The 45,985-nt window shown below is 59.2% G+C and carries 45 protein-coding genes and 1 tRNA gene; 9 read left to right on the top strand and 37 right to left on the bottom strand.

Features of this window, described 5'->3' with window-relative positions; all coding sequences use genetic code 11:
* Positions 1–152 precede the first annotated feature (152 nt).
* Positions 153–1,847: a PTS lactose transporter subunit IIBC gene (locus tag PMX21_RS06345; RefSeq protein WP_195520962.1), complete on the bottom strand. Its 1,695-nt coding sequence runs from the start codon at positions 1,845–1,847 to the stop codon at positions 153–155.
* Positions 1,848–2,203: 356 nt separating this feature from the next.
* Between PMX21_RS06345 and PMX21_RS06340 the strand changes: the two genes are divergently transcribed.
* Together PMX21_RS06340 and PMX21_RS06335 are read left to right on the top strand one after the other, a co-directional pair.
* Positions 2,204–3,124 carry a DUF7916 family protein gene (locus tag PMX21_RS06340; RefSeq protein WP_022094155.1) on the top strand — a complete coding sequence of 307 codons (921 nt, stop codon included), beginning with the start codon at positions 2,204–2,206 and terminating at the stop codon, positions 3,122–3,124.
* 54 nt (positions 3,125–3,178) lie between these two features.
* Positions 3,179–3,916 (top strand): GntR family transcriptional regulator, encoded by a 738-nt coding sequence (locus PMX21_RS06335; protein WP_271758734.1) that lies wholly within the window; start codon positions 3,179–3,181, stop codon positions 3,914–3,916.
* 272 nt (positions 3,917–4,188) lie between these two features.
* On the opposite strand, the gene PMX21_RS06330 is transcribed toward PMX21_RS06335, so the two are convergent.
* Entirely contained in the window at positions 4,189–4,953 is a 765-nt protein-coding gene (locus PMX21_RS06330; RefSeq protein WP_271736907.1) for a DeoR/GlpR family DNA-binding transcription regulator, read from the bottom strand.
* Between the two features lie 205 nt (positions 4,954–5,158).
* Between PMX21_RS06330 and PMX21_RS06325 the strand changes: the two genes are divergently transcribed.
* Positions 5,159–6,211, top strand: coding sequence for an aldose epimerase family protein (locus tag PMX21_RS06325; protein ID WP_152068505.1), 1,053 nt, complete (start codon positions 5,159–5,161; stop codon positions 6,209–6,211).
* Between the two features lie 324 nt (positions 6,212–6,535).
* On the opposite strand, the gene PMX21_RS06320 is transcribed toward PMX21_RS06325, so the two are convergent.
* A complete protein-coding gene (locus PMX21_RS06320; protein WP_271758732.1) occupies positions 6,536–7,018 on the bottom strand; it encodes a PTS sugar transporter subunit IIB in 483 nt (160 codons plus the stop codon).
* A gap of 157 nt (positions 7,019–7,175) precedes the next feature.
* Between PMX21_RS06320 and PMX21_RS06315 the strand changes: the two genes are divergently transcribed.
* Positions 7,176–7,251, top strand: a tRNA-Thr gene (locus PMX21_RS06315).
* A 208-nt stretch (positions 7,252–7,459) separates the two neighbouring features.
* Here the strand turns inward: PMX21_RS06315 and PMX21_RS06310 are convergent.
* The 3 genes from PMX21_RS06310 to PMX21_RS06300 all read right to left on the bottom strand — a co-directional run bounded on the left by PMX21_RS06310 (position 7,460) and on the right by PMX21_RS06300 (position 10,007).
* Positions 7,460–7,933: a NanQ anomerase/TabA/YiaL family protein gene (locus tag PMX21_RS06310; protein ID WP_271758730.1), complete on the bottom strand. Its 474-nt coding sequence runs from the start codon at positions 7,931–7,933 to the stop codon at positions 7,460–7,462.
* A gap of 197 nt (positions 7,934–8,130) precedes the next feature.
* Complete coding sequence (locus tag PMX21_RS06305) at positions 8,131–9,066, bottom strand: hexose kinase (protein ID WP_271758728.1); 936 nt, start codon at positions 9,064–9,066, stop codon at positions 8,131–8,133.
* A gap of 59 nt (positions 9,067–9,125) precedes the next feature.
* Positions 9,126–10,007, bottom strand: coding sequence for an aldose 1-epimerase family protein (locus PMX21_RS06300; protein ID WP_055310432.1), 882 nt, complete (start codon positions 10,005–10,007; stop codon positions 9,126–9,128).
* Between the two features lie 156 nt (positions 10,008–10,163).
* Here PMX21_RS06300 and PMX21_RS06295 point away from each other — a divergent pair, with 156 nt between their 5' ends.
* The gene (locus PMX21_RS06295; protein ID WP_055310431.1) at positions 10,164–10,748 is read left to right on the top strand and encodes a flavodoxin domain-containing protein; all 585 of its coding nucleotides are present in this window, start codon (positions 10,164–10,166) and stop codon (positions 10,746–10,748) included.
* A 75-nt stretch (positions 10,749–10,823) separates the two neighbouring features.
* Here the strand turns inward: PMX21_RS06295 and nagA are convergent, their stop codons facing one another.
* From nagA to PMX21_RS06255, 8 genes are all read right to left on the bottom strand, one after another.
* On the bottom strand, positions 10,824–11,993 hold the full coding sequence (gene nagA / locus PMX21_RS06290) for an N-acetylglucosamine-6-phosphate deacetylase (protein WP_022094606.1): 1,170 nt from the start codon (positions 11,991–11,993) through the stop codon (positions 10,824–10,826).
* Positions 11,994–12,110: 117 nt separating this feature from the next.
* The gene (locus tag PMX21_RS06285; protein WP_035137674.1) at positions 12,111–13,277 is read right to left on the bottom strand and encodes an AgaS family sugar isomerase; all 1,167 of its coding nucleotides are present in this window, start codon (positions 13,275–13,277) and stop codon (positions 12,111–12,113) included.
* A gap of 114 nt (positions 13,278–13,391) precedes the next feature.
* Complete coding sequence (locus tag PMX21_RS06280; RefSeq protein ID WP_117806791.1) at positions 13,392–14,123, bottom strand: GntR family transcriptional regulator; 732 nt, start codon at positions 14,121–14,123, stop codon at positions 13,392–13,394.
* Between the two features lie 186 nt (positions 14,124–14,309).
* A complete protein-coding gene (locus tag PMX21_RS06275; RefSeq protein ID WP_271758725.1) occupies positions 14,310–15,392 on the bottom strand; it encodes a PTS system mannose/fructose/sorbose family transporter subunit IID in 1,083 nt (360 codons plus the stop codon).
* Positions 15,382–16,182 (bottom strand): PTS mannose/fructose/sorbose/N-acetylgalactosamine transporter subunit IIC, encoded by an 801-nt coding sequence (locus PMX21_RS06270; protein WP_271758723.1) that lies wholly within the window; start codon positions 16,180–16,182, stop codon positions 15,382–15,384. The genes PMX21_RS06275 and PMX21_RS06270 overlap by 11 nt, the downstream gene beginning before the upstream one ends.
* Before the next feature lie 90 nt (positions 16,183–16,272).
* Positions 16,273–16,755, bottom strand: a complete 483-nt coding sequence (agaV, locus tag PMX21_RS06265) for a PTS N-acetylgalactosamine transporter subunit IIB (RefSeq protein WP_089572404.1) — start codon at positions 16,753–16,755, stop codon at positions 16,273–16,275.
* A gap of 36 nt (positions 16,756–16,791) precedes the next feature.
* On the bottom strand, positions 16,792–17,073 hold the full coding sequence (gene yajC / locus PMX21_RS06260; RefSeq protein WP_022094612.1) for a preprotein translocase subunit YajC: 282 nt from the start codon (positions 17,071–17,073) through the stop codon (positions 16,792–16,794).
* Positions 17,073–17,516 (bottom strand): PTS sugar transporter subunit IIA, encoded by a 444-nt coding sequence (locus PMX21_RS06255; RefSeq protein WP_195621885.1) that lies wholly within the window; start codon positions 17,514–17,516, stop codon positions 17,073–17,075. The genes yajC and PMX21_RS06255 overlap by 1 nt, the downstream gene beginning before the upstream one ends.
* A 702-nt stretch (positions 17,517–18,218) precedes the next feature.
* Here PMX21_RS06255 and PMX21_RS06250 point away from each other — a divergent pair.
* Entirely contained in the window at positions 18,219–18,857 is a 639-nt protein-coding gene (locus tag PMX21_RS06250; protein ID WP_271758719.1) for a DUF2975 domain-containing protein, read from the top strand.
* Between the two features lie 9 nt (positions 18,858–18,866).
* Positions 18,867–19,106, top strand: a complete 240-nt coding sequence (locus tag PMX21_RS06245; protein ID WP_118388347.1) for a helix-turn-helix domain-containing protein — start codon at positions 18,867–18,869, stop codon at positions 19,104–19,106.
* A gap of 112 nt (positions 19,107–19,218) precedes the next feature.
* Here PMX21_RS06245 and PMX21_RS06240 read toward each other — a convergent pair whose 3' ends face one another.
* The 13 genes from PMX21_RS06240 to tmk form a co-directional block, all read right to left on the bottom strand.
* Complete coding sequence (locus PMX21_RS06240; RefSeq protein ID WP_271758717.1) at positions 19,219–20,304, bottom strand: hypothetical protein; 1,086 nt, start codon at positions 20,302–20,304, stop codon at positions 19,219–19,221.
* 126 nt (positions 20,305–20,430) lie between these two features.
* Positions 20,431–21,516: an isocitrate/isopropylmalate dehydrogenase family protein gene (locus PMX21_RS06235; protein ID WP_271758715.1), complete on the bottom strand. Its 1,086-nt coding sequence runs from the start codon at positions 21,514–21,516 to the stop codon at positions 20,431–20,433.
* Positions 21,517–21,522: 6 nt separating this feature from the next.
* Positions 21,523–22,221 (bottom strand): HEAT repeat domain-containing protein, encoded by a 699-nt coding sequence (locus PMX21_RS06230; RefSeq protein WP_117820896.1) that lies wholly within the window; start codon positions 22,219–22,221, stop codon positions 21,523–21,525.
* Between the two features lie 15 nt (positions 22,222–22,236).
* A complete protein-coding gene (locus PMX21_RS06225; protein ID WP_055310425.1) occupies positions 22,237–22,665 on the bottom strand; it encodes a hypothetical protein in 429 nt (142 codons plus the stop codon).
* A gap of 5 nt (positions 22,666–22,670) precedes the next feature.
* Positions 22,671–23,756, bottom strand: a complete 1,086-nt coding sequence (locus tag PMX21_RS06220) for an NAD(P)-dependent oxidoreductase (RefSeq protein WP_334204075.1) — start codon at positions 23,754–23,756, stop codon at positions 22,671–22,673.
* Between the two features lie 56 nt (positions 23,757–23,812).
* Complete coding sequence (locus PMX21_RS06215) at positions 23,813–24,766, bottom strand: DegV family protein (RefSeq protein ID WP_271758711.1); 954 nt, start codon at positions 24,764–24,766, stop codon at positions 23,813–23,815.
* A gap of 79 nt (positions 24,767–24,845) precedes the next feature.
* On the bottom strand, positions 24,846–25,430 hold the full coding sequence (gene hpf / locus PMX21_RS06210) for a ribosome hibernation-promoting factor, HPF/YfiA family (RefSeq protein WP_035137685.1): 585 nt from the start codon (positions 25,428–25,430) through the stop codon (positions 24,846–24,848).
* 317 nt (positions 25,431–25,747) lie between these two features.
* Complete coding sequence (locus tag PMX21_RS06205; RefSeq protein ID WP_271758736.1) at positions 25,748–26,773, bottom strand: substrate-binding periplasmic protein; 1,026 nt, start codon at positions 26,771–26,773, stop codon at positions 25,748–25,750.
* A gap of 731 nt (positions 26,774–27,504) precedes the next feature.
* Positions 27,505–28,614: a hypothetical protein gene (locus tag PMX21_RS06200; RefSeq protein ID WP_271758709.1), complete on the bottom strand. Its 1,110-nt coding sequence runs from the start codon at positions 28,612–28,614 to the stop codon at positions 27,505–27,507.
* 10 nt (positions 28,615–28,624) lie between these two features.
* The gene (locus PMX21_RS06195) at positions 28,625–29,431 is read right to left on the bottom strand and encodes a ComF family protein (RefSeq protein ID WP_271758707.1); all 807 of its coding nucleotides are present in this window, start codon (positions 29,429–29,431) and stop codon (positions 28,625–28,627) included.
* 102 nt (positions 29,432–29,533) lie between these two features.
* Entirely contained in the window at positions 29,534–31,234 is a 1,701-nt protein-coding gene (locus PMX21_RS06190; RefSeq protein ID WP_271758705.1) for a PSP1 domain-containing protein, read from the bottom strand.
* Positions 31,225–32,352, bottom strand: coding sequence for a DNA polymerase III subunit (locus tag PMX21_RS06185; RefSeq protein ID WP_195543920.1), 1,128 nt, complete (start codon positions 32,350–32,352; stop codon positions 31,225–31,227). Before PMX21_RS06185 ends, PMX21_RS06190 begins: the two co-directional genes overlap by 10 nt.
* 1 nt (position 32,353) lies before the next feature.
* Positions 32,354–33,037 carry a dTMP kinase gene (tmk, locus tag PMX21_RS06180; RefSeq protein ID WP_271758703.1) on the bottom strand — a complete coding sequence of 228 codons (684 nt, stop codon included), beginning with the start codon at positions 33,035–33,037 and terminating at the stop codon, positions 32,354–32,356.
* Positions 33,038–33,278: 241 nt separating this feature from the next.
* Between tmk and PMX21_RS06175 the strand changes: the two genes are divergently transcribed.
* Positions 33,279–34,268, top strand: coding sequence for a zinc ribbon domain-containing protein (locus tag PMX21_RS06175; protein WP_271758700.1), 990 nt, complete (start codon positions 33,279–33,281; stop codon positions 34,266–34,268).
* A gap of 144 nt (positions 34,269–34,412) precedes the next feature.
* On the opposite strand, the gene PMX21_RS06170 is transcribed toward PMX21_RS06175, so the two are convergent.
* The 7 genes from PMX21_RS06170 to PMX21_RS06140 form a co-directional block, all read right to left on the bottom strand.
* Entirely contained in the window at positions 34,413–37,004 is a 2,592-nt protein-coding gene (locus tag PMX21_RS06170; RefSeq protein WP_271758698.1) for a DNA topoisomerase I, read from the bottom strand.
* 54 nt (positions 37,005–37,058) lie between these two features.
* The gene (gene hypB / locus PMX21_RS06165; RefSeq protein WP_138374518.1) at positions 37,059–37,742 is read right to left on the bottom strand and encodes a hydrogenase nickel incorporation protein HypB; all 684 of its coding nucleotides are present in this window, start codon (positions 37,740–37,742) and stop codon (positions 37,059–37,061) included.
* A 55-nt stretch (positions 37,743–37,797) separates the two neighbouring features.
* The gene (hypA, locus tag PMX21_RS06160) at positions 37,798–38,154 is read right to left on the bottom strand and encodes a hydrogenase maturation nickel metallochaperone HypA (RefSeq protein WP_022093859.1); all 357 of its coding nucleotides are present in this window, start codon (positions 38,152–38,154) and stop codon (positions 37,798–37,800) included.
* Positions 38,155–38,160: 6 nt separating this feature from the next.
* Positions 38,161–38,952, bottom strand: a complete 792-nt coding sequence (gene tatC, locus PMX21_RS06155) for a twin-arginine translocase subunit TatC (RefSeq protein ID WP_271758696.1) — start codon at positions 38,950–38,952, stop codon at positions 38,161–38,163.
* Entirely contained in the window at positions 38,952–39,533 is a 582-nt protein-coding gene (locus tag PMX21_RS06150) for a twin-arginine translocase TatA/TatE family subunit (protein ID WP_271758694.1), read from the bottom strand. The genes tatC and PMX21_RS06150 overlap by 1 nt, the downstream gene beginning before the upstream one ends.
* Before the next feature lie 153 nt (positions 39,534–39,686).
* On the bottom strand, positions 39,687–40,001 hold the full coding sequence (locus PMX21_RS06145) for an STAS domain-containing protein (RefSeq protein ID WP_271758692.1): 315 nt from the start codon (positions 39,999–40,001) through the stop codon (positions 39,687–39,689).
* A gap of 51 nt (positions 40,002–40,052) precedes the next feature.
* Positions 40,053–41,357: an aspartate aminotransferase type Ic gene (locus tag PMX21_RS06140; protein ID WP_271758690.1), complete on the bottom strand. Its 1,305-nt coding sequence runs from the start codon at positions 41,355–41,357 to the stop codon at positions 40,053–40,055.
* Between the two features lie 149 nt (positions 41,358–41,506).
* Between PMX21_RS06140 and PMX21_RS06135 the strand changes: the two genes are divergently transcribed.
* Positions 41,507–41,761 (top strand): hypothetical protein, encoded by a 255-nt coding sequence (locus tag PMX21_RS06135; RefSeq protein WP_022093864.1) that lies wholly within the window; start codon positions 41,507–41,509, stop codon positions 41,759–41,761.
* Positions 41,762–42,092: 331 nt separating this feature from the next.
* Here the strand turns inward: PMX21_RS06135 and nhaA are convergent, their stop codons facing one another.
* The 3 genes from nhaA to PMX21_RS06120 form a co-directional block, all read right to left on the bottom strand.
* Positions 42,093–43,451 carry a Na+/H+ antiporter NhaA gene (gene nhaA / locus PMX21_RS06130; RefSeq protein WP_271758688.1) on the bottom strand — a complete coding sequence of 453 codons (1,359 nt, stop codon included), beginning with the start codon at positions 43,449–43,451 and terminating at the stop codon, positions 42,093–42,095.
* Between the two features lie 267 nt (positions 43,452–43,718).
* A complete protein-coding gene (locus PMX21_RS06125; protein WP_271748878.1) occupies positions 43,719–44,642 on the bottom strand; it encodes a manganese-dependent inorganic pyrophosphatase in 924 nt (307 codons plus the stop codon).
* Between the two features lie 166 nt (positions 44,643–44,808).
* On the bottom strand, positions 44,809–45,762 hold the full coding sequence (locus PMX21_RS06120; RefSeq protein ID WP_271758686.1) for an ROK family protein: 954 nt from the start codon (positions 45,760–45,762) through the stop codon (positions 44,809–44,811).
* Between the last annotated feature and the right edge of the window lie 223 nt (positions 45,763–45,985).

Below are 45,985 nucleotides of genomic sequence, written 5' to 3'. Positions count from 1 at the left end.
TAAAGCCGTTTGTCTCCACCCGCGTAGCGGGTGGTTTAAAGCTGGCCGCTGCGCGGCCAGCAGACTAAAGTCTTGAACGAAATACGGCCCCGCAGCTCAATAAGCTGCGGGGCCGTACCATACACCGACGAATCAACGACGAAGTGCATCCACTATTTGGCCAGCTCCTGAACGATCCAGTCAATTGCACCTTCGGGATCGTTGGTAAGGTCGATATACTCCTTGCCCCTTGTGGTGAGCAGTTTAATTCCAAGGCGATCGGTATCGGCCTTCATAGCGTCATAGTACATGCGTGCCTGGGGCGCCAGAACAATCACGTTGTACTGATCCATCGTCTCATAGTGGCTTCCGTACGCACCGGACTGAGAAACCAGATCGATACCCTTAGCAGCGGCACCTTCGCGAAGAGCATTTGCCAAGAGAGTCGAAGTGCCGGCACCCTGGCAAAGCACAAGCACGCGGATCTGCTCCGCCTTGTCCTTTACCGCCTCGAGAGCTTTTGCGACATTTTCCTGTGCGGCAATAGCATCTGCATCCGAGGTTCCTGCAGTCTCCTTTGCAGACTCTTCCAAACAAAGCTGATGGTCATACGCCTTGCAGAACGGATAGTAAATCACAAAGTCAACGACCAACAGCACTGCCATCAATACGAGAGAACGCAGATCGAGACCCGTGGTGAGGAACGCACCGATTGGGCCGGGAAGCGCCCACGGCATGGTATACATGGGGGCGTTCATTCCAATGACGTCAATGAAAAATTTACCGATAATGGCGTTGACCATAGGAGCCACTAGGAAGGGCACGAACATATAGGGATTGAGAACAATCGGCATACCGAAGATAACGGGCTCGTTAACTCCAAAAATCACCGGGATAATCGATGCCTTGCCCATGGCTTTAAGCTGCTTGGAGCGCATAAACATGATCAGGATAATAGGAACGATGAACGTGCAGCCAGAACCGCCCAGACCGCCGATGAAGCTTGTAAAGTCCTGCGTGAGAGCAATTGACGGATGTCCACCTGCTTGGAAAACCTCAAGATTGGTAACGGTATTGCCGTAGAGCGCAGCATTAATCGGACTCATGACAACCGAAGCACCGTGGATACCCATAAATTGGAAAAGTGCGACCGCGCCTTCGATAAGCGCCATGCCAGGATAGGTGTCGACCGCGGAGAACAGCGGCGAGATGAGAGCGGATACCAAATTGGCGAACGGCACAGCAAGCAGCTTGCGGCTCGCAAGATCGATAAAAGCGCACGCAAGGATCGAAAACCCAAATGCAAAGATATCGCGAAAACTCTGCGCAATAGAGCCAGGGACCTCTTTGGGAAGCTTGATCGTCACATTATGGCTAATGCACACCTTATAGATATTAACGGTCAAGAATGCGGCTACGAACGCAGCGAGAAAACCCTTAGTTCCCATATAGCCGGTTTCAAAAACAGATGTATCTGCTCCGCCAATCGAGACAACATCGTTCGTCACCGATAGCAAGAGCATGCCGCACATGGCACAAACCATGCACGAGGTGGGGTTGAGAGATTTACCCGAAGGCATGCGACGGTTCATCGACATGGCAAGTGAGCTCGCCGTGGTGCCGGCCACCATAATGCCAAGAAGTCCCATGGTATATGCATAGATTTTATTGAAGAAATCCAGCACCTCAGACGGAAGCGTGATGCCTACATAGGCAGGGAGCGTCGAAAGAAGAAGGAACAGGCTCGAGAACAGCACAATTGGCATATTCGAGAGAAAGCCATCCTTAATCGCCACCAGATAAATGTTCCTCGAGATTTTGTCGAAGAGAGGCTGGTGTTTTTCAAGGAATTTGACGATAGCGTCCATAACACATCCTTTCATGATTCCCGGGCACACAACGATTTATCCGGACTCAACCGTCGTCGTCCCCGTTTGTATCCACTTATGTAAGTGAATACGTTCTTGTGCGAAATGTAATATCATTTGCGCGATTTGTCATAACCAATTCTTTTTCCGCTTTTTCGATATGTCAAGAATTCAAATACTTATTCGGTGAACGGTAGTTGATTAATATAAGGTTTTCCCAGCTAAAGGCTATTTTTTCCGAGCAGTACAATAAGTTTGCAACCGTTCACCGATTGGATATAACATATTGAATATATTGTTGTAACAATATTAGAGACAATGTCACAAGCCTGTCGTTCTAGTCAAAGGAAGTAACAATGCCCAAACGATTACTGAACATGTCCGCATCCGATTTTGCCGCCACGTCACCCATGGATCTAAAACAGGCAATTCTGGCTTCCGAGGGACGTACCATCATGGCGGAAAACGTACCCTCTTCCCAATTTCTCGGCGGCGTTACTAATGCAGAAATCGAACGTGCCGCAGGTGCCGACCTGCTTCTGTTTAACGCGCTCGATGTGTTCGATCCAGTTATTGCCGGTATTCCAGATGATCTCAATGAAAACCCGGTCACTTGGGTGAAGCGAGCATGCGGAAGGCCCATTGGCGTCAATCTGGAGCCAGTTGATAACGAGGCAGAGATGTCTGAATCCCGAACGGAAATCCCCATGGGTCGTCGCGTCTCTCCCAAGACCTTAGAAAAGGCTAACGAACTCGGATTTGATTTTATCTGCCTGACGGGCAACCCTGGAACCGGCGTCTCCAACGATGCAATCGCCCATTCGATTAAACTCTCCAAAGAGCATTTCAATGGCCTGGTCATAGCCGGAAAAATGCATGGAGCGGGCGTTGCGGAACCTGTCATGACGCTCGAAATTGCGCGCAAGTTTGTTGACCTCGGCGTCGATATCCTTCTCGTGCCAGCCCCCTACACCGTCCCTTGCTTCCAAGAAGCAGACCTGCGCGCCATCGTAGACTTTGTACGATCCCACAACGTAGGCAAGTCAATTGAAGAGAAGGTTCTCGTCATGGCGGCGAACGGGACGAGTCAAGACTCCTGCGACAGCGAGACCATTAAGAAAATAGGCCTTGCAGCAAAAGCAGCCGGCGCTGACCTCCAACATATCGGGGACTCCATGAACGGTATTTGCCTGCCCCAGAATATCTTCACGCTCGGACAAGCCCTTCGTGGATACAGGCATCAGATCGTCATGCTGAGCCGCTCTGTGATACGTTAAGGTTACCTTGCCCACGTTACATCCCGACTGAGGCAACCATCAGGTATAACCAACATGCAAACTGAGGCTCTAATGCTCGATACACACGAAAAACGGCCACTCTATTTACAGCTCACCGACGCGCTGCTCAAGCAGATCGTCGATGAATATCAAGCAGACGATAAACTTCCAACAGAAATGGAACTCTGCGACGAATACGCCGTAAGCAGAACAACCGTCCGACTTGCCATGAGTGAGCTGGAGCGTCGTGGAAGTATCTATCGAATCCAAGGTAAGGGGTCGTTTGTTGCACCGAAACGCGTTAGCGAGCTCAATTCACTTTTAGACTTTGACTTTGCAAGCCATTGCGATGGCGTTGATCCAGATGCCATTACCAAACATTTCGGCGGCCTCACATCAGGTCGTCCAATTTCCGTAATGATGCTCCAACAATTTGGATGTCAAAGTCGCGACAAAATTCAGCGTCTTGAATTGACCTACGAACTTGAAGGCAGCTTCATAGGCGCTGATACGTTCTTCATTTCAAAGTCGCGCGTTCCGAATAACCAGTTAGATTTTCAGGCATTTAGCAGAATCATGGACGACTTGTCCAAGTCTATCCAATCTGTTAGGGAAAGCTATAGAGCACGTCAGCTTAGCGATTCCGAAGCCAGTAATTATGGTGTTGCAAAACTTCCGGTCATCGAACTGACTCATTATGCTTACGACTCCGGAGGCAAACTAATCTCAATTGTCTGCCGCACCGTCTTAACTGGGCGAATCCCTTATCAAAACTTTATTTTCAAGTCCTAATGTTCTTTTTCTTTTGTCTCGATCTGTAACACGTAGCCGAGTTTTTAAGTCCTAACCGTTACAGATCGAGACAAACAAGGTAGGCCCCGCCGAATTGTCTCAATCTGTAACATCTGGTTGGTGGTTTCACCCCTACCTGTTACAGGTTGAGACGATTTGATAGTGGAGTCCTTATTTGCGCGTCATATCGCGTAGCGCTGACGCGCTGGTTTCCACAATGACAGGAGGTAAAAGTCCTCCCGCATCACCCGTTGGCAATCCCGTAGCGATAACTAGCAAATAACCTGCGTGTGTTCCTCGATGGCGGCACGATCCTCGGCGGCGATGCCCGGCTCGCACACCACGGCGTCCAAATTGTCCAGGCGGCAGAAGGTGTAGAAGTCGCGCTTGCCGATCTTGCTGGAGTCGGCGATCAGATAGCGCGAGTCGGCCTTGCTAAAGGCGAGCTGCTGGATGCGGCCCTCTTCCATATTGGATGTAGACACGTCGCCGTCCAGAATGCCGTTGGCACCGATAAACGCCGCGTCGATGCCCAGCGCACGCAGGGTATCCTCGGCCGTTGGTCCCACAAAAGCGGCGGTGCGGCGACGGTACATGCCGCCCACCAGGCACAGGTCGCAGTCTTCGCGCGCCTCGAGCAGGTTAAACACCGAAAGCGAATTGGTCACAATGCGCAGGCGAAACGCCGGCAGCATCGAGGCCATCTGCTCAACCGTGGTGCCCGTGCCCAAAAAGATGGTCGAGCCTTCCTCGATAAGCTCCACAGAACGGCGCGCAATCTGCAACTTTTCCTCGGCATGCTTCGTGCGCTTTTCGCTGTGCGAATACTCATGGCGCAGCATAGCGTGTGGACGGCCCTGCGCACTGCGGGCTCCGCCGTGCACGCGCTCGATCTCGCCCAGGCTCGCAAGCTCCTCAAGGTCACGGCGGATCGTCATATCCGAGACACCTAACGCATCCGAAATCTCCTTGACCGAGACCGTTCCCTGTTCCTCGAGCAGCTGCCGAACCTTATCCTGTCGCTCCGCTTTAATCACGATGAGTCCTCGCTGTTCCACGCTCACGTCAATTCAAACAATAACGAACAAATTGTATCAGACTCGCGCGCGTCAGAAATGAACGCCCGCACAGCTCCAATCATCACTTTTTTGAGAAAAATACCCTCTGCTTTAGTGGGGTGTAGTGATAATCTCGCCTGTTCGCGCTACAGTTTGTCGGAAATACCTCGATGTTAGGAACCAAATGATCACTTCCGAGCTTTTCGGCACCGCGCCGTGCGGTACCCCCGTTCATCGTTACACCCTCAACGGGCCCGAGATCTGCGTTCGCATTATGGACTATGGCGCCACCGTGTTGGGCATCGACGTGCCCGACATCCCCGGCAACGTGCGCGATGTGGTGCTGGGCTTCGATAAGCTCGAGGATTACTTTGACAACCCCGCCTGCTTTGGTGCGACCATCGGACCTGTGGCCAACCGCACTGCAGGTGCCACGATCACCATCGCCGGCACGGACTGGCATATGCCCGCCAACGAGGGCACCAACAACCTGCACAGCGATCTTGAGCATGGTCTGCACAAGCGCGTATGGGACGTTGAGCTCGACGAGGTCCACAATGCCGTGCGCATGACCACCTCGCTTGAGGACGGTGAGCTGGGCCTTCCCGGCAACCGCACCTTTACGGCCGTGTTTACCGTGACGCGCACCGGCTGCTTCCGTATCGAATATGGCTGTGAGAGCGACCGCGCCACGTACGTGTCCATGACCAACCACACGTACTTTAACCTTGCCGGTCACAACGCCGGCATGGACTGTGAGCACTTCTTTGTTGCTAACGCTGCCCACTACCTGCCCATCAACGAGCAGAATATCCCCACCGGAGAGATCGCTCCGGTCGAGGGCACGCCGTTTGACTTCCGTGAGCTGCGCCCCGTCGCGCCCGGCATGGAAGCCGACGACCCGCAGATTAAGCAGGCCCGTGGCTACGACCACTGCCTGTGCATCGATGGCTATCAGTACGGCCGTAATCTGCGCCGCGCGATGCACGTCGAGGAGATGTGGACCGGCCGTGAGCTGGACTATTACACCACTGCCCCGGGCGTGCAGCTCTACACCGGCAACTGGCTGGGCGACGAACACGCCAAAGACGATGCCAACTACGGTTGGGGCGCCGGCTTTGCCCTCGAGGCCGAAATGTATCCTGACACGCCGCACCATGCGCTGTTCCCCCAGGGCATCGTGGGCCCCGGTCATCCCTACAGCAATGTGATCGAATACCACTTTATGAGGCACTAGGCCCACAACGCGACATATCGCACAGCAACGCCCGCCGGCACACCGCCGACGGGCGTTTTTCATCTTTTGGGCTCTTTTTCGCTGTGACTGTATGAGTGACATATCAAAACTATGCCCATTTACTACGTTTAGCCCGGGATGCTCGACCATGCACCGGTTTTTGTTAAATGCGCGAGCCGTCTACCTGCGGTTTTGTTTTTCTCAAATTCGACATGCTCGGCGATAACCGATCAAACGTAGTAAATGGGCATAGTTTTTGACAGGCGGCATCGCGCGCGTCCCTCGCAAGGGCAAAATGATCCGTTTTCCTCCGTCCCCAAGGGATCAGTTGAACAGATTGTCGATGGGATCGGGGGCGGAACTGGGGAGATAGCGGATTTCTAGCTCTATGCCGAGTTCTTGCAGCTCTTTGAAGGCGGCGATGTCCATATCGTCTACGGCAACGGCAGGCGTTGCAGAGCGTTTGCCCTCCCCTGTCTGCATATGGCCAATGCTGATCTTGGTTATTGGCACACCACCCTTAACCAGCGCGAGCGCATCTGCGGGTGAGGCCACCATGACCAGAATCCATTGACGCGGCGTTGCGGTATGAATGATATCGATGGTCCTTTGCACCGAGAAAAACCGTGTCCAAACGCCTTCTGGCGCCGCCGCCCTCATGGGTGCCCATTGGCGCGAATCCGCCGCGATCTCATCGTTGACGATTAGGACAAGGTTGGAACCAGTCGCCTCGTTCCACAGCTCAATGTCTTGCCCGCAAATAAACCGGTCGTCGATGCGTGTGAGAAGAATCTTGGGTTGAGCCATCGCCACCCCATTCTGTTTGAGACCCGTAAGAGCAAGACATCGCGTCTCCAATATTAGTGCATTTAAAGTGAGAAAAGCCGTCAGAACACTTGCGCGGATGTGCGATGTCCCGTATCATAGACAGCCGTTGACGCCTCAGTTGCGTCATCATATGGCCGCCAGCGTAGCTCAGTTGGTAGAGCACCGCTCTCGTAAAGCGGGGGTCACCGGTTCGAGCCCGGTCGCTGGCTCCATTGCACAAGATAGCCGCCTTTGGGCGGCTTTTTTGTTGCTGATTTCGGGCGCGCTTCCGCCAATCCAAGCACAACGCCGCCGGAAACTCTCCTACTCAACAAAAGCCCCGCCAACCGCAATCCCCAAAGGAACCGCGTTCAGCGGGGCCCAAGCGAGCTCCCCCAAGGGATAACGCTCGCAACACGAACAGCTCAGCCGAGCAGCGCGCTACTCCTCCCAGTAAGCATCTGCAAGCAGCTTAAAGCAAATCTTCTTGACCGGCTGCGCGCCATCGCCCTGGAACTCGAGCGTGGGCATGTGAGGCTCGCCGGCAACAAACAGCGCAAACTTGTCGTCAGCAAGATCGCCGGCGATCGAGGCGTCGGAATCGACCAGATCGTAGTCGTCCTTCTCGTCAAACTCCTGAACCAGCGTCAGGCTGCCCGTGGCAACCTTAAAGGCCTCGCGACCCTCGACGTCGATCTGCAGGTCGTGATAGCGCTGATGCGTCTCATAGTGAGCCTCGGCTTCGGGACGCGTCGTGGGAGCCATGACGTTCGCAAAGACCTTGTCGCCCAGAATCGGATGGCTGCCGACCTCGAGCTGCGCCGGATCATTCTCCTCGAGCCAATCGATCAGCACGTCGAGGCCCTTGAGCATTCCGCGGTACTCCTCGATATCGCCCAATGCACCGTAAATCATCTAAATCCCCTCTCAGATCATTTCTTTGGCGGCTACTCGGCAAACGCATTACCGACGCTGTTGCCACCCACATGCGTCTCGACCAGGGTAAGGTCGGGATTGAACACGACAGCGTCGGCGTCGCGCCCCGGCATAATGCTACTGCACTTGTCGTCGACATGAGCTGGCAACCGATGCCGGGGCCGCAGCACAAGCTCCTACAGCTCGGTCACGACAACGCCGTTGTAAACCTCGTCCCAACGGTCCATGACCAGATGGCCGGTCATGGGATCCATGGCGTTGAGCTTGCCGCAGGTGTTGGCGGTACGCAGCACCGTCTCGTCGTCTGCGCCGGCAGCGATGGCATGCGCGAAGCCTGCGATAGTGGAGTCACCAGAGCCCGTGGCGTTAACGGCGGGGATATCGGGGGTCTTCGCGCGGAACGCACGGCCATTGTGGAAGCCAACGGAGCCGGCAGCGCCCATGGACACGACGACCCAGGGGATATCGGAGAAGCGGGCATCAGAGGCGAGCGCGGCGCGGAGCTCGTCCACATCGTCGGTGGTAAAGTTCGTGCCCAGAAGGCCGTTGATCTCGGTCAGGTTAGGCTTGACCAGCTCGGGCTTAATTTCGGACTTAAGGGCGGCCTCGAGCGAAGCACCCGAGGTATCGAGCAGCACCTTGGCACCGGCGTTCTCGGCAATGCCCGTGATCTTGGCATAGTAGTCTGCCTCGACACCGCGGGGTAGCGAACCCGAGATGGTAACGACAGCGGCCTTGCCCGCAAGCTCGGTAAACTTGGCGGTAAAGGCATCGAGCTCCTCGGGGGCAATTGTCGGGCCGCTCTCGAGCAGCTCGGTCTGGTTGCCGGCGTGGAGGATGTTGAGGCAAATGCGAGTCTCGCCCTTGATGGGCACAAAGTCGTTGTTAATACCGTTGGCATCCATGAGCTCGGCCATATAGGCGCCCATGTGGCCGCCGAGCAGGCCGGTTGCCACAACGTCGTCGCCCAGCTGACCCAGTACACGGGCCACGTTGAGGCCCTTGCCGCCGGCGGTCTTTTCGGGCGTCACACGGTTGACGTCGTCGATAACGAGCTCATCGAGCTGATAGCGCGTATCGACAGACGGGTTCATCGTAACGGTGAGGATCATTTTTAGCTCCTTATCTCGCAGGCTTCTTGTGCCTTGCAAAATGAATTGGATACATGCGACTACAGAATCTCAATCGTGAACGAGCGAACGACGGTCTCCTTGGGCTTGGCGACAAGACAGCCGCGCTTATGCTCAAGCACGTCGTCCTCATCGGAGCAGGTCGAAAGGCCACCCCAGGGTTCAACTGCCACAAAATCGCCCTCGGGCTTGCTCCACACAATGAGATATGGGAAGCCCTCAAAGCTCAGGCGGACGCCCTTGTCCTCCCCCTTCTTAGAAAGCGTGACCTGGCGGCTCTCGAGCACGTCAAAGATGGTCTCCGCAAAATCGAAGAGCTCGTGCGACAGGGGCAGCGTCTTTCCCACCATGGGGTTCTTGGAGCGGTTTGCCACGTCAATCAAGCCAGTCGAGGGGACGGCAGTGCAAAGCTCAGCAGCCTCGTCCTTCTCAAAGCGCAGCTCGTAGTCCGTATAGGCCTCGCCCTCATCGAGCGGACACCTAAAGCCGGGATGACCGCCAATAAAGAACGGCATGTCCTCGGTGCCCTCGTTGGTGACCTCGTAGGAAACGCGCACGGCAGCGTCCTCGAGCGTATAGCGGGCGACAAGCTTAAACGGATACGGATAATCGCTCAGCAGCGCGGCGTTATCCTCCGAAGCCAGGCACATCGCCAGCTCGTTCTCGCTCTGGCTCAGCAGCTTCCACTCCTGTTTGCGCGCAAACCCATGGCGAGCGAGCTTTACATGATGCCCGGCAAACGTCATGGCGTTGTTATCGCGCAAGCCTCCGCAAATCGGGAAGCAAATCGGTGCCTGGCCGGACCACACGGCGGGATCGCCCTGCCACAGATACTCGCGACCTCCGGCCTCGATCGAGGTAAACGAACCACCAGCCGTGGACACCTTAATAGAAATCGAATCGTTGGAGAGAGCGTATTCCATTGCCCATCCTTTCGAACAACTGCTTTTTGCTCGCAAGTACCCGTCTCGGCCCTAACCAAAGGACAAACCCGCACGTTCATCGATGCGTCCGGTATCCCAGCCATGTAACGGGGTACCATACAGACATTGATGCAATTACAGCTGAAAGGCCTTCTTATGCGAACCATCATCCTCTACGCCTCGCGCCATCACGGCAATACGAAAAAGCTCGTGGACGCCATCGTCGAGGCACACCCCGAGATCGATACCCTCGACGTCAAGGCGCTCGGTAAAAACGAGTACCCCGACCTGCACGAATATCATCTGATCGGTGTCGCCACGGGCATCTATTACTCCGAGATCGACAAGGACATGGCACGCGTGCTCACGAACGTGCTGCAGCCGCAGGACAAGGTGTTTGGCCTTATGACCTACGGTGGCAAAAACAAGTGGTACGGCAAGGATATCGATGGCATCTGCCGCATGAGGCAGGCCATCTTTATGGGTGTCTACGGCTGCCCCGGCTTTGATACGTGGGGACCGTTCAAACTCGCCGGCGGTGTCCAAAAGGGACACCCAACCGCTGAGGAAATTAAGGGCGCCGTCGACTTCTTCGACAAGATCGAAGACGAATATGGCGATATCATCGTCGAAGAGTACGCCAAGCGCGAGAAGCGTCTAGCATACGAGAAGGAGCATCCTGCAGGAGGCCTGGTGGCCGGCGTCAAGCGCACGGCAAAGAAGATCGCTAACAAGCTGTAACTGTGAAGGTGCTTTTGAGCGTTTAACCCATACGGCGGGTCCGAGCAGATTCGGGCCCGCCGTCTTTTCCTATCGTTACTCGGTAAAGGCGTTGCCGACGCTCTGGCCGCCAACATACGTCTCGACGAGGGTAAGCTCATGGTCGAACACGACAAAGTCGGCGTCGCGACCCGGCATGATGCTGCCGCACTTATCCTCGATGTGCGCGGAGCGTGCCGGCACCTCGGTTGCCATGCGAATGGCGATATCGGCGCTGGCGATGCCCCAGTCAACGATGTTCTTGACGCCCTGGGCAAGCGTGAGCACCGAGCCGGCAATGCTCTTGCCGTCGGCGAGCCAGCACAGGTTGTCCTTCATGATGACGTCCATGCCACCACTGGTGTAGCTGCCCTCGGGCATGCCGCCGCAGCCCAGGCAGTCAGTGATGAGCACCGTGTGTTGCCAGCCCTTTGCCTGCAGCAGCGCCTTGATGGCGGCAGGGTTAACGTGCTTGCCGTCACAGATGATCTCGGCGTAGGTCTCGGGCGTGGACATGGCAGCGCCCACGACACCGGGCTCACGGTGATGCAGCCCGCGCTGACCGTTATAGGTATGCGTAAAGCAGCTGGCACCGGCGTTGATGGCGGCGATGCACTCATCGTAGGTGGCGTCGGAGTGACCGATGCTGGTCACCACACCCTTGGCATTCAGAGCAGCCGCATAAGCAGCGGCACCGTCGCGCTCGGCCGCCATGGCGCTCTTGACGATGCGACCACCCGCAGCCTCCTGCCACTGATCGAAGACCTCCTCGGAGGGATCGATCAGGTAAGCGGGGTTCTGCGCGCCCACGTGCTTCATGGTAAAGAAGGGGCCCTCCAGGTAGATGCCCTGAATGCGAGCACCGCAGAAGTCGGGGCCGCGACCCTCGTCCGCCTGAGCGATGGCGGCGCAGGCGTCTTTGATCTGCTCGACGCCATCGGTGAACGTCGTGGGCAGCCAGCTGGTGGTACCGCGACGGGCGAGCTCGGTCGAGCTGATATCGATGCCCTCGGGATCATTATCGGTAGTCGAGTGGTTGTAGAAGCCATGGATGTGAGTATCGACCATACCCGGTGCGATCCACGACCCCGTGTAGTCCTTAATCTCGCAAGAGGGCTCGTCGGCCTGCCAGGCGCCAAAGACGCCATCCTCGACCATAAGATAGCCGCCCAGTTGCGGGCCTGCCGGCAAGAAGAACTTGTCAGCCTTAATTGCGTACGTGCTCATATGCACTCCTTGCTTCTAAAGCAGTTGACTGTGGTGATGCTTATACACAGCTCACGTAAAACAAAAAGCGCCCGCCCGCCGTTATGAGCGGACGGGCGCCCTTGCAGGGGGACGCGATTAAGCGGTGAAGGGGTGAATCGTCACGCCCTTAACCACGCGGTTAACCGTGCCGGTGGGGCTCGGCGTATCGGGCGTGTTGCCCACGCGCACGGAGTTGAGCAGGCTGATAGCCTGGGCAAACATTACGAACGGCAGAGCAAGGTAGCCCTCGGGAAGCGCCTCGTAGCCCTTAAAGGTGAAGGACTCACCCTCATAGACGGTGGCACCTTCCTGCTGAACGGCGATGGTGTGCTGAGCGATCTCGTCGCCACCGATCTCGTTGAGAATGTCGATGTCATACTGACGGGTGTAAGCGTCGTTGTTGACGAACACGAAGACGAGCGTCTTATCGTCGACGAAGGACTTAGGTCCGTGACGATAGCCCATGGAGGTGTCGTAAGAAGTGGCAACCAGACCGTGAGCGAGCTCGAGGATCTTGAGCTGGCTCTCCTGGGCAAGGCCACCGAAGGAGCCAGAACCCAAGTAGGTCACGCGGTTGAAGTCGCCAGCCAGGTAATCGGCGATCTCAGGCTCACGAGAGATGACCTCCTCGCCCATCTTGGCAATCGTCTCGACCCACTCGGCCTTCTGCTCGTCAGAGGCCGTATCGAAAATAAGGGTAGAGAGCAGGGTCATGCAGGAATAAGAACCGGTCATGGCGAAGCCCTTGTCGTTGGCGCGCGGAATGAGCAGCGTCAGCGCGTTGGGATCATCGGCAGACTCAACGGCGAGCTTGCCCTCGGGAGCGCAGGTGATGTTGAGGAACTTGACGTTGTGGACGAGCTCCTTGGCAACGGCAACGGCGGCAAGGCTCTCGGGGCTATTGCCAGAGCGGGCAAAGGAAACCACGAGCGTGGGATCCTCGGCGCGCAGGAAGTCGCGCGGGGCGCTCACGATGTCGGTCGTGGCGATGGGCTTAAAGTCGTAGAGATCAGTGTTGCCAGCGTGACGCAGGTACGGGGCGCAGGTATCGCCAACGTAGTCGGACGTACCGGCACCGGTAAAGACAACAGACAGACGACCCTCGCCCATAGCGCGAGCCTCAGCCAGAAAGGCCTCGATGGCCTCCTTGTTCTCGCGATAGATGTTGAGCGTATCACGCCAAAGCTCGGGCTGCTGAGCAATCTCGGCCGTGGTGATCTGGGCGCCGAGCTCGGTAAGCTCCTCGACACTCTTCTCGAACATTTCTAATACCTCTCTCTAGAAGTAATCCTCTGACGTGCAATTATACACTTCGGTTGGTTATCTGGTAGTAACCAGTTAAATGCAAAGAATCACCATATGGATACGATGCGAACACTAGTTACTACGCTGGTGATAAACCTTGTATTTAAACTGATCAGCACGAGCAACCGAGAGCGTATACTCCACAACCTCGTTTGACTCGTTATACGTAGTCCTGACCAAATCGAGCACAGGCGAGCCCTCGACAATTCCCAAAAGATGGGCATCGGTGGGACGGGCTATGCTCGCATAGAACTCCTCTTCGGCCACGCGTATCTTTTGCTGAAAGTCTTGCTCAATCACATCGTAAAGCGGCTTACGCTCCAGCAGCGGTCGCTTTAGGGACAGAAATTGACGAACTGGTAGATAGCTGCGTTCGACCATCATGGGCATGTTGTCGGCAGAACGAAGGCGCTTAAGCTTAAAAATGCGATCGCCGATACGCAATCCCATATGCTCGGCCAGATTTTTATCGGCCTCCATCTCGCAAAACTCGAGAATCGTGGTCTCGGGGTCGCGACCCATCGCGCGCATCTGCTCGGTAAAGCTGTAGGACTGCATAAGATTGGTTGCTTTTGCCGAACGGTCAGTCACAAAGGTACCGCGACCGTGCTGCCGAACCACCAGTCCTAAACGCTCCAGTTCCTGCAGAGCCAGGCGTACCGTAGTGCGCGAGAGACCATAGCGCTCCGAAAGTTCGCGCTCGGAAGGAATCATGTCACCGGCGCGATATTCATGGTCGATCTTTTCGGTCAGAATATCGACCAGCTGATCGTACAGCGGTTGCTTACGCGCTCCGATCGCCATCCTATCCTCCCTTTTGCTCGAATTCGGCTAACTACCTAGGGTGTTTAGCATTATCTGTCTGCCACACCCGAATCATCAAGAAAAACAAAAGCCGCGCGCTCTTTCGAGCACGCGGCTTTTAACATACACATGGCTTAAGGGGTCGGGGTGTGAGCCGCGTAGGGACACACCCCTCAAGCTAGAGCCTTACCAGATGCTCGGCCAGAGACCAAGCGGGCCAGCGCCCAAGATGCCCAGGACGAAGAGCAGCAGAATGCCCTTGGTCGGGGTCCAGCTGTGCTTAGCGAACATGTAGTAAAGCAGCAGCGTAAGCATAAGCGGAACGAGCTTCGGGACGATAGTGTTGAGGGTGTCGGCAACAGAGAAGTTGACCGGATCCTCGGTGACGGTGCCGTAGGTAACGGACTCCATGCCGTTGCCCAGATCGGTGACGCCGCACTCGACAGCGTTGCCGTCGGCATCGGTGGCGGTGAGGGCGTTGCCATCCTCATCGGTCATGGCCATGGTACCGGCCTCAGCGGTCTCGGTATCGATGCCCTCCATACCGGTGAAGTTCTCGGCCTCCTTCTCGGAGACGATCACGGTATTGGCGGAGAGGCCACGGGTGGTGCCGTTGGGGATCTGGAGGTTGATCTGGGTGCCACCCATGGTGACGACCAGGCAACCGACGACGAAGACGCCCATGATGGAAGCGGCGCGCGTGAAGGCCTGCATGTTGGCAGTCAGAGCGTCAATAGCGCTGGTGCCAAGCTTGTAGGACCAGTTCATGAGCCAGAAGCGCAGAGCGAACTGGACGACGTTGAAGATCACCAAGAAGATGATCGGCGCAGCGGCGTTGCCGTTGATGGCCATGTTGGAGGTGATGCCGGCCGTGATAGGCACGAGCGTCAGCCAGAACAGGGCGTCACCGATACCACCGAGCGGGCCCATTGCGGCGACGCGGACGGCGCGGATTGTGGGGATGTCAACCTTGTTCTGCTCGAGCGAAAGCACGATACCCATAACAAAGGTGACGAGGAACGGGTGGGTGTTGAAGAACTCCAGGTTGTGGCTCATGGAAGCCGCGAGGTCGTTCTTGTTGGTGTGGATCTTCTCCAGACCGGGGATGATGGAGTAGAGCCAGCCAGCGGCCTGCATACGCTCGTAGTTGAACGAGGCCTGCAGGAAGCAGGAGCGCCAAGCCATCTTGTTGAGGGTCTTCTGGTCGAGCTGCGGAGCAGGAGTGAGATCCTCGTAGTGCTCCGGGATCACATACTCATTAGATGCCATCTTCGAAGTCACCTCCGTCAGAAACAGCTGCACCCTTCAGCTCGGTCTGCTGCTGGAAGTCCCAGAAAGCGATGCCGAAGCCGATGAGAGCGAGGATGAGCAGAGCAGGGGTTGCCAGCGAATCGTTGGCAACGGTGATGAGCGCGAGGCCAAAGCCCATGAGGAAGAAGCCCCACATATCGCGGTTCATCATAACCTTGAGCAGGACGGCGAAGCCGACGAAGCGCATCATACCGCCTGCAGCGGACAGACCGGTCTGCAGCCAAGTCGGAATAGCAGCGGCGATGGTCTGACCGATGGTGGCGCCAGCGATGAAGAACAGGGTGACGACGACAGCGAAGATCAGGCCGAGCAGAGCCATGGCGAAGTAGTTCAGGCGCTCGATGCCCTTGGTGTCCGCGTTGTGAGCCATGTTATCGGCCGTGGACATAAGCGGGGACATAAGCGTGAAGACCAGGGTAACGCCAAGCTGGCCAAGCAGAGCGAACGGAATGGCGAGGCCAACTGCCGCGTTGGGCTCGAGGCCCGTGGCGATAGCGAGAATGGCTGCCATGATGCCGCCGATGACGGCGTTAGGCGGCTGAGCGCCTCCGATCGGCATGTTGCCGATCGTCATGAGCTGATAAGTACCACCCACGAGAAGACCGGTGTTGAGGTCGCCAAGGATAAGACCGATGACGGCGCCGGTGACGATGGGCTGATAGAGAGACTCGAGGAAGTCAAACTGGTCGATTGCCGCGATGAACGTAACAACGAAGACCAGGGCGACCTGAATGATCGAGAATTCCATCTTGCTCCTCCTTTCAAAATGTATGTACGCACTTTGGATTTCACGTACAAAATGTCAGGGTTTCACTCCTGACAACGTGGATCACGAAGACTACGAGAAGAGCTTGCTCGTGTCCTCAACAGGCGTGCTCGGAACGCGCCTGATCTCCAACTCCACCCCCAATTCCTGCAGCTCTTTAAACGCAGCGACATCCTCGTCGTTAACTGCGACGGAGGTGGCGACTTGGCGCTTTCCTTCCGACATGTGCATGTTGCCGATGTTTACCTTCTTTATAGGCACACCGCCCTTGACGAGCGTAAGCACGTCTTCCGGTGTTTCGGCCACGATGAAGATCTTCTGGCGCGGGCTCGCCTTGCCAATGACGTCGATGGTCTTCTGCAGGGAGAAGAAACGCGTAGCGACGCCGGCGGGAGCGGCCATCTTCATGAGGTTCTGGCGCATGGTGTTGGTCGACACATCGTCGTTGGCGACGAGGATGAGGTTGGAGCCCAGAGTGGAGTTCCACTGGGTGGCAACCTGACCATGAACCAGTCGGTTATCGATGCGGGTAAGAAGAATGTTGGGTTCTGCCATGTTGATCAGCTTCCTTTCGATATTTGCTGACGACAGTTACTTGATCTCCTGAATCGCGTAACGCGAAACATCTACGACGGCTCCGGATCGGACTTTGATCTGGACCTTCTCGCCTTCGATGCCTTTGACGGTTCCGTAGATACCGCCGGCGAAAAGAACCTCCTGACCCGGCTTGAGCTCGGTGTGCAGCTCCTTGAAGTACTTCTGCTTCTTCTTCATGTTGATTTGCGACCAGATGGTGTAAATCAAGCCCATGATGACAAGCAGGCCTAAAAGAGCGACCGAGGAGCTCAGGACGTTGGCTCCGAAATCGGCCATTAGATGCCGTCCTCGTCGCCGAAGATATCCTCTTCCTCGGAGTCGGCAACGGATGCGACCGTCTGGGCGGTGACGCCCGTCTGGCCAACGGTCACGGCCTGCTCGCCAAGCTCGGCGAGCGTGGCATTGCCGCGGAGGAACAGAAGCTCAATAACCATGGGAAGGTTGGTGCCAGTCAGAACCTCGACGTTATCGACATCCTGGGCAATCATCATCGACTGGTTGAACGGGGTGCCGCCAAGCAGGTCGGTAAAGACGAGCACGCCATCGCACTCCTCGCGCATAGCGGTAATAGCGGCGCGGAGATCCTCACCGTAGGATGCAGCCTGGTCGCCCTCAAAAGGAACGACGGTAAAAGCAGGCTGGTCGCCAGCAACCATAGCGATAGCGCTTGCAAGGCCGGGTGCGAACTGTCCATGACCGGTAAGAATAAAGCCAACCATTCAAATTTCCCTTCCGAAGGTGTGTACGATCTGAGTCCGATGATTTTCGGAAGCCAGCGGGCGCTCGCCCTTAAAGCTTCTTGGAAAGCGTTCTTTGAAGACCAGTGGTTTCTAAACTGGTAGTAACCACGTGATGTGTTGTTGTCACTATATCACCCCAGAAGAGGTCGCTTTCGTTGATTCATACGGTAAAACGTTTTTGCACCGCTCACGGTGATAAATCGACCGTTTACCGCTCGTTAATACTTCTACCTGCGGTTTTGAAACCGTTTCGAAATGCTTTGGAAAAAGATCAGAACTTTTATTGTGTCTAAACAACGCAGGGCGGCTAAAAATAGCGTAAAGAAAAATTGCAGGTCATTGTGAAGATATGTGAATTGGTCTTTTTGTCTTAATACCAGTTAGAACCAGTTTTGAGATTATCGGTGAACGGTAGTTTTCGACCGTTCACCGGTTACTTGTAATCGTTTGCAGCTGTTTTCCCATATGAATTAGGGGAACCCGATGGAGCGCTTGCGCGATCACAGGAAATTTTGTCATTTGTCCTTATCCCCCACGCGCCAAACTCCGGCATCCAAAATGAGCTAATAGCTCACGCTAATCGTTTTCAATCATTACTTACTCAGTCTCCGTAATTATTTATCGTTTATCGTTAATTCTGATATGATACAAGTATCATCCCAAACGCCGATTGGAGGGGTTATGTTCCATCGAAACGCATCTATATCGAATGAAACCATCAGCCGCGAACAGACGGTAGCCAAACTGAGGAAGCTCGCTCGCATTTGCAAATGGGCCACGATCTGCATTACCACCGCGCTCGCTCTGGGGCTCCTCGCAGTCATTGCGATTGACCTTCTACTCATATTGCCTGGCCTCTCCCAAGGCCCGTGTCTCCAATCCGTAGAACTTCAAGCCGGCGAAGGGCCGTGCCTTGCTATCGTCGGTACCGATGTGCAGGCCCCACTTATGCTCGTCGCACACGATGGTCACACTGCCATAGGGAGCCTCTTGATGACATGCCTCGCGCTTACCATCGCGATAAGCGTGCGCAGGCTTTTCTTCAACATTGAAAAGGAAGGCAGGCCCTTTGACCTTGAATGTAACCAAACACTTCGTCGAGTAGGACATTTATTCCTTATCGGCGGCGTTGCCGTGAGGCTTCTTGGTGCCGTTATCACGGGAATGATACTCTCGGGATTTGGCGGCAGCTTTACCGATGCGTTCGTCGGCCAGTTATTCGAGCCCTCCATGCTCTTTGCAGGCCTGATTATTTGCCTGATTGCCAGTATCTTCCGTTACGGGTATATCCTGCAAAAACAAGATGACGAGTTGCTCTAGGGGGAATCCATGATTATTCTGCGGCTTGACCGCATGCTCGCCGAACGCAAGATCTCATCCAAAGAGCTTGCGGAACGTGTGGGCATCTCCCAGGTCAATATGTCACGCATTAAGACGGGCAAGGTTTCTGCCATACGTTTTTCAACTCTTGACGCGATATGCCGGGCACTCGACTGCCAACCAGGCGATGTACTGGAATATATATCCGACGATGAAGCCGATAGCCTTTTTGGGCTTAAAGATGAATAGTCATAATTAAGCCGTCAATCACGCCCTCAACGCAAAAAGCCCGCTAGAACGTTGTCCGTTCTAGCGGGCTCAATCAGGTAGATCGGTTAGCGCGCAGTAGTGCAGACAAACCTTACGCAAACAGGCCGTAGATGCTGATGTTGGCCTTGGCGTAGAGGCCGTTCGCATACTCAGTCCACTTGGAGCTGGCGCTCGAAGCCTGCGAGGAATACTGCTGGTAAGCGGTGTAATAGGCGGTCATGGCTTGCTTATAGGTAGCGCTATCGGCCGTAAAGGCATCATCAGCGAAGGCCTTGGCATAGGTGCTGTCGGCATCCTTCCAGGTACCCTTCTCGCTATCCCACTCGTCGCCAGCAAGGTTGATGATGTAGTCGGCGTAATCCTTGCTCGCGGTCTCCTCGTTGCCGTCAGCAGGCTCGGTCGGGGCGGTCGGCATGCTTGCGGAGCTATCGCCCACCTTCTTCTTGTAGAGCTTCTGCAGCGTCGCGGACTGGCGGACGATCTGCTTGGCCTGGTCCTTGGACACGCCATACTGCGTGGCCATGGTCTTGTAGTCGGAGGTGCCGATGGAATCCTCGGCGTACTTCTTCATTTCCTTGGAAGAAACGGTAATGCCCTCGTCCTCGGCGGCGTCGAGCAGGATCTTGTTGCGCACGTAGGACAGGATAACGTCGGCAGACGGAGCGGTGTAGTTGCCGTCACCATCCTTGACGGTGTCGAGGCTGTACTGGCTCTCGATGGCCTCGCGCGCAGTGATGTCGCTCTTCTTGCCGTTGTAGCTATAGCTTGCCACGGTCGAATCGAGCTGATCCTCGGTCAGAGTCGCCGAGCCGACGCCCTTGCCGCCAAAGCCGCCATTGCCAATAAAGAAGCCGACCACCGCAGCGATCACGACTGCAACCACAAAGGCGGCAATCATCGTCTTCTTGTGCTTGGATGCATGGTCGTCCACGTCGGAGTCGTTGTCCTCATCCTGCTCCTCGGGCATGAGATTCTCGTCAGCGGCATCCGCGGCAATCTGAGCCTCCAGGCGGGCGTCCTCCTCCTCGGCGGTCGTGCCGGCAGCAATGTGCTCGGCAGACGTACCGGCGACCAGATCGATCTTCTCGTCCTCGTCACCGTCGGGGCCTTCGCCGCGCTCGATGATCTTGATGCCGTCGATCTCGTCCTTCTCGTCCTTCTTTTGAATCAGACCCATATCAGTTACTCCTTGTTAGGAAACATAGTCCGCAATAGAATACGCCCGACAGAGCGCCGGGCGTATTGATTCTCAGGTTATACGCAAACACTTAAGTACTATTTAGGCGTTTGCAGTCTGCATGCCTTAGGCCAGGTGCGCGATAACGGCATCGGCAAAAGCCTGCGTGCCCACAGCGCCCTCAACGGAGCCGGTCTGGGCACGACGAACGTCGCCGGTAACCTGCTCACCCTCGTCGAGCGTGGCAGAAACGGCGGCGCGAATGCGATTGGCCGCGTCGTTCTCGCCCAGGTGATCGAGCATCATCGCAGCAGAGAGGATCTCGGCCGTGGGGTTGGCGATATCCTGGCCCGCGATATCGGGCGCGGATCCGTGCGTTGCCTCAAAGATTGCGCAGTCGGCACCGATGTTGGAGCCGGGGGCCATCCCTAAGCCGCCCACCAGGCCAGCGCACAGGTCGCTCACGATGTCGCCGTACAGGTTGGGCAGCACCAGGACATCGAAGTCGTTGGGGTTCTGGACCAGGCCCATGCAGGTGGCGTCGACGATCTTGTCGTTGAACTCGATATCGGGATAGTTGGCGGCCACCTCGCGCGCAACGCGCAGGAACAGGCCGTCGGTCGCCTTCATGATGTTGGCCTTATGCACGGCCGTCACCTTTTTGCGGCCGCAGCGGCGGGCATACTCAAAGGCATACTCCACAATACGGCGGCTCTTGGCAATGGAGATGGGCTTGATCGAGATCGCGGAATCGGCGGCGAAGGTCTTTTGGCCCGAACGCTCAACGAGCTGAGAGAGCTCCTCGACCTCGGCAGTGCCCTCATCGAACTCGATGCCGGCGTAGAGGTCCTCGGTGTTCTCGCGCACGATAACCAGGTCGACGTCGCGGAAGCGCGAGCCGTCACCCGGCTGCGACAGGCAGGGGCGCACGCAGGCATACAGGTCAAAATGCTTGCGCAGGGCCACGTTGACGCTGCGGAAACCCGTGCCGACCGGCGTGGTGATGGGGCCCTTGATGGCAACCTTGGTCTCGGCGACCGCATCGAGCACGTGCTGGGGCAGCGGCGTGCCAAACTCGTCCATGACGCCGGCACCGGCCTCCTGGACGTTCCAATTGATCTGGACACCGGCAGCCTCGACCACGCGGCGCATGGCCTGCGTAATCTCGGGACCGATACCGTCACCGGGAATCAGGACTACATCGTGCGCCATAATCTGTTACTCCTCGTCTTCGGCGTCGTCAGATTTTTTAACGCTAGCACGCTTCTTCTTTTTGGAGAGATCCAGGCCAAAACGTTTAACAAGCATTTCGCAAATCTCGCTCGAACGGGCCTTGAGATAGCTGCCCTTACCGTTCTCGGCATCGAACTTAAGGCGCAGCGCAAGCTTCTCGGCAACCTCGGCGTCGATCTCGCCCTGGCAAAACTCGTACAGGCAACCGAGCATGTCGCGATACTCGAGGTCGCCGTGGTAGCACTGGATGGCCTCGTCCAGGATGGGCCAAGCCTCGCGCGAACGCTCGACGCTCGTGGCACCCCACACGCACAGCAGGCGGAAGGCGGCATAGCGCAGCGTGGAGGAGATCTCGTCGAACAGTGCAGTCTCGGCGCCCTCAAAGGCATCGCCCAGCTGCTCGGGGCAGGTGGTGGCGAGCGCCGTCAGGGCATCGAGGGCCTCCCAGCGGGTCTGCGCCTCGGGGCGGTCGAGCGCCTCGATCAGCGCGGGCACGCAGGGCACGACGCGCTGCGGATCGCGCTCGGCAAGCAGGTGCAGCACGCGGGCGGCAAACTGGCGGATGCGGCGCGTGGGGCAGCCGAGCTCCTTGACCAGACGGTCGACGGCGTTCTCGTTCTCCTCTGCCAGCTGAAGCTGTGCCAGCTCCTCGTCGGTGAGCTGTTCGTCTTTGTTTTCTGCCATAGTTACCTCTTCTTACTATTTCTTAGCGTGCTTGCCAGCACCCTTGCTGTCATCGGTGACCGAGATGAGCTGTCGGTCGGCCGCGCCATTGCGACGCGCACGGCGGCGTTCCTCAGCGTCGCCCGCGTCGGCGGCGGCGCGATGAGCCTTGTTGACGTTAAAGACCTCGTCGTGCTTGCGCCACGGACCGACAGACTCGCCAAAGCTCATCTTAAGACCGGCGATAAAGCCGCCGAGCCAGCCGATCGGCGCAAACTGCACCAGCGGGAACAGCGAGAACACCCAGGTCAGCAGGACGACTGCCGCCGCTCCTGCAAAGTTGGCGATCCAGTAGTCGCGCTTGGTGATGACGCGCTTTTCGCACGCCCACTGGCCGCACAAAAAGCCAATGTAGATCGCAAAGAGAAAGAGCACCAGCGCGAGCACCACGAACGTCCAGCTCATGGGCGCTACTCCCCGTGATGGTGGCCGCAGCAGCACTCGTGGTCCTCGCCGTGATGGTGACCGCAACCGCACTCATGGTCGTCGCCGTGCTCGCCGCAACCGCAGCCGTCCTCGTGGGCGCCATGCTCCTCAGGACGATACTGCGACCAGTCCAGACCGGCGGCGATGGCGTCGGCCTCCTCCTTATAGAGAACCGTGATGGCCTGGGTGCCCAGCTTGGCACCACCGATGGCATCGAGCATGTCGTAGAGCGTAAAGGCCACGTCGGCGCCGGGCAGCGCAAGCTCGCGATCGTCGGCATAGGCGAGCGCCAAGCGCAGGTCCTTGATGAAGTGCTCGACCATAAAGCCGGGCTTGTAGTCGCCGTCGAGCGCCTTGGGAGCCAGGCTCTCCATGGCGCCGGACTTGCCGGTGCCGCCCAGGATCATCTGGCGGGTCTTCTCCAGGTCAAGGCCGCTCAGCTCGGCAAATGCCATGGCGTCTGCCATGCCGACCATGCAGGCGCCCAGCGACACCTGGTTGGCGAGCTTGGCAGCTTGGCCCTTGCCGGCGCCATCGAAGCAGCAGATGTTTACCGCAAAGGTGGAAAGGATATCGCGGACCGGGGCGATGTCGTTCTCGGTGGCGCCCACGATAGCCGTGAGCGTGCCGGCGATCGCGCCCGACTCGCCGCCGGTGACGGGGCAGTCAAACGCCATGCGGCCGGAGACCTGGGCGGCCTCGGCAATGTCGCGGGCGAGCTCGGGCGAGCTCGTGGTGAGATCGATCAAGACCGCGCCGGGCTTAGTGCACGCGAGCAGGCCGTCGCCCGCCAGGTAGAGCTCCTCGACCTCGGAGGGATAGCCCACCATGGTAAAGACGACGTCGGCGTTCGCCACGGCCTCGGCCGGCGTATCGGCCCAGGCGGCGCCGCGCTCGATAAGCGCGGCGGCCTTGGACTTGGTGCGGTTGTTGACCGTGACAGGATAGCCGGCATCCAGGATGTGACCGGCGATGGGGGCACCCATGATTCCGGTGCCGATAAATGCGACAGAGAGCTTGTTTGCCATGAAACCTTTCCTTTTGGGTTGGGTGTTGTTACCAGGTTGAATACTCGATGCCAGCGTTTGGGCAGTGAGCTGGGATCGATTACGGCCGCGTTACTTGCCTACTGACCGCGCACGCGACGGGCGATGCGGTCGGAAAGCGACGCCTTGTCGGCGCGGTTCTTACCCCAAAACGCGCAGGCCACCATGCCGGGGCCCACGTGCGAGCCAATGGTGGGACCCACGGAGCTGCGAATGATCGTAACGTCAGCGCAGCCCTCCTCCTTGCGGATGGCGGCTTCGAGCCAGTCGCCGTCCTTTTCGGCATCGGCCGTCATGATGGCGATGGGCATGGTGCGGTCGGGCACGTAGTTCTCGCGGAACGACTTGAGGATGGACTTGAGTGCCTTCTTGCGGCCGCGGTTGACGCCGATCAGCGACAGCGAGCCGGCCAGGTCGTAGGAGAGCTCAGGCTTGACATCGAGCTTTGCCGTGAGCTGCGCTGCCGCGGGCGGAATGCGGCCGCCGGCAGCCAGTGCGTCGAAGCTCTCGAGCGTAAAGTAGCCGTGGACGTAGGTCTTTGCCTCGTTTGCCCAATCGACCAGCTGCTTGGCGGTCAGTCCCGCCGAACGCTGGCGCACGGCCTCGAGCGCCAAGAGCGCGCCTGTCGCACAGGGCAGAGCGTTGTCGACCACGTAAAGCTCAAAATCGGGATACTCGGCGCGCACGGCATCTGCCGCCTGGCACGCGGAGTTGTAGCTCGACGACAGCGCCGAGGTAAAGCACAGGTAGACCGTGGGCGTGCCCTCTTTGGCGCACTCGGTAAAGAACTCGATATAGCGACCGAGCGACACAGCCGAGGTGGACACGCGGGCACCGGCGCGCATGCGATCGTAGAACTCCTTGGGTGTGATGCTCGACCAGATGTCATCCGTGCGCTCCTCGCCATCGATAATGAAGGGGAAACCCAGGATATCGACATCGAGGTTCGCGGCGACCTCGGGGCTAAAGTCGCAGCAGGTATCGACGACGATGCGGCAACGGTCCGAATGACCGGCGGATGCGGCCTTGTCCATCAAAGCGACTCCTTACGTAAAAAGGCGGCCACCCGCATGGGATGGCCGCCAACCGTTAACTCATGCAAGTTAACGTATTTTACTCGTCAAGTGTTTCGATGCGGGGCTTGATGATGCCATATCCACCATTCTTACGGTGATACACCACATTGATGAGGCCAGTCGTCGCGTTCTCGAACACGTAGAAGTCGTGGCCCAGCAGATCTGTCTGCACCAGCGCCTGCTCCTCAGTCATCGGGGTGACGTCGATAACCTTCTCGCGGACGAGCAGGTCGTCCTCTTCCTCGGGCAGCAGCAGGTCGGCCAGATCCTCAACGCGCTCGACCGGTGCGACATCCGCGGCGCTGGCACCGCCCTGGCGGTTGTCCACGACCTTGGTCTTGAACTTGCGCAGCTGGCGGGTGACCTTATCGGCGGAGAGGTCGATGGCGGCGTACATATCTGCACCGTGCTCGGCAACGCGAATCACCGAACCGCGGGCACGAACCGTAACCTCGACGATTGCCGGGTTGGGGTTCGAGGGGTTCTTCTCATAGCGAAGTACAACGTCGACCGTCATGGGCTCGATATCGAAAACCTTGAGCGCCTCGCCGATCTTCTCATCCACATGCGCACGCAGAGCATCGGTTACCGTCGTCTTGCGTCCAGAAACCTTGATATCCATACGTGGCTCCAATCTGCCTCGGGGACTTACTGTACTGGCTATGTACCCATTGCCGTGCATTTAATCACGCGGATTCCTAAAGACCCGAATAACGATTGCTTGATACCGCATACCGAAGTCTCGTACTTTTCCATGGCAAAGTGCGCTATAGGAGGGAGCCCACAGATTTGTATTTGGTCTCGAAAATTGGCTTTGACCTGCTGGTTTTATAGGGATGAAAAAGCCGGGCTCCCCTATTGGGGAAACCCGGCAGTGCGTGTTGAAACCGTGAAGAGGTGTCCTTTCCAACGTATAGGAGACACCACCCCTAGCAATAACTAGCTATTGAGTTTGTTAATGTCGTCGTCGGTGATGGCGCCTTCCTGGCTGGACGATTTGTCCTCGGAGGATGCGGTCTCATTGTCGGAATCGGAGGACTCGCTGCCGGAGGACGTGGTCTCACTGGACTCAGAGTCGCCCGGCTGCACGTTAGCGCCCGAAACCGTCTTAGTGGTGAGGTCGTAGGGCATCGTGCCATACCAGACAGAGTGAACCGCCTCGAGCGTGCCGTCGGCCGTAATACCGTCGAGGACATCGCTCACGGCACGGCACAGTTCGTCATTGGACGAGAGGCCCGCAACACCAAGCGTCGAGGGCGCCTCGAGCGCACCGGCATAGGAGACCTCGCTCATCAGGCGTGCAAGGTAGCCGCCGGCCGTGGAGTCGCAGATCACATAGTCGACCTCGCCGGACTCGAGCGCCTCAAAGCACTCGTTGATGTTGGAGTAGGTCTTTTGGTTGGCGGTGATGCTCTGCTTAGCAAGCGCCTCCTGCGAGGCCGAGGACGTCTGAACGCCCAGGGTGGACGTGTTAAGGGTATCGGTGGAAACGCTTAGCGACCCACCATCGCTAGTTTTACCGAACACGGAAGTGGCATCGTACAGGCAGGTGCCGAGCGAGCTAATGTCCCCGTCCGTGGAGTTAATCTCGCCGATAAAGATATCGGCCTTTTTGTCGCCGAGCGCGGAATCTGCCGAAGACGCATCGACAAAGGCGACCTTAAGGCCCATGCGGCTTGCGAGAGCGCGGGCGGCGTCAACCGCATACCCCGTGAGCTCGCCGTCGGCGTCCTGCATGGCCTGCGGAGCATCGGAGGTATCGAGGGCAACCGTCAGGGTGCCGGGAGTGACCAGGGCATCATCCGACACCGTAGGGGTAACGGTCTCGCGCTCGATCTGGTCAATCGTGGGTGTCGTGAACGTGGACAGTGGGTTGAACGCGCATCCGCTCAAGCCCAATACGGCAATGACCGCCGCGGTCCCAGCACCCAACCGAGCCGCGTGCATCAAGCTGCCCCTCACCATGTCCACTACCCTGCCTTCTGTGTCGTATACAATCCGTGCGTTGCGCGGAATAACGGGTGTTCCCACCAGCTGACCTGGTATTTGACCCCACACTTGCGCACCGGGGTGTTTGCTCGGGAGGCCGTAGCCACCTTCACGACTGGCCCGCTCGCCCGCGAGGCGGTATTGCCCCAAAGAAAGTAGAACGGACGGTGCGGCTTACATCTAGGACGCGCCATGATCGCGCCGCGCGCACGCGGTCGCTTACGTGGATCCCTTTGACCGCGTCTGTCTTGGACTAGGATGGACATTTCGTCCGTCCGCAACCACAGCCTGGCAGGAACGTAGCGCATTATAGCTAAGTTCAAGCTAAAGTTTAAGGTTAGGGGCGTTATTCGCATCGCGAGTACAGATTTCGCAGGTCAGGACGGGCCGCACGCGCTCTGATTAAGCCCGTCGCTCCCCTATGGAAAGCCCCAACACACCCGTCTTAGGGCGCCGTGGCCAAAAAATAGCAAATATGAGTACTGTTACCAATTTAGTAGCAGGAGTTTTTGGCTCTGCAAGCTGTTTTCACGCTCTATAACGTCAGATTGATGCCAGGATATTCCACATTTGTTTAATAATTTTCTAATTTACGCCATCTTCCAGTCCCAAAATCCCTGATTTTGCTGTTACTGAATTTGTAGCAGTACTCATATTTGCTATATTTTGGCCAAAGCATATATCCAACCCCCTGTTTCAGAGCATTGTTAGGCGGGTTTAAGCCCAAAACACGCCCGCAACGTGTTAAATAGCGCCTCTTGTTTCTTTCTGCGAGCGTCAACACGGTTGCGATATCGCTTACTCATGCGCTGGTGGATGCGCCATGCGAGCGCTTCCATCGCTTCCATGTCGCAGAGCATTTCGTTGTTAACCGTCGCGACCTCGATTCCCATAGTAATCAAGCCCGTGTTGCGTTTTTCATCATGGATACGTCCCCTCCGGGAGGAATGACCCAGCTCACCGTTGTATTCCAGGTCAAACCGGGCTGCTTCCTGATACGCATCGCAAACTGCATGCGGCATCCCCGAGATTGCCTGCGCGCGGTCATCGAACTCAATCTTGTAGTCGGTCTTAAAGGGACCGCAGGCAAATCCGCCACAGGAAAACGGAAGCGAAAACATGGCGAGCATGATGCATTCCATGGGCGAGCGCAGGTTTTCTGACAGGTAGGGACACAGCCGCCGCAGCTGTTTGGCCACATTCCCCTTGCATGCCGCAAGGTAATCTGCCAGGCGATCGGGCGTCAGCACGGACTCGACCTCAAAGTAACCGACATCTGGCGGCTGGTCTTTGTCCTTTGCCAATTTGTTCACGACAGGCGATGTGTAGGGAGGTAGATACTGCCCGCGGTCACTCAGCGAAATCTTAGAGCACAGCTCCTGGGCCAGGGCAAATGCCTGGATACAGCCGACCTCGCGGGCGACGGCAACACAAAGGGCCTCGGGAGATAGACTGTACACCCCTGGTTCCACCTCTAGAATCGAGCCGGCGGGCAACCCAGAGCATACGGACCAGCCCACGCCAGGCATGCGGCGGCGCTGCGCCGCAGATCCCACCAGCAAGCAAAGATCTTCTTGCACCTCGCCGCTTGCGGCCCCAATCCGCACCAAGTCGGGAAGATAGATGTCCTCGGTCGAGGGCGACGACGTGCGCAGCACACGGCGCTCTTCATCGGGACTGAGGTCCCTCCAGCTGATATAGCCCATCTGCCGGCGCTCGGCGCGCATCATGCGCAGCGCCGAGGTGCCGGTCAGGATTATGGAAGCCGCTAGCTGTTCGCCTGTCGGCTCGTTGCGCCGCTCAATCTTTACTGACACAAAACCACCCCTACCAAACGCGTGCGATAGCAAGGCCATCGACTGCCGCAGCGCCGGCGCGCTTGAGTTCCGCCGAAGCCGCTGCCATCGTCGCACCCGTGGTGATAACGTCGTCGATAAGCAGCAAGCGGCGGCCGTGCACGTCCTCAACCGTCTCGTACATGCCTTGGGCACGCTCGCGGCGCTCCTCACGACCGAGTTCGCGCTGGTCGCCATGCCCGTACTTGACGAGAGCATCGAGCAAGGGAACACCCGACAGCTCGCAAAATGGGCGCGCAATGGCCTCCATATGATCAAAACCACGCCGCCGAAACGCTGCCGCCGTCGCAGGCACAAACACCACCGCATCCGCACCGGACAGCACACCTCCGTAGCGATCGGGCGCTACGACCTGGGCATGCAGGGCGGTGTCGTAGAGCAGCTCCGCCAGATACGGAGCCAGACGTCGCTCGCCCGCATCCTTGTACGCTTTAATGATGCGCGGCAGCGGATGCGCATAGACGGCGCACGCCAGGCAGCGGTCGAGCGCCTCCGCCATTGCCGAAGACGTGCCCTCGACCGAACACTCAGTGCACAGCAAATCCCCAAACGGGGCGCCACATCGGGTGCAGCTATGACGTGGGTCGATGAGCGTGAGCGCGGCCAGGCAGTCTTGGCAAATAAGCGCACCGGCGCGCTCGCAGCCGGTACATCGTGTTGGCGACAATGCCTCGAGCGCCTCGTACGTCGCGCGCTCGGCAAACGGTAGCAATTCGTCCGCAAACGGTAGGGCACCGGCACTCTGCAGACGGCTCAATATGTTCAGATGGCTCTTCAAGACACAACCCTCCCTACGCTCGATCGCAGGGAGGGTTGTTGATTCGGCGCTATGATACCCCGATGCGCTCGGGGCAAGGCGGGTTAAATCCGCTCGCGGGCGTTATTCGCCGGCGGGCGGTTGTGGTGCGGACGAAGACGGGGTCGAGCCCTCGCCACCATCCTGGCGCGGCTTGCGGGAACGACGACGGCGACGGCGCTTTTGACCCTGGTCGGCCGAGCCCTCGCCACCGCGATTCTCGCGCGGCTCGCGCTCGTCGCGAGCGGCGCCACGCGAAGCCTTGGCAGCCGCTCCCCCGCCATCCCCGGGACGACGGCGCGTGACCTTGACCTCGCCATCCGAGACCTGATCGGCCACGGAGGGCACTGAGGGCTTCTGTTGCGCGCCCGAGGAATGGCGACGGCGCGGACGCGGCGCGCGCTCCTCCTCGCCACGTGACTTGCCGCTCTTGTCGACAGGCGCATCGGAGGCCGAGGCGCCCTTGGAAGCGGCACCGGCCTCGCGAGCAGCTGCGGCGCGGAAGGCGTCCTCGCGCTCCTCGCTCGACAGATGACGGCGGCGGCGACGTGTGGGGTTCATGCCGCCGCCGCGATTCTGCTGCTGGGGCTGCTGAACCTCGCGCTCGCGAGAGGCGTTCTTGCCCGCGGCTGCAACCTCGGTAGCATCGCCCGAGCCCGCGCGCTTGCGACGGCGACGGCCATCGGCCGCCCCCTCGGCCTCAGGTGTCTCGGCCTTACCGCGGCCTTTTCCGCGGCCACGGCCCTCGCCCTGGCCCTGACCGGCGCGAGCATCGGATTCGGCATCGCGACGACGGCGCTTGGGCATCGATATGCCCGCCAGGCGATCGGCGTTCGACAGGCCATCGCCCACGTCGACGCCGTTCTCGCGGTCGAGCTCCATGAGCGCCAGACGCATCTCGGGCGACTCGATGCGCTCGAGCACATCGCGCGTCACACAATCGGGGCGGCAATTGCAGCCCTGCTCGGCAGCCTTCTTCTTGCAGCCCTCCGAGCAGGTCATATCGGCCAGGTTGACCTTAAAGACTTTGCCGTTCTCCAGGCGCAGCACCAGCTGCTCACGCGGCGTGTCATATTCCTGAATACGCGCCTTGCCAAGCGGCGTATCGATGAGCGTCTTCTTTTTGGGCGCACGGCTCTTAAAGTCCTTGTACGCCTCGAACTCATAACGCAGGCAGCACATCAGGCGGCCGCACACGCCGCTGATCTTGGACGAGTTGAGCGGCAGGTCCTGCTCTTTTGCCATGCGAATCGAAACGGGCTCAAACTGTCCGCCAAAGCGCGTGCAGCAGAGCTCCTGTCCGCATTGGGCATAGCCGCCCACCAGACGGGTCTCGTCGCGCACACCGATCTGGCGCATGTCGACGCGAATATGCAGCGTCGAGGACAAGTCCTTGACGAGCTGGCGAAAATCGACACGCTCCTCGGCGGCAAAGTAGAACACGGCCTTCTCGCCGCCAAACAGGTACTCGACGCCGACCGGCTTCATCTCGAGGTCGAGCTCTTTGACCAGACGGCGGAAATCGACCATGGCCTCGTCGCCCTGGATGGCCAGGTCGTCAGCAAGCTGCAGGTCGATGTCGCTCGCCACGCGCAGCACGGGCTTGAGCGGCTGACCGATCTCGTCTTGCGGCACCTCAAAGGGATCGGCCGTGACCAGGCCGATCTCGGTTCCGCGCTCGGTGGAGCAAATGGCATAATCGGCCTCGAGGATATCCAAATCCTGCGGATCGAACCACAGGTCGCGCGAGGCGTAGGTAAACTTAACGGGTACAACTAACGGCATTTCAGTGCCTTCCTGATATCGAACAGCATGACCTCGATGGCCAGCTGGGGAGTAACGTTTCTGGCGATGTTGCGCTCGGCGGTCGCGACTGCCTCGAGCGCCCGTGTGGCACCCGCAACATTGGTCGCGGCGGCAAGCCGACCGATCGTGTCGCGCACGTCTTCGTTCACCACGTCGGCTGCCTTGTCCTGAAGCGTCAGCAGCACGTCGCGCATGAGCGTCCGCGCGCTCGCCAGCGCTTCCATGATACCCGAACGCTCGCGCGCGTTGAGTTCGCGCTTGTTGCGGTCCTCAAGCTGCTTCAATGCTCCACGCGACAGGTAGTCGGCGTTTTGCTCGAGCACCTTTTCCTGTGTGGACTTGACCTCGGCGAGCGGCGCCTTAACGGCGACGATGAGTGACTTGGCGCGGCTGAGCACGTCGGCCTCGTCGGCGGCGATAAGCGAATCGATGGCGCGAACCATCTGACGGCGGGCGTCCTGGCGCTCGGCGCTCTTGAGGAACTCGATGCCACGCGTGGGGCTTCCCGCCACGGCGACGGCCATGCGGCAACGCGCAGGGTCCTGACCGGTGGCGCGGCTCACGGCCTGCGCGGCGACGGCGGGCGATACCAGCCGAAACGGCACGCACTGGCAACGACTCACGATAGTGGGCAGCATCACGTCTGCCGAGGTGCCCAGCAGGATGAACATAACGCCCTCGGGCGGCTCCTCGAGAGTTTTGAGCAATGCGTTGGCGGTGTTGGCGCGCAGCTGCTCGGCACGGTCAATGATGTAGACCTTGGCCTTGGCACGGATGGGCGCCAGGGGCACGTCGTCGAGCAGCTCGCGTGTCTGGGCGATAAGGTAGCCCGTGGCGCTCTCGGGCGTGTAATAGTGCACGTCGGGGTGCGTATGGCGGGCGACGCGCACGCAGCTATCGCATGAGCCGCAGCCATCCTGCTCGCACAGGAAGGCTTGGGCGAGCGCCCACGCGGCGTCGAGCTTGCCCGCGCCGGGCGCGCCCAAAAACAGGTAGGCGTGCGATGCGCGACCGCTGGCGACGGCATTGGTCAAAAAGTCGCGCACGCGCTGTTGGGTGTCAAGCTTGGCCAGCAGGCTTGCCTGAGCGGGGGCCATGTTACTCGGCCTCCTGGGCAAGCGCGGCGGTGACGGCATCCTGGGAAATGTCGAGGCCGTAGGCGCGAACCTGCTCGACCGTCTGTGCGAATACGTCCTCGATGGACGCGGTCGCGTCGATGAGCTTTACGCGGTTTGGCTCCTCGGCGGCAATTGCGCAAAAACCCTGGTAGACACGCTCCTGGAATGCCATGCCTTTGGCCTCCATGCGATCTGCCGCGCCACGGGCTGCCATGCGCAGCGCCGCCTGCTCGGGCGTGATGTGGTAGACGAGCGTGAGCGCCGGGTGCGTTCCCGCAACGGCCAGGTTGTTGGCATCGCGCACCATCTGGCGATCAAGGCCGTCGGCAAATGCCTGATAGCAGGTTGTGGAATCGTAGAAGCGGTCACACAGGACCACCTTGCCGGCCGCGAGGGCGGGAGCTATGACCTCGTGCACCAACTGAGCGCGTGCCGCCTCGTAGAGCAACAACTCGCAGGTGTCGCCCATCGCTGTATTGGCGGGGTCGAGCAGCAGAGCACGGATCTTTTCGCTGATGGCGGTACCGCCCGGCTCGCGCAGGCTCACAACCTGGTAGCCAGAGAGTTCAAGCGCGCGGGCAAGCAGACGCGCCTGCGTGGACTTGCCGGCGCCATCGACGCCCTCGAGCGTGATAAAGCTATGTTGAACGGGCTCAAAAGCCATGGGCGCAGCCCCTTCCTACAAGGCGCGTAAATGCAGATATATATCAACCAAGCCATGATACCCCAGTGCTCGGTGCGTCCCCAATGGCTAAAGGTGCCTTTCCAAAGTTGCGGTGAAATAGGGACTGATTGAAGCTCTGAGACCGCCAAACAGTCCCTATTTCACCGCAACTTATGATGGGGAATTTTGGACGCTGGGTATAATCGTCGTATTGCATTGAAATGTGGCGAAAGGAGTGGCAATGTCTCGGTATTGCGCCTCGTGCGGCAAGCTTCTTGCAGATAATGCCAAGTTCTGCACCTCGTGCGGTGCACCCGTTGAGCAAACAACCGCGAGCGATAGCCAGCCCGCTTTTGAGCAGACCGGTTCCCTCGATACGCCGCAAGCCAAGGCGGACGACCCCCTCGCCTATCGCCCCGACCCCGCCGCAAGCCCTGCGGCCGTCGAGACCACGCAGCGCATACCCGTCGCGAGCGGCTCGCCCCAACAGCAGCCGGCTCCCGCATATGCGCCTGCTTCGCCACAGACCCCCACTCCCAAAAAGAGCGGCACAGGGCCGCTTATCGCCGTTATCGTTGTGCTGGTGGCGATCATCATCGCCCTGGTCGTTTTCTTTGTGATCAAGCCTTTCGACAACGCCGCCACGCAGACGACTGCCGAGGTAGCTAAGCTGCACCATGACGTCGACGACGATGACCTAAAGCCTCTCGGCGATCCCAACAGCCTGTACGACGGTGATGACGATGACGATGACGACGAGGATGGCGGCGAAGCAACGCTCTCCGAGCAGAATCTCTACCGCCGACTGAGCGAATACTACGACTTGCTCGAAGACCTCGACAACTACGTCCGTGGCTGCGCGCAGAACTTCAACGGCAGCTATCTGGAAGAGGATCGAACCACCCGTCAAAATCTCGCCGACGTCGCTGAGCGCACGGAGGACACCATCGAGCAGTATTACGACATCGTCGAGGACCTAGACGTCCCGACGAGCTCCAAGAACTACAGCTCCTGGAAGGACATCATCGCCCTGTACGACGACCTGGATCACCGCATTGACGCAATCTGTGATGCCTGGGAGATCAGCCTGAAATACGCCAAGCCTGCGGACCACAAGAATGAGATCGTGGCGCCGCTGTCGCGCGACAACGTGGCGGGCACCAATGACAATAAGTACCGCCTAGACTTTGAGGAGCGCTATCCCGGCGCCAAGCCTGTCGAGGTGAACTAGCGCTTTGTCGTTCCCGAGCCGGCAGTTAGGGACGTTCCTAAACTGCCGGCAGAAAAGGAACGTCCCTAACTGCCAGATAAAAAACGAGCGAGGATTTTGAGGTCCTCGCTCGTTTTTGTTTTAGGTGATGTTTCGACCGTGCGGCTACTTGTCGGCAGCGGTCTTTTTGGTAGTCGACTTCTTGGCCGTCGTCTTTTTGGCGGTCGTCTTCTTGGCAGCAGTCTTCTTTGCCGCCGTCGTCTTCTTGGCCGTGCTCGCCTTGGTCGTGGTCTTGCGACCGCGGGCGGGCTTCTTCTCCTTGGTCGGGCAGTCCATGTTCACGCAGATGCGCCACGGGCCGCGCGCCGTGTTGACCACCACGATGGGGGCGCCGCACTCGGGGCAGGTCTCACCCGTCGCCTCGAGCTTACCGCGCGCCGGCAGAGGATAGCTCACGCCGCAGTCATCGTAGTTGGTGCAGCGGATAAAGCGCTTGCCGCTCTTCTCGCTCTTGTGCGCGATCAGGTCGCCATGGCGTCCGGCCTCGGCGCACACCTTGCACTCGCCCACCTTAAGGTCAGGCTCGTAGTTGGTGGGGCACGTGGGGTTCACGCAAATCTCGAAGGCCTTCTGGCGGAACGGCTGGCACTTAATGCGCGGCGCGCCGCACTCGGGGCACACGGCCGCCTCGCCCTCGAGCGGGCTCACCTTGACGCCGCTCGGCACCGGATAGGTCACATCGCAGTCGGGCCATCCCATGCAGCCGATAAAGCTGCCGCGGGTCTTGGCGCTCGTCTTCATAACCAGGTCCTTGCCGCACTTGGGACAGGCGCCCACGCGTGCATCGGCCGTGACGGCGTCGCTGATGGCGTCGCCCAGCTCCTGCGTATGCTTGAGCAGCTCGTCGAGCACGCCAGCCAGCAGCGCGCGCGAGTGCGTCACGACATGCTCTTCGGTATCCTCGCCGCGCTCCACACGGGTCATGTCGCCATCGAGCTCGCTGGTCATATCGGGGCTCGTGATGCGCGGGGCAAACTGCGTCAGTGCGTCGATGATGGCGATGCCCAGCTGGCTCGGCTCCACGGGATCGTTTTTGAGATAGCGCACGGCGTACAGGCGCTCGATGATGCTCGCGCGCGTGGACTTGGTGCCCAGGCCGCGCTTTTCCATCTCCTGCACGAGCTTGCCCTGGCTGTAGCGCGCGGGCGGCTCGGTCTGCTTGGCCTCGAGCTTAATGTCGAACACGTCGACCGTATCGCCCTGCTCCAGCGGCGGCATCTGCTCGTCGCGCTTGAGCCCGTACGGGTACGCCTCGCGGAAACCCGGGGTCACGAGCACATCGCCCGAAGCCACGAACGGCTCACCGTTCACGTCGAGCTCGAGCTTAGTGTTTTCGATGGTCGCGGGACCCATAAGCGTCGCTAGGAAGCGGCGGGCGATGAGGTCGTAGAGCTTGCGTTGGCCGCCGTCGAGCGTGGACGGATCGCCCTCGCCCGTGGGATAGATAGGCGGGTGGTCGGTGGTCTCGACTTTGCCGCGCGTGGGCTTCATAGGGCCGGCGAGCACCTTTTTGCACACGGGCGCCAGCGCCGGGTTGATCTTTGCCAGGTCGCTCACCACGGCGCCCAGATCGAGCGTCGCGGGGTACACGGTGTTGTCGACACGCGGGTAGCTGATGAGGCCCGCCATGTAGAGGGACTCGGCGATGCGCATGGTACGCGCAGGCGAGATACCCTCGGCTGCGGCGGCAGCCTGCAGCGAGGTGGTCGCAAACGGCGTGGGCGGCTGCTGCTTGCGCGAGCGCTTGGTCACCGCGGCGACGGTTGCCGTCTTGGCACCGTCAACGTGACCGTACGCCGTCTCAGCAGCATCCTTGTCGGTAAAGCGCGCCGTCTTGTGCGCGATCTTAAAGCGATCGTCCTCGGCAGCGCCTTGCGCGGCACCCATGCCGCGAATCTGCCAATAGTCCTCGGGCACAAACGCCATGCGCTCGCGCTCGCGCTCGACCACCAGGGCGAGCGTCGGCGTCTGCACGCGGCCGGCAGAGCGCACGTTACCAAAGCCGCCGAACTTGGCGAGCGTCAGATAGCGCGTGAGCACCGCGCCCCAGATGAGGTCGATGTGCTGACGGCTCTCGCCGGCGTCGGCCAGATTCTGGTCGAGCGTGACGAGATTATCGAAGGCGTGCGTGATCTCGGCCTTGGTAAACGAAGAGTACTGGGCGCGGGCGACCGGCAAGTCCGGCGCAACCTCGCGCACCTTGTTGAGAGCATCCGAGCCAATCAGCTCGCCCTCGCGGTCGAAGTCCGTGGCGATGATGACGCTGTCAGACTTCTTGGCAAGGTTCTTGAGCGAGCGAATGAGCTCCTTCTCGGCCGGCAGCTTAATGACGGGTGCCCAGGTGAGGTAAGGCAGGCTCTCGAGCTTCCAGCCCTTGATGGAAATGCCATCGGCAAGGAACGGCTTGCGCTTGGTGTCGTAGGGCGGACGCGCCAGGCCATCGGGTATGTCGGCCGGCAGCATCTCGCCGTCCTCGGTGACCGAATACCAGCCCAGCTTTTTATTGAACAGCACGCTGTCGCAAAAATCGGGCGCAAGGATGTGACCGGCAAGACCGATCGTCACGCACTCCTCGCTCTTCCACTCAAAACGGTAGATGGCGGTGTTGTACACCTTGTCCTTTTTGGGCTTGCCCGTGGACAGCCGCTCGGCGATCTGACGCGCGGCGTCGTTTTTCTCGGCGATGATGAGCTTCAAAAGAGGCTCCTATCTCGTATCTCTGCGGCTACGCCCGCCCGTATGGCGGCCGACTTACGCCCTTGCTTGCTCAATCTGCCCGATGAGCCAATCGCACCAGGCATCCATGCCCTCGCCCTTGCGCGCGCTCACGGCAAACCGCGGCGCCTGCGGATTGAGGTCATCGAGTGTCTTAGTATACCTATCCATGTCAAAATCGAAAGCCGGGGCCACGTCGACCTTGTTGAGCAGCTGTGCGCCGGCGTGCTGGAAGATGCCCGGGTACTTGATGGGCTTGTCGTCGCCCTCGGGCACCGAAAGAATCATGATGGACAGGTTCTCGCCCAGGTCAAAGTCGACCGGGCAGACCAGGTTGCCCACGTTTTCGATAAAGATGACGTCGATGTTCTCCAGACCGACGGCCTGGTCGAACGCGTCAACGGCCTCCATGATCATGTTGCCCTCGAGGTGGCACAGGCCGCCCGTGTTGATCTGGATGGCGGGCATGCCGGCTTCCTTCATGGTAATGGCGTCGACGTCCGAGGCGATATCGCCCTCGATGACGGCGCAACGCAGGCCCGCCTTGTCGCGCAGGCGCTCGTTGGTGCCCAGAATCGTAGTGGTCTTGCCCGAACCGGGGCTCGACAGCACATTGATCACATAGGTGTTTGTCTCTTTAAATCGCTGACGCAGCTGATCTGCCAGGCGCTCATTGCGCGACAGAATCGGCGATGCGATATCAATCGTTTTCTCGGCCATACTCGGCACTCCTTACTTTGGCCCCTTTATACCCCGTCACCAGATGGCTAGCGGGCTAATCGTCGGGGGTTTCGATTTCGATACTTGCGATGTCGAGCTCGCGGCCGTGCAGTAGGCGCACGTTGGCACCACCACACTGGGGACAGCGACAGTGGAAACGATCGTGGTCGAAGACCTCACCGCAGTCCAAGCACTCGCTTTGTGGATGGACCTCCTCCACGGCAAGCTCGCAGCCGCGCGTGAGCGGGTCCTCGTCGCGGAACGTCTCCCACGCAAAGTCGAGCGCCTCGCGCACCACCTCGGTCATATCCCCGATACGCAGCGTTACCAAAACGGCGCGCGAGGCCCCCGCCCCACGCGCCGCGCGAATCACTGTATCGAGTATGCCGTTGACGATGCCAACCTCGTGCATACCGATTTACTCCTCGTCATCCTCATCGTCCGAGAACAGGTCCAGACGGCTCACGAACAGGCCCTCCTTGCCCTCGCGCGCGGTAATGACCACACGGGCGATGGCGAGCGAAATCTCGTAGAGCGAGAGCAGGGCGCCATACATGAGGCCCAGCGTAACGGGCGAGCCGTCGGGCGTAATCACAGCCGATCCCACAAGCAGGCCAACGTATACATAACGCCAGGCACTGCGGAAAGCAGCGTAGGACACGATGTGGAAGACGGACAGGTAGAAGATGATGAGCGGCAGTTCAAACGCCACACCGAAGCCGATCATAAAGAGCAGCTCCATGTTGACGTAGTTCTCCAAATCGGGCAGCGCCGTAGCGACGGCCGAGGTCTCGCCGATGAGCCACTCAAAGCCCGCAGGAATGATGATGAAGTAGCAGAAGATGGCGCCCAGGAAGAACAACACCGTCGAGGCGAGCACCGTGGGCACGACCCACTTGCGCTCGTTGGGGCGAAGCGCCGGCAGGAAAAACGCCAGAATCTGCCAGATGATCATGGGCGTGCACATGACAACGGCCATCTTAAGAGCCAGCGAGAAGCGCAAGCCAAAGCCGCCGAGCGTGGTGGTGATGTAGAACTTACCGTCCGGCACAAACGAACGGATGGGGTCTTCCAGGATATCGAGCACCACGGGTGTGGCGAAATACAGCACGATGGCGGCGGCAAACACCGACACGACCACGATGGTCAGACGGCGACGGAGCTCTCCCAGGTGATCGAAGAGCGGCATACGCGCAGGTCCGATAGGCATTACTCATCGCCTCCCTTCGGGGCGTCGGCGGCAGCGGCGTCGTCCTCGGCCTCGAGCTCGCGAGCGAGCTGGTCGACGACGGCCTTGCGCTTGCGGGGACGACGGGCGTAGAGGTCAGCCGTCGTGGGCTCTGCCGGCTCGGGCTCGGGCTCCGGCTCTGCAGCAGGCTCGGGCTCGACGACAGGCTCGGCGGCAGCGGCGGGCTCGGCACCCTCGGCCTCCTCAGCAGCACCCTCGCCCTCGGCGGCAGCCTCACTCGCGGCCTTCTCGGCAGCAAGACGGGCGCGACGCTCGGCAAAGGTCTCCTTCTTGGCGGGCGCTGCCGCCTCGGCGGCATCCTCGTCCGCATCGGAATCGTCATCGACGGCAGTCTTCTTGGGCTTGACCGGTGCCGAAGCGGCCTCACTTACCGGATCGATAATCTCGGACTGAACAACGGCCGTCATCTTTTCCTGCGTCTCGCGGAACTGACGGATGGCACGGCCGATCGTGCGGCCCATCTGTGGGAGCTTATCCGGGCCAAACAGCAAAAAGCCGAAGACCACGATGATCGCGAGCTCACCCTCTCCAATACCAAACACACATACCTCCAAGGCTCGATGTGAGTCGAGCCCGCACCGCGCCATTCGGCCGGAACTCGTCTATTCATTCGGTCAAGTATAGCGCCCGGACGCCAAAACGTCCGAGCGCATCACAAACATATGCCAAACGGCACGCCCTTTTGGGGGCAAAGATTATGCAGCGGTGATCGAAATCTCCTGGTCGACACCCAACAGCTGAACCACACGCATCACCGGGGGCTGCACATTGGTGCAGCTAAAACGCTTGCCGTGGTCGACCGCGTGGTGCGCGGCGCCCACGAGCACGCCAATGCCCGTTGAATCGATGTAGCTCACCTGGGCAAAATCGAGCTCAACGGACTCAGTGGGCTGCTCGAGCGCCAGGTCGATGGCATTGCGCAGGCTATCGGCGTTAGAGATATCGATCTCGCCGGTTACCTTAATGGTGTAGAGCTCTGGCGTGGGGTTGGTGGAAATACCCAAATCCATGTATATGCTCCTTTACGTATCGAAGGTGCGGATAGTACGGGAAGCCGCGCGTTAGGCGCGCTCGGCACGCGCGAGCTCGGCAGCGACAAGCTTAACGGCCAGCACCAGCACATCGAGCGCGGCCTCCAGGTCCTCGACCGTGGGATAGCTCGGCGCGATGCGGATGTTGGTATCGCGCGGGTCCTTGCCATAAGGCCAAGTGGCACCAGCCGGGGTGAGCTTGACGCCCAGGTCGGCACAAAGCGCGGCGACCTTTTGGGCCGAGCCCTCGGGACCATCGAAGCTTACAAAGTAGCCGCCGCGGGGATGCGTCCAGGTGGCGCAACCCGTATCGCCCAGGCCCTCGGTGAGCTTGCGCTCAACGGCCTCAAAGCGCGGGCGCAAAAACTCGGCATGCTTTTTCATGTGCTCCTTGACCGCCTCGATGGTGGGAAGGAAGCGCACGTGGCGCAGTTGGTTGAGCTTATCAGCACTGATGAGGCCGGCCTTCAGGCGCTTGGAGAACTCGGCGATGACCGCGGGGCTCGCACAGATAAAGCCGATACCGGCGCCCGGGAAGGTGATCTTGGACGTCGAGGCAAAGGCCACCACGCGGTCCTCGGTGCCCGCCGCGCGGGCAAGATCGAAGATATTGGCGAGCTCGTCGGTCTCGTCGTACAGGTCGTGCACGCAGTAGGCGTTGTCCCAGAAGATGCGGAAATCGGGCGCGGCCGTGGGCATCTCGACCAGGCGACGCACGGTGTCCTCGCTAAAGGTGATGCCCGTGGGGTTGGAATACTTTGGCACGCACCAGATGCCCTTGATGGAATCGTCGGCGGCAACGAGGCGCTCGATTTCGTCCATATCGGGGCCGTTGTCGGTCATCGCGACGGGAACGTTCTCGATGCCCAAGTCGGCGGTGATGCCAAAGTGGCGATCGTAGCCGGGAACCGGGCACAGGAACTTGACCTTCTTGCCGTCGTGCGCTGCCTCGTAAGCCTCCCAGGGCTCGCTGCCGCACGAGCCACAGCGCCAGAACATGCCGGCGATGTCGTGCTCGATCAGCAGGCTCGACGAGCCCAGCACGAGTGTCTGCTCAGCGGGGCAGCCCAGGAACTCCCCTGCCAGCTTGCGTGCCGAGGGAATGCCCTCAAAGCAGCCGTAGTTGGAACAATCGACGTTGCCGTCGTGCAGATCGGCATCGGCATTGAGGATATCGAGCATGGGTCGAGAGATGTCCACCTGGGAGGGCGACGGCTTGCCGCGGGCCATATCGAGCGCCAGGCCCTTGGCCTTGACCTCGGCGACCTCGGCTTTGAGCACCTCGATGGCGGCATCGAGTTCGGTGGTTTCCATCTTCTGGTAGATCGTCTGCATGGGTGCGACCTTTCGCGAAGCGGTACGTTGCAGTTCGTCTAAGTATAGACCGCCACCGCCGCAACGGTATGAAGCCGTGATAGATTAAGTCCATCGCAATAAATTACGAATCGCCGCGCATGCCGGCGCGGGGCGCCCAAGGAGGCACTATGGAGTACGGATCGTTCCAGGCCGAGGAATTCGGCGACCTACAGCGCCTGGTCGACGGACTGTTTTACGACCGCCACGCCATCGACCGCCTGGATCTGATCGTACAGGCCGAAATCTTGGACCTGGCGCCCGATCTCATGGAAATCGTGAACCTGCTACCGCCCGGCTATTACGACCGCCAGTCACTTTGCGACCAGCTCAACTCCGCCTTGGCCGCCCACGGCTGGGGCGCCGTCTACGGCACCGTGGAATAACCTAGTCATTGGGGCCTGTGGTCAAAAAATAGCAAATATGAGTACTGTTACTTTTTTAGTAACAGCGATTTTGAATTAAAAAGGCCAGTCTTGGCCTTTTGTGTCCGGTTTTGGAAGGATGCATCGGCATTTTTCGTCCAGCCACGCAATCGTTAATGCACAGACAGAATAGATTTGTACATTATTTTTCGCGCCTAAAATGAAACGCCGTTTGTGACAGTACTCACAAACGGCGTTTTTTGGCCACTGGGGTGTCCGGCAGGTGGCAAGTACCACTCAAAACCGCGTTTTACACGCGCTCGAGCAGGCTCTGGCGTCTGTTTCTACGCGCCTACTCGTTCTTGGGCGCGGGGTGCTTGCAGATCACACTCATGTAGATCATGCCAAGTACGGCCGCGGTGACAGAGCCGGCGAGAATAGCGGCCTTGGCGGCCAGAACCTCAAACTGGGCCGTCGGGAAGGCGAGGCCGCTGATGAGAATCGACATGGTAAAGCCGATGCCGCCCAGAATGCCCACACCGGCAATCATATGCCAGTTGACATTGCGCGGCAACTGGCAAGCCTTGAGCTTAACCAGGGCGAACGTCATGCCAAAGATGCCGATCGGCTTGCCCAGCAGCATGCCAAAGTACACGCCAAGCGTCACCGGATCGGTGAGCAGCGTGCTCATGTCAACGCCCACTAGGCGAACCTGCGCGTTCACGAACGCAAAGATCGGCAGGATCACAAAGTTGACCGGCGTGGAGATCAGACGCTCCATGCGGATAAGCGGCGGAGTCACGCGGTGCATGACGCGCTCGACCTTGGTGGTCGAGACGGTAAAGTCATGCTGGCCCAGGATGTGCGCCTCGTCGTCGTAGCGGTCATCGAGCAGCGGCAGGCACTCGCCCAACCAATCGGTGAGGCTATCAAGCTTGACGCCGCACTTGGCCGGGATGGTGAAGGCCAGGATGACGCCGGCAAGCGTAGCGTGTACGCCGCTCTTGAACATGCAGAACCACAACAGCAGGCCCAGTACCGAATACGGGGCAAGGCGGTAATGCTGCGTCTTGTTGAGCCACACGAGCGCGCAGGTCACAAGCGCGGCGGCGCCCAACCAAAACGGATTGGGGCTCTGACCGTAGAAGATGGCGATGGCGGCGATGGAAATGAGGTCGTCGGCGATGGCGAGCGTCGAGAAGAACACGCGCACGCCGTTGGGCACGCGATTGCCCAAAAGCGACAGCACGCCCAGCGCAAAGGCAATATCGGTTGCCATGGGGATGGCCCAACCGTTGCGGGCGCCGGCATGGTTAAAGATCAGGTAGATGCAGGCGGGAACGACGACGCCGCCCACGGCCGCCAGCATGGGAAGCATGGCCTGACGCGGATTCTTGAGCTCACCGACCGTCATCTCGTACTTAAGCTCAATGCCCACCAGCAAAAAGAAAATCGCCATGAGGAAGTCGTTGACGAATAGCTCAACGGTGAGACCGGCCGTAAGGTTGCCCAGACCCACATACAGCGGGGTCTCCAAAAAGTGATGGATGGCCTCGTAGGCATCGGTATTGGCGCAAATGACGGCGGCGATGGCGGCGAAGACCATGACGGCGGCGGAAATCGTGCCGTTCTCGGTGATGCGCTCCCAAATGTCGTGGCGCTCAAAACGCTTGCGCTCACGAACGTTAAACAGCTGCTCGGGTGCTGCCATGGGCGGCTCCTTTCACGGGAAAGCTCCCGTCTTAAAAAAGCACGGCCCGCCCAAGTGGCGGCGCCGCGCTCTAACGTATTACGCTTGCATCTAGCCTACCCTGCACGACAAGCACGCAGGCGTGGCCGAAAAGCGGAACCACAGGTTGAACATTATTTGCTCAACGGCACGGGCACGCCTGTCCAAGAGACGACGCGGCGCCGTGCACAAAAAACGACCGGAGCGCGGGGCGTCCGCGATCCGGTCGTGGCGTTTGGTCAACTAAACCTAGCAGGCGGCCATGATGGGGGCAGCAACCTGCTTCTTACGGGAGAGGACGCCCGGCATCCAGACGCCGTCGTGCTCGTCGGCAATGCCCAGGCCCTTCTGAGCAGCCTCGGTCTCGCCCTCGAGCAGGACCTGCGAGCCCTCCTCCATGATGTCGGTGATGCATAGGACGATGCCGTCGGCACCCTTCTCGGCGGCGTAGGCGCGCATGGCCTCGCGAATCTCGTCGATCATGCCGAGTGCGCGGGTCTTGTCGACGGTCTCGTACTGGCCGATGAGCAGCTTCTTGCCGGCAGGCTCGAACATCTTGATGTCGTTGCCGACCATCTCGGCTGCGGTGAAGGAGCCGGACGGACGGGTGAGGAAGACCTCCATGCCAAACTTGACCGGGTCGACGCCCACCTGCTCGCCGAGCTTGGCGGCGACGGCGCGGTCGACATCGGTGGTGGTGGGGCTCTTGAGCATGAGCGTGTCGGTCATCATGGCCGAGAGCAGCAGCTTGGCCTGAACGTCGGAAAGCTCAACACCGAGCACGCCGGCGAGCTTGGTGACGATGGTGCAGCTGGAGCCCCAGGGCAGGCAGATGTAGTGCAGCGGGCCGGCGGTCTCGAAGTCGCCGATGCGGTGATGATCGACAACGCCAAAGACCGTGGCGTCCTTAAGGCCGGCGACGGACTGGGCGGACTCGTTGTGGTCGGTGAGGACGACGAGCTGACCGGCCTCGACGGACTCGATCGCGCGAGGCTCGGCGATGCCGGCGTCGGCGAGCAGCTTGGCGGACTCTGCCGGAAGCTGACCAAGGGCGCAGGCCTCGTAGGTGTTGCCGGCATACTCAACCTGGTTGAGCAGCTGGGACAGGACGACGGCGCTCATGATGGCGTCGTTATCGGGGTTCTGGTGACCAAAGACAAGAACGTTTGCCATGGATATCCTCCACTTGATATGTGTACTTGGACGTAGCTATGGTAGCACGCCGATGCCGAGCCTTCGCAGACGGAAAGGCCACGGCATTTTTTGGGGCAGGCACGGGGGCCAAGGCTGTCCCTTTTGCACCGTGTTGGTGCAAAGCAACCTGACCCCCTTGCACCAGCTATTTTCCGGCGGCGCGCAGGGCTACGTAGGCGGCACCGATGATGCCGGCGTCGTTGCCGAGCGAAGCGACCTTAATGGGCGTCTCGCGCGAGGCGGAAAGCGCGTAGCGCTGGAAGTGCTCACGAACGGCGTCGAGGTAGACATCGGCCGAAGCGGACGCGCCGCCACCGATCAGGAACACCTCGGGGTCAACCACGTTGGCAATAAGCGCCAGAGCACGACCGAGATAGTCAGCCATGGTATCGGCTGCGGCAAGCGCAAGCTTATCGCCCTCGCGGCAGGCTTGGAACACGTGCTTAGAATCGGAGGGACCGGTGAGCTCGATGGGCTCGACGCCCGCCTTCTTGCACTCGGCAAGATAGTTGTTCACCACGCCGGTGGCGCTGGAATACTGCTCCAGGTGGCCATGGCCGCCGCAGCCGCAGGTGCGCTCCTCAGCCGGGTTCAGGCACATGTGGCCAATCTCGCCGCCGGCGCCCACAACGCCCGATACCACGTCGCCGTTAACGATAACGCCGCCGCCCACGCCGGTACCGATGGTGACCATCACCACGTTCTGCACGCCCTTGGCAGAGCCGAGCCAGGCCTCGCCCATGGCAGCGGCGTTGGCATCGTTCTCGTACTTAACGACCGCGTCGGGGCAGTGCTCCTGAATGGCGATCCTCAGCTCGGGCAGGTTAATGGCAATGTTGGCCTTGACCTTGGCATCGCCCGACGCCGGGATGGGGCACGGAACGGCCAGGCCAATGCCCGCCACAAAGGCGCGCGGAATCTGGGCCTTGGCGACCACTTGGTCGATGGCCTCGGTCACCGCGGCAAAGCCCGCGGCGTCAACGATGGGAGGCGTGGGCACGCTGGCCTTGGCCAGCAGGTTTCCATCCTCGTCGAACAGGCCCTCCTTAACCGAGGTGCCGCCGACGTCGATGCCGATGTAATACTGCTTGGGTTCCATTGGGGCCCACCTTTCTCGTTTAATCATTGCCTGTATGGTACCGCTCCCAAGACAAAAACCTACCAAAAAGGGACAGGTTTGTTTTGGTAGGTTTTATCTGGGAAAGCGCGAATGGTCGCTCAATAGGTCGTGCAAGACCCTCTCCAAATCAGAACCACCCTTAAAAAGGGTGGTTTGCTCTTAGGGTATAACCCACGGGCCCCGGGCTCGCGTCTAAAGGCGC

Origin of the sequence: Collinsella aerofaciens (assembly GCF_028209885.1) — a bacterium.
GTDB classification, from domain to species: Bacteria; Actinomycetota; Coriobacteriia; order Coriobacteriales; family Coriobacteriaceae; genus Collinsella; species Collinsella aerofaciens_BA.
The sequence above is the reverse complement of the archived record's forward strand: the minus strand, read 5'-3'. Positions and strand labels throughout refer to the sequence as shown.

Excerpts from the sequence above, each read along its gene's own strand:
- PMX21_RS06345 (WP_195520962.1), bottom strand. The coding sequence starts at position 1,847 with ATGGACGCTATCGTCAAATTCCTTGAAAAACACCAGCCTCTCTTCGAC.
- PMX21_RS06340 (WP_022094155.1), top strand. The coding sequence starts at position 2,204 with ATGCCCAAACGATTACTGAACATGTCCGCATCCGATTTTGCCGCCACG.
- PMX21_RS06335 (WP_271758734.1), top strand. The coding sequence starts at position 3,179 with ATGCAAACTGAGGCTCTAATGCTCGATACACACGAAAAACGGCCACTC.
- PMX21_RS06325 (WP_152068505.1), top strand. The coding sequence starts at position 5,159 with ATGATCACTTCCGAGCTTTTCGGCACCGCGCCGTGCGGTACCCCCGTT.
- PMX21_RS06320 (WP_271758732.1), bottom strand. The coding sequence starts at position 7,018 with ATGGCTCAACCCAAGATTCTTCTCACACGCATCGACGACCGGTTTATT.
- PMX21_RS06310 (WP_271758730.1), bottom strand. The coding sequence starts at position 7,933 with ATGATTTACGGTGCATTGGGCGATATCGAGGAGTACCGCGGAATGCTC.
- PMX21_RS06305 (WP_271758728.1), bottom strand. The coding sequence starts at position 9,066 with ATGATCCTCACCGTTACGATGAACCCGTCTGTCGATACGCGCTATCAG.
- PMX21_RS06300 (WP_055310432.1), bottom strand. The coding sequence starts at position 10,007 with ATGGAATACGCTCTCTCCAACGATTCGATTTCTATTAAGGTGTCCACG.
- PMX21_RS06295 (WP_055310431.1), top strand. The coding sequence starts at position 10,164 with ATGCGAACCATCATCCTCTACGCCTCGCGCCATCACGGCAATACGAAA.
- nagA (WP_022094606.1), bottom strand. The coding sequence starts at position 11,993 with ATGAGCACGTACGCAATTAAGGCTGACAAGTTCTTCTTGCCGGCAGGC.
- PMX21_RS06285 (WP_035137674.1), bottom strand. The coding sequence starts at position 13,277 with ATGTTCGAGAAGAGTGTCGAGGAGCTTACCGAGCTCGGCGCCCAGATC.
- PMX21_RS06280 (WP_117806791.1), bottom strand. The coding sequence starts at position 14,123 with ATGGCGATCGGAGCGCGTAAGCAACCGCTGTACGATCAGCTGGTCGAT.
- PMX21_RS06275 (WP_271758725.1), bottom strand. The coding sequence starts at position 15,392 with ATGGCATCTAATGAGTATGTGATCCCGGAGCACTACGAGGATCTCACT.
- PMX21_RS06270 (WP_271758723.1), bottom strand. The coding sequence starts at position 16,182 with ATGGAATTCTCGATCATTCAGGTCGCCCTGGTCTTCGTTGTTACGTTC.
- agaV (WP_089572404.1), bottom strand. The coding sequence starts at position 16,755 with ATGGCAGAACCCAACATTCTTCTTACCCGCATCGATAACCGACTGGTT.
- yajC (WP_022094612.1), bottom strand. The coding sequence starts at position 17,073 with ATGGCCGATTTCGGAGCCAACGTCCTGAGCTCCTCGGTCGCTCTTTTA.
- PMX21_RS06255 (WP_195621885.1), bottom strand. The coding sequence starts at position 17,516 with ATGGTTGGCTTTATTCTTACCGGTCATGGACAGTTCGCACCCGGCCTT.
- PMX21_RS06250 (WP_271758719.1), top strand. The coding sequence starts at position 18,219 with ATGTTCCATCGAAACGCATCTATATCGAATGAAACCATCAGCCGCGAA.
- PMX21_RS06245 (WP_118388347.1), top strand. The coding sequence starts at position 18,867 with ATGATTATTCTGCGGCTTGACCGCATGCTCGCCGAACGCAAGATCTCA.
- PMX21_RS06240 (WP_271758717.1), bottom strand. The coding sequence starts at position 20,304 with ATGGGTCTGATTCAAAAGAAGGACGAGAAGGACGAGATCGACGGCATC.
- PMX21_RS06235 (WP_271758715.1), bottom strand. The coding sequence starts at position 21,516 with ATGGCGCACGATGTAGTCCTGATTCCCGGTGACGGTATCGGTCCCGAG.
- PMX21_RS06230 (WP_117820896.1), bottom strand. The coding sequence starts at position 22,221 with ATGGCAGAAAACAAAGACGAACAGCTCACCGACGAGGAGCTGGCACAG.
- PMX21_RS06225 (WP_055310425.1), bottom strand. The coding sequence starts at position 22,665 with ATGAGCTGGACGTTCGTGGTGCTCGCGCTGGTGCTCTTTCTCTTTGCG.
- PMX21_RS06215 (WP_271758711.1), bottom strand. The coding sequence starts at position 24,766 with ATGGACAAGGCCGCATCCGCCGGTCATTCGGACCGTTGCCGCATCGTC.
- hpf (WP_035137685.1), bottom strand. The coding sequence starts at position 25,430 with ATGGATATCAAGGTTTCTGGACGCAAGACGACGGTAACCGATGCTCTG.
- PMX21_RS06205 (WP_271758736.1), bottom strand. The coding sequence starts at position 26,773 with ATGGTGAGGGGCAGCTTGATGCACGCGGCTCGGTTGGGTGCTGGGACC.
- PMX21_RS06190 (WP_271758705.1), bottom strand. The coding sequence starts at position 31,234 with ATGCCGTTAGTTGTACCCGTTAAGTTTACCTACGCCTCGCGCGACCTG.
- PMX21_RS06185 (WP_195543920.1), bottom strand. The coding sequence starts at position 32,352 with ATGGCCCCCGCTCAGGCAAGCCTGCTGGCCAAGCTTGACACCCAACAG.
- tmk (WP_271758703.1), bottom strand. The coding sequence starts at position 33,037 with ATGGCTTTTGAGCCCGTTCAACATAGCTTTATCACGCTCGAGGGCGTC.
- PMX21_RS06175 (WP_271758700.1), top strand. The coding sequence starts at position 33,279 with ATGTCTCGGTATTGCGCCTCGTGCGGCAAGCTTCTTGCAGATAATGCC.
- hypB (WP_138374518.1), bottom strand. The coding sequence starts at position 37,742 with ATGGCCGAGAAAACGATTGATATCGCATCGCCGATTCTGTCGCGCAAT.
- hypA (WP_022093859.1), bottom strand. The coding sequence starts at position 38,154 with ATGCACGAGGTTGGCATCGTCAACGGCATACTCGATACAGTGATTCGC.
- tatC (WP_271758696.1), bottom strand. The coding sequence starts at position 38,952 with ATGCCTATCGGACCTGCGCGTATGCCGCTCTTCGATCACCTGGGAGAG.
- PMX21_RS06145 (WP_271758692.1), bottom strand. The coding sequence starts at position 40,001 with ATGGATTTGGGTATTTCCACCAACCCCACGCCAGAGCTCTACACCATT.
- PMX21_RS06140 (WP_271758690.1), bottom strand. The coding sequence starts at position 41,357 with ATGCAGACGATCTACCAGAAGATGGAAACCACCGAACTCGATGCCGCC.
- PMX21_RS06135 (WP_022093864.1), top strand. The coding sequence starts at position 41,507 with ATGGAGTACGGATCGTTCCAGGCCGAGGAATTCGGCGACCTACAGCGC.
- nhaA (WP_271758688.1), bottom strand. The coding sequence starts at position 43,451 with ATGGCAGCACCCGAGCAGCTGTTTAACGTTCGTGAGCGCAAGCGTTTT.
- PMX21_RS06125 (WP_271748878.1), bottom strand. The coding sequence starts at position 44,642 with ATGGCAAACGTTCTTGTCTTTGGTCACCAGAACCCCGATAACGACGCC.
- PMX21_RS06120 (WP_271758686.1), bottom strand. The coding sequence starts at position 45,762 with ATGGAACCCAAGCAGTATTACATCGGCATCGACGTCGGCGGCACCTCG.